The organism is Bradyrhizobium sp. SRS-191 (genome assembly GCF_024586915.1).
Taxonomy (GTDB): domain Bacteria; phylum Pseudomonadota; class Alphaproteobacteria; order Rhizobiales; family Xanthobacteraceae; genus Bradyrhizobium.
On record NZ_JANBVS010000007.1, the window covers coordinates 112,089 to 168,430 of the forward strand.

Here is a 56,342-nt window from a genome sequence, read left to right on the forward strand (position 1 = left end):
CGGGCTCACCACAACAAGTCGAACAGCTACTCCGCTGCCAGCGGCTTCTTGTGCAGCGCCAATCCCAGGCGCTCCCAGACCTGCAGCAGGGCTTCGGCCAGGCGGTCGATCAGGCCGTCGTCGTGGTAGGGCGAGGGCGTGATGCGCAGGCGCTCGGTGCCCTTGGCCACCGTGGGATAGTTGATCGGCTGGATGTAGATGCCGTGCTCTTCGAGCAGCAGGTCGGAGGCCTGCTTGCACTTCTCGGGATCGCCGACGAACAGCGGCACGATGTGGGTGTCGTTGTCCATGACCGGCAGGCCGGCGGCGTTGAGGATCGCCTTGACGCGCGCGGCGCGGTCCTGATGCCGCTCGCGCTCCCAGCTCGACGACTTCAGGTGCTTGATCGCAGCCGTCGCGGCCGAGCAGATCGGCGGCGGCAGCGCGGTCGTGAAGATGAAGCCCGGCGCGTAGGAGCGCACGGCATCGATGATCTCACCCTTGGCGGCGATGTAGCCGCCGAGGCAGCCGAACGCTTTCGCAAGCGTGCCTTCGAGAATGTCGATGCGGTGCATGACGCCGTCGCGCTCGGCGATGCCGCCGCCGCGCGGGCCGTACATGCCGACCGCGTGGACCTCGTCGACATAGGTCATCGCATTGTAGCGCTCGGCGAGATCGCAGATCGCCGATAGCGGCGCGACGTCGCCGTCCATCGAATACAGGCTCTCGCAGGCGATCAGCTTCGGCCGGGACGGGCCCGCGGCAATCAGCAGCTGTTCGAGATGGGCGAGGTCGTTGTGGCGCCAGATCTGGCGCTCGCAGCCGGACTGGCGCACGCCCTCGATCATCGAGTTGTGATTGAGCGCATCCGACAGGATCAGGCAGTCCGGGATCAGCTTGGCGAGCGTGGCGATGCCGGTCTGGTTCGAGACGTAGCCGGAGGTGAACAGCAGCGCCGCTTCCTTGCCGTGGAGATCGGCGAGCTCGGCTTCCAGCTGCACCAGGGGATGATGCGTGCCGGCGATGTTGCGGGTGCCGCCGGCGCCGGTGCCGACGCGGGTCGCGGTCTCGACCATGGCGCCGACCACCTTGGGGTGTTGGCCCATGCCGAGATAGTCGTTCGAGCACCAGATCACGACGTTGCGCGGACCGCTCGGGGAGTGCCAGGTCGCGTGCGGGAACCGGCCGGCGATACGTTCGAGATCGGCGAAGACCCGGTAGCGGCGCTCATCATGCAGACGACCGAGGGCGGCACTGAAGTACTGGTTGTAGTCCATCACGAAACCTGACGTGCTGCGCTGCAGCGCAGCGCCTGGAACGGACCCTCTAAGCGACGGGGGCTTAAGGCCTTCTTAGAGCTTTTCCAGAGCGGCTGTCGAGCCGGAATCCCACGGCGGGACTTGGGCGATTTGTCCAAGGCTGCGCCGATGACGGCCGAACGACGGTGGTCTTGCGGCAGACCTGCGGCCACCTCAGGTGGTGCGATAATGCAGCACGCCGTCGACCTCCTGCGCGGTCAGGCGGCCCTCGACGAGCATGTAGTTGACGTGCGCGATCAGCTCGCCGGCGGCGAAGCCCATCTGGTGCGGATCGAGCACGTGCTTGTGGAACACCACGGGCACGAGCTGCGCCGAGGTCTTGGTCTCGTCACGGCAGGCATCCGCGATCATGCGGCAGCGCTCCTCGTGATGGTCGGCGAGCTGCTTGATCCTGGTCTTCAGGCCGTAGAACGGCACGCCGTGGCCGGGCAGCACCAGGAGATCATAGGGCAGGGTGGTGGTGAGGCTCGCCAGCGACGCCAGATATTCGCCGAGCGAGTTCTGGTCCGGTTCGACCGCCCAGACGCTGACATTGGGCGAGATCTTGCTCAGCACCTGGTCGGCGGACAGGAACAGCTTGTCGGCGGCGCAATACAGCATCACCTGGTCGAGCGCGTGGCCGCCGCCGGTGATCACCTTGAAGCGGCGGCTGCCGATCTGGATCTCGTCGCCATGGGCGATGCGGCGATAGGAGGCCGGCAGCACCGAGACGCGCTGCAGATATTCCTGGCCGCGGCCGAGCAGCTTGTCGGTCAGCGTTTCGTCCATGCCGTGGCGGCGAAAGAACAGCCGCTGCGCGTTGCGCCGCTCCTCGGTGCCGCGGTTCTGGTGATAGACCGATTGCAGATATTCGACCTGCGACATCACCAGCGGACAGTTGAAGCGCTCGACGATCCAGCCGGCGAGGCCGACGTGGTCGGGATGCGAATGGGTGACGATCAGCCGGCTGATCTTTACATGCTTCAACGGCCCTTCGAGCAGCCGCGTCCAGGCGGCGATCGATTCCTCGTTGCCGAAGCCGGAGTCCACCGCGACCCAGCCGTCGCCGTCGGCGAGCAGGTAGATGTTCACATGGTTCAGCCGGAACGGCAGCTTCAGCCGCAGCCACAATACGCCGGGCGCGACCTCGACGACCTGGTCCTCACCGGGATGCTGCTCCCAGGGGTAGCGCAGGGCTTCGGCGGAGGAGGTGGCGGTGTCGGTCTTGGTCATGCCTCATCGATTAACGGCCACAGCGGGCGAGCGCCAGCCGAAAAACGCGGCGGATTCACATGGCTGCCGGGCATTCCGGGACGCGGCAGGCGGGGGCCTCATGGTTCGAGACGGCGCTGGGCGCCTCCTCACCATGAGGGTTGAGGATCTGCGCTTCGATCGCTCGGTCGGCCGGCCCCTAGCGACCTGACCTCCTCACCCTGAGGAGCCCGCCAGAGGCGGGCGTCTCGAAGGGCGAGGCCCGGATGGCGACTACGCCGCCCTGATGTTGGTCAGGAACGCGTCGACCTCCTCGCGCAGCGTCTCGGCCTCGCGGCGCAGTGTCTCCGAGGCGCTCAGCACCTCGTTGGCGGAGGTGCCGGCCTGGGCCGAGGCGCTGGAGACGCCGGTGATGTTGTTGGAGACCTCGGTGGTGCCCGACGCCGCCTGCTGGATGTTGCGGGCGATCTCGTGCGTCGCGGTGCCCTGCTGCTCGACGGCGGCGGCGATCGCTGTCGTGACGTTGTCGATCTCGGCGATGGTCTCGCCGATGTTGCGGATCGCCGACACGGCCGACGAGGCGACCTGCTGCATGCCGGCGATCTGGGTGCGGATCTCGTCGGTGGCCTTCGCCGTCTGGCTGGCGAGGCTCTTCACCTCCTGGGCGACGACCGCGAAGCCGCGGCCGGCCTCGCCGGCGCGCGCCGCCTCGATGGTGGCGTTGAGCGCCAGCAGGTTGGTCTGCGAGGCGATCGCCTGGATCAGGTCCACGACGACGCTGACGCGGCTGGCATTGTCGGCGAGGCCCTGCATCGTGGAGTCGGTGGCGCCGGCCTCCTCGACCGCCTTCTTGGCGATCTGCGCCGAGGTCACGACCTGGCGGCCGATCTCCGCGATCGACGACGACAGCTGCTCGGTACCGGCCGACACCGTCTGTACGTTGACCGAGGTCTCCTCGGCCGCGGCAGCGACGGCGCTGACCAGCGAGTTGGACTGATCGGCCGTCTGCGACATGCTCTGCGCGGTCGTCTGCATCGCGCTGGCGGAGCTCTGCAGATTGGCGAGCGCGCTGCGCACCGTGGCCTCAAACTCGGCGATCCGCGCCTCCATGCGCGTCGCGCGCTCGGCCTTGGCCACGTTCTCGCGATCCTGCTCGGCGGCGAGCGTGCGCGCCTGAATCATGTTGTCGCGGAACACCTGCAATGTGTCGACCATCGCGCCGATCTCGTCGTGCTGCTTGGACGCCGCGATCTCGGTCTCGAGGTCGCCGCTCGACAGGTTCTGCATCGCCTGCTGCAGCCGCTTGATGCGGCGCAGGATGTTGCCGCCGACATAGAGCCAGACGAACAGCACCGAGCCGAGCAGGGTGGCCGCGCCGGCGCCGATCATGCCGAGCGTCCCCAACTCGATCTCGCGGCCGGCCGTGCCGGTGGCCCCTTCGGTCGATTTGCGCACGCCCTCGACCAGCTGCTGGACGCTGATGTCGAGGCCGACATTGAGCTTGCGCGTCTCCTCCAGCACGGTCTGGCCGTAATCGTTGGCGTCGAGCTCCTTCTCGCGGGTCTTGAACACGCGGGTCTTGCCTTCGCCGAGCGCGGCGAGCTTCATCGCGGCATCGTTGATCGCCTTGGTGCCGCGGCCGCTCGGCAGCAGCTCCAGGTTCGATTTGAGCTGCGCCAGCGAGTCCTTGAACTGCCGCTCGACGGCCTCCAGCGTGTCGCTGTCATTGGCCGAGAGCGCGGCGGCCATCTGCGCCACGATCAGATTGCCGGATGCGATGACGTTGCCGAGCTGCTCGACGAAGCGCGCCGCCGCCGTTGCGTCGTCAGCCGACACTTCCGCCGCGCCGAGCACGGCATTGAGCTGCGTCTGCGCGTCGAGCATCGGCTCGTTCGCCGCCTTGGTGAACTCCTCCTGCGCCTTGCGCAGGGCGTCGTATTGCTGATTGTGCGTGGCCGCGACTGCGAGCCGCTCGCGCGCCGCCGAGACCAGGCTCTGATTGGCCTCGTTGATGTTCTTGATGGTCTCAGCGAGCGGCGCCACGACGCTCTTGGCGGCGCCGAGTGCTGCGATCTCGGCAAGCCGCTGCTCGGTGCCCTTCTGGATCTCCTGCATCTTCTTCAGCCGCTCGTTGAGCGCATCCTCGCTTTGCGAACCCAACAGCGCGGGGCCGAGGCTGGCGAGGCTCGAGCTCTGCGCCAGCAGCTGCAGGCTGGAGGTGAGGCGGGGAATGTCGCGGCTGGAGAGGTCGACCATGGTGCTGCCGATGTGGCGCAGCATCAGTCCGGCGCCGATGCTGATGGCGATCGCCATGCCCGCGATCACGGCGAAGGCGGCGAACAGGCTGCCACGGACGCCCCATCTGGGACGCAGGACTCCGAGCATTCTGCTGAAGCTGAATCGACCCGCCATGTCTCGTTTCCCTCAATAGCCGCTACTTTGAGCTGATGTTTGCGGGGCACTATCGCGGCGGCGAGTTAACAATCCGGGAAATTACGCAGTTCGTGCTGATTTTTTGCGCATTTCCGCATTTCATGTCGCGGCATTCTACAGCGCAGAAAGGGTTGTTAGTCCGCGGAACCGATAACCCATGATAACAAAAGGCCGGCATCGCTGCCGGCCGCTCGCTGCTTGTTTTTATTTGACGCCTGTGTAGCTCAGTAGCGGGCCGCGACAGGAGCGCCCCAGTTGAAGCGGTAGTTCACGCCGGCCTTGAAGGTGTGATCGTCTGTGCTGAAGCTGCCGGTCGGAACCAGCGCGGCGGGCGTCGTGAACGTGGCGTTGCCGAAATTGTAGTACTGATACTCGGCCTTAGCCGACCAGCTCGGCGCGAACATGTATTCGAGGCCGCCGCCGATGGTCCAGCCGTTGCGGTGATCGCCATTCGTGGCGAAGGGCACCGGGGTGCCGGCCAGCGTCACCTTCTCATTGTTGTCCGAATAGGCGTAGCCGCCCTTCACATAGAGCAGGCCCGGACCCCAGGTGTAGCCGAAGCGGCCGGTGATCGAGCCGAGGCCGCGCTGGCTGTTGGTATAGGTATAGCCGAGCGGGAACGCCGCGCCGACATTACCGCTCAGCCAGCTGTACTGGCCTTCCGCGCCGATCACCCAGGTGGGCGCGAACTGCCAGTCGGCGCCGACCTGCACGCCGCCGAGGAAGCGGCCATTGGAATTGTTGCCGGTGCCGAGGCCGGAATAGTTGTTGTTGCTGGAGAACGCGCCGCCGAGATGGGCGCCGATGTAGAAGCCGGTCCAGTTGTAGATCGGCGAGACGTAGGCCGGCGGCGCCTTGGTCGCGTAGGGATAGGTGCGGGCGCCGAGGTCGGCGGCGAAGGCGGACGGAGCCGAGGCGAGCACGGCGAGCGCAACGGTGGCGAACAGGATCTTCTTCATGGCGGGTCTCCAACTCAGACTAACAAGGCTCGCGCAGTGCGCGCCGTCGATGGGTTGGAGATAGATCGAATTTGAATCAAATGCTGTCACTCGCGCAGCACACCGCCCTCGAACCCAACCGGTTCGCCGGCAAACGTCGCGTCGTAGTTAGCAGAGTCCTAACGAAGCCTGTCGTGCGGATCGTTCGTGCACGCCGCTGTGCCGTTGCGGCACAAGCGGTTAACGCGCCTTAAGGGCTTCGTGCAGCGCCGCCGCGGCGTCGCGCAGCTGAGACCGGTGAAAGTCGTCGTCCGCGGGAATCGCGCCGACGCTTGCGGCGAGCTCGGTGAGGATCGCGGCGAGCAGCCCATAGTTCAGGTGCATGTGGATCGACTTGCGGACGTCCTCTGCTCCCGGCCGCTCCAGGGTCAGCGCCAGCCCTGAGGGTTCGAGATGCACCTCGAAGCGCGAGGATCGTTCGAACGTGCCGACGTAGAACTTGTCGGGATATTCCAGCGCGATCTCGGCCTTGTCGGGAATGGGTTTCGACATCGGAAGGCTCCTGAGGGGGATACGCCGCAGCCTCGCAAATCCGACGCGGCCCGCCTTGCGCCAGGTCAGACGATTGCCATCGCCGCCGAGCCCACCGCAGGCCGCATCGGCCGCCGCCACCGGCTGCGTCGCTCCGTCCAGGGGGCGCCGGCTCATGCGGCAAGGGCATGGCCGCAGTTCTACGGATACGGAAATTTACGTTCGTTGAAAAAGGGTTGTGCATGCTGATCGCATTAACCGCTCAGGCCGGAGCAGCTAAGCCGGCGCCCATCGATCCTCAGCGTGGATGTGGCGCACCCCGGCCCCCAGCCGTCTCGGTCCTCACGAGGAATGTCGTCCGACATGAAGATGCGTCTTTCCATTTCCGCGCTCATTGCAGTCTTCGGCCTCGTGCTCGCGCTCGGCTTCGGCGCCGTCGTCCTGACCAGCGCCTATGCGCTTCGTGAGCTCAAGGTCGGCGGACCGCTCTACAGCAAGATCAAGCTCGGCAACGACCTCGTGGCCGACATCCTGCCGCCGCCGGAATATGTGCTCGAGGCCTATCTCGAGGCGACGCTGGCGTTGCGTGAGCCCAAGAATCTGGACACGCATGCCAAGAAGCTCACGCAGCTCAGGAAGGACTACGAAGACCGCAAGGCGTTCTGGACCACTTCGCCACTCGAGCCTGAGCTGAAGTCGCTGCTGGTCGAACGGTCCGATGCCGAGGTCGGCAAGTTCTGGCGGGCAGCCGAAGGCGAGCTGATCCCAGCGCTCAGCGCCGGCGACATGACCAAGGCCGGCGCCGCCTATGCCCGGCTCAGCGACGCCTATGCTGCGCACCGCGCTCTCATCGATACGCTGGTCGAGAAGGCGAACAAGTTGAACTCGGACATGGAGGGTACGGCCGCGGATCAGGACAGCCGCATCTCGGTCGTGGTCTGGACCGTGGCTTGTATCGTGCTGGCGCTGGTCGTTGCGGGAATGACGGGCCTCGTCATCGGCGTCGTGCGGCCGCTGTCGCGCATGACCGGTCTGATGCGGCGGATTGCCGAGGGCCAGCTCGCCACGGAGATTCCCTATGCCGATCGCGGCGACGAGATCGGCGCGATGGCGCGCGCGCTCGACGTCTTCAAGACCAATGCGATCGAGAACAACAGCCTGCGGGACAAGCAGGACCGCGACCGCACCGCGGCCGAGCAGGCGAAGAAGCGGGCCATGCTGAACATGGCCGACGTCATCGAGCGCGAGACCGGCACGTCGGTCGAGGCCGCGGCCAGCGCCTCGCGCCAGGTCGAAGCGGTGGCCAGCGGTCTGTCCAACCTCGCGCACGAGCTCTCTGCCGATGCCCAGTCCGTCGCGGCGGCTTCGGAGCAGTCGCTCGCAAATGCCCAGACCGTCTCGTCGGCGGCCGAGCAGTTGAGCTCGGCGATCCGCGAGATCTCCAGCCAGGTCGCCCGGGCGAGCACCCTGACCAAATCGGCCGTCGGAGGGCGCGAAAAAGCCAAGACCACGATGCTGTCGCTGACCCAGGCGGTCGACAAGATCGCCGAGGTGTCGAACCTGATCGGCGGCATCGCCGGGCAGACCAACCTGCTCGCGCTCAACGCCACGATCGAAGCGGCGCGCGCCGGCGAGGCCGGTCGCGGCTTCGCCGTGGTCGCCGCCGAGGTCAAGTCGCTGTCGGATCAGACCGCCAAGTCGACGGAGGAGATCTCGCGCCTGATCGGCGAGGTGCAGGCCACCACGCAGGCGACCATCGACGTCGTCGAAGGCATCGGCAGCCAGATTTCCGAGATCGACGAGGTGGCGGCCTCGATTGCCGCGGCGATGGAGGAGCAGCACGCGGCGACGCAGGAGATCAGCCGTTCGGTCCACTCCTCCGCGAGCGCCGCGCGCGATGTCTCGTCCAAGATCGGCAATGTCGGCAAGGATGCCGGGATGGTCAATGATCGCGCCGCGGAGGTTCGCAGCGCGATCGGCGACGTCGCCTCCAGCCTGACGTCGCTGCGCACGACCCTGGTGAAGGTGGTCAGGACGACGACGGCCGAGGCCGACCGCCGGCACGCGCCGCGATTCAAATCCAGCTTGCCGATCAAGGTCATCGACAACACCAAGGGGATGGTGAAGGCCGATCTGGTGGACATCTCCGAGGGTGGCGCCTGGTTCCGCTTCGAGCCCGAGCCGGGGATCGGCGATCGCGGCGTTCTGCAGTTCGCAGGCTTCGACCACGATGTGCCCTATCTGGTTCGCGGCCGTGACCGCGACGCGTTGCGGGTCGAGTTCGATCTGGGCGCCGCGCGCGAGTCCTTCGTCACCTGGTTCAGGTCGGCCTTCACGCGCGAGGCGGCCTGAGCCGTTTGCGGCGCTGATCAAAAGAAAAAGCCTCCGCCTGAGCAGGCGGAGGCTTGTCTCTTTGGCGGGCTCGTGTCCGTCACGCCCGGCGAACGAGGTCGCTGATCCGCACCGGGAAGCGCCTGATGCGGACACCCGTCGCGTGCGCCACGGCGTTGGCCACCGCGCCGGCCGAGCCGGTGATGCCGATCTCGCCGACGCCCTTGATCCCCAGCGGATTGACGAACGGATCGTGCTCCGCGACCGTGAACGCCTCGATCGCGGGGACATCGGCATTCACCGGCACATGATACTCGCCGAGATTGGCGTTCATGATCCGCCCGCTGCGGCGGTCGGTGACAGCCTCCTCGTGCAGTGCCAGCGAGATGCCCCAGATCATGCCGCCGACGAGCTGGCTCTTCACCAGCTTCGGATTGATGATCCGGCCCGCCGCGAAGGCGCCGACCATGCGGGTCACGCGGACCTGGCCGAGATCGGGATCGACCTTCACCTCGGCGAAGACGGCGCCATGCGAATGCATCGCGTACTGCTCGTTGGCGGCCGGATCAGGCACGCCTGAACCGGAGCCGTCGACCTCGTCGAGGCCGGCGCGCGCGAGAATGTCCGCATAGCTCTCGCCGCGGCCCTCGTCGTCGCGCCGGATGAGGCGGCCGTTGCGGGCGATCACCCCGGCATTGCCGGCGCCGAACAGCGGCGAGCGCTGGTCTGATGTCGCGAGCTCGGCGAGCCTGGCGATGACGGCTGCACCGGCGTTGTGGATCGCGGTGCCGACGGTCGCGGTGTGCGCCGAGCCGCCGGCGATGCCGGCGTCGGGCAGGTCCGAGGTGCCGGCCTTGAACGTCACCTGATCAAGCTCCAGCGCAAGCGAATCCGCCGCGACCTGCGCCAATGCGGTCCACGCGCCCTGGCCCATGTCATGCGCACCGCTCTCGACCACGCCGCTGCCGTCGCGCCGGATCACGGCCCGCGCCTGGCCTGCGAACATCAGCGCGTGGAACGTCGCGGTGCCCATGCCCCAGCCGACCAGGAAGCCGTCCTTGTCGCGCATCGTGCGGGCCTTCAGCGGCCGCTCCCACCAGCCGAAGCGCTCCGCGCCCTGCGTGTAGCACTCGCGCAGCGCCTTGGAGGAGAACGGCTTGCCGGTGGAAGGCTCGACCTCAGCGTAGTTCTTGACGCGGAAGGCGAGGGGATCGAGGCCGCAGGCCTCCGCCATCTCGTCGACGGCGCTCTCCAGCGCAATCGATCCCGGCGCGAGGCCGGGGGCGCGCACGAACAGCGGCGTGCCGGTGTCCATGCGGACGGCGTCATAGGTCGTCGCGATCGCGGGGGCGGCGTAGAGCGTGTGCGTCACATGGGCTGCCGCTTCGTAGAAATCCTCGAAGCTCGAGGTCGCGATCCGCGCATGGTGATGGATCCCCGCGAGCTGCCCCGCGGCGCTGGCGCCGAGGCGCAAGGTCTGTTTAGTCGGCGAGCGATGGCCGAACGGACCGTAGAGCTGCTCGCGGCGGGCCACGAGCTTCACCGGACGGCCGACCATCTTGGCGGCGAGAATGCCGAGCACCTGCGGTCCCGCCATGAGGCCCTTGCCGCCGAAGCCGCCGCCAAGAAAGGGGCTGCGGATCAGGATGTTGTCCGGCGCGATCCCGAACAATTCGGCGAGGCGCGCGCGCATCATCACGAGCCCCTGCGTCGGGGTGTCGATGACGAGCCTGTCGCCCTGCCATTCCGCGACGATCGCATGCGGCTCCATCGCATTGTGGTAGTGCGGCGGGGTCTCGTAGATCGCCGTGATCTGCTTCTCGCTGGCGGCGAACGCCGCCTCGACATCGCCATGGCGCTGTTCGGCCGGCATACCCATGCCAACGACCGGCGGCACATAGGCAGCGTCAGCATCCAGACCGATGCGCGCCGGCTCAGCCTCGTAGCGCGGCGCCAGCAGGGCGGCGCCTTCGGTCGCGGCTTCCAGCGACTCGGCGATGACGACGGCGATCGGCTGGTTGGCGTAGCGCACGCGATCGTTCTGCAGCGCCTCGAAGCGGAACGAGAACGGATTGGGCTTGCCGTCGGGATCGGAATGCAGCGGCGGCCGGTTGGCCTGCGTCATGACCTCGACCACGCCGGGATGCGCCTTGGCCGCCGCAACGTCGAGCGCGGCGACGCGGCCACGTGCGACGCTGGAGACAGCCAGCACCGCATAAAGCAGGCCGGGCGGATTGTTGTCGGCCGCGTAGGTCGCGCGGCCCGTGACCTTGGCGAGACCATCGACGCGCGACAACGGCTGACCGATGTTCGAGCCATGGCGGAGATGGGCGGGATCGCGGGAGAGATTGAGCTCAGGCGTCATGAAGCGCTCCTGGAACGGCGGAGAAGGGAGAGGCCGGCAGCGCCGGCATGCGCGACGGCGTGCCTTGCGCTGCGGCGGCAAGCGCGCGCACGATCAGCTGCCGTGCGAGCGGGATCTTGTAGGCGTTGTCGCCGGACGGCTTTGCCTCGCGCAGCGCCGCGTCGGCCGCGTGTTCGAACACCTCCGGCTCGGCGGACTGTCCGGCGAGGAGCGCTTCGGCGTCATGCGCACGCCACGGCTTGGCGGCGACGCCGCCGAGCGCGAGACGCGCCTGCTTGATGCTGCCGTTCTCGATCACGAGGCCGGCCGCAGCGGAGACCACGGCAAAGGCGTAGGAGTTGCGCTCGCGGACTTTGAGATAGCGCGCGTGCCTGGCGAAACCTCGTGCGGCCGCGGGCAGCCGGACCGCAACGATCAACTCGCCGGGATTGAGCACGCCCTCACGCTCGGGCGTGCTGCCGGGCAACAGATGCAACGCCTCCAGCGCGACCTCGCGGCGGCTCGAGCTGCCTTCGATCTCGACGACCGCATCAAACGCCGCCAACGGAACGCAGAAGTCGGACGGGTTGGTGGCGATGCAGGCGTCGCTCCAGCCGAGCACGGCGTGCTGGCTGTTCTCGCCGTCGCGGGCATCGCAACCCGACCCGGGCGCGCGCTTGTTGCACGCGGAGGCGGTGTCGTAGAAATAGGCGCAGCGCGTCCGCTGCAGCAGATTGCCGCCGACGGTCGCCGCATTGCGCAGCTGGGCCGAGGCTCCTGACAGCAGCGCTTCCGCCACCGCAGGGAAGTCGCGGGCGAAAGATGCGTCGTAAGCCAGGTCCGCATTGCGTACCAGCGCGCCGATCCTGACATCGCCATTGTCCAGCGTCTCGATCCGCGTGAGCTCCTTGATCTGCGTGATGTCGACCAGCCGCTCCGGTCTCACAACATTGCCCTTCATCAGGTCGAGCAGGTTGGTGCCCGAAGCGAGATACGCCGCGCCGGGTGCGCCGGCCGCCGCGATCGCTTCGGCAACCGTCGCGGGCTTCACATAATCGAACCGGTTCATGCCGCGCGCTCCTTCTCGCCGGCGAGCGTCGCCTGCGCGTCCAGCACGGCCTCGACGATGCCGACATAGGCGCTGCAGCGGCACAGGTTGCCGCTCATGCCCTCGCGCACACGCTCGGGATCATCGCCGGCCTGGCCCTCGTTGAGGAGACCGACCGCGCTCATGATCTGGCCCGGCGTGCAGAAACCGCATTGCAGGGCGTCGTGGGCGATGAACGCCTCCTGCACGGGATGCAGCTGATCACCCTGGGCGAGGCCTTCGATGGTGGTGATGGCGGCGCCGTCGAGGCTGAGCGCGAGCGTCAGGCAGGAGTTGATGCGGCGCCCGTCGACAAGGACGGTGCAGGCGCCGCACTGGCCGCGGTCGCAGCCCTTCTTGGTGCCGGAGAGGTGAAGGCGCTCGCGCAGGAGGTCGAGCAGGGTGACCCGGGGGTCGTCGAGCGCAAGCGTGTGCGGCTCACCGTTGACGGTGAGTCTGACAGTCCAATTCATGCGTTGTTCCGATCGAAGCGATGGCCTAATCGGATCGCAGCGGGCATCGCCTTACGGGCAATGATCCGTCCAGATCCAGCGACCGCGGGACGACAGCATGGGAAGGTTGGCTGTCCCGGGTGGCAGGTCTATTTATACGGAGGGATCCTCCGTTTAGCAAGTGGACATGAACGGTCCGTCATCAAGAGCTGGTGAGATGGAGACGAAACCACAAGAGCACCACCGCAAGCCGCGCGCCGACGCGCAACGCAACCGGGAGCGCGTGCTCGAGGCGGCCAAAGCCGTGTTCAGCGTCGGCGGCGCCGAGGCGAGCCTGGAGGCGGTGGCGCGTCAGGCCGGCGTCGGCATCGGCACGCTGTATCGTCATTTCCCCACCCGCGAGGACCTGTTCGAGGCGGTGTATCGGAGAGAGGTCGAGCAGCTCGCCGAGCTGGCCGAAGAGCTGAAGAGCGAGCCCTCGCCGGTCGAGGCGCTCCGGCGCTGGCTGCGTTCGACGGTGCAGTTCGTCGCCACCAAGAAGGGCATGATGGCCGCGCTCGCGATCGTCATGACGGCCAACTCCGAGCTCGCCGCCTTCTCGCACGCCCATCTCACCCGCTCGATCGGCGCGCTGCTCACCCGCGCCGTCGACGCCGGCGAGATCCGCGGCGACATCAGCGCCGACGACGTCCTGCGCGCGCTGATCGGCATGTGCTACATGCACGACCAGGCCGGTTGGCAGCAGAGCGTGCTGCGGCTGCTGGATGTGTTCGTGGATGGGTTGCGGGTGGGGAAGGGGCGGGAGTGAACTTGCTACGTGCGGCGCGTGGGCTGAGTGGCTTGTCGGGAGCACTGTTTCACAGCTCTCTCGTCCCGGCGATGCTCTGTCGATCCGGTTGCTCTCTCCCTCGTCATTCCGGGGCGCGCGAAGCGCTAGCCCGGAATCCATAACCACGACATCCGCTTCGGTTCGGGCTGCCCGCACACGGCGTTCTCGCTTCTCAACGGTCGCCCGTGAGTATGGATTCCGGGCTCATTCGCGTGCCGCGAATGCCCCGGAATGACGGCGTCAGTGATGCTAAACGACCGGTGTCCCGCAGGCTGCGCAGAATTTCGCGCGCGGTGTTCTCAGCGGCTTTCCACACGACGTGCATGGCGGACCGAAATCGCTTCGTCGATGGTGCCAGATCGCAAGGGCGTTCGTCTCATCGAAGCCGGTCAGTTCGCGATAGCGCTGCAGTGCCCCGCCTTTGCTGTCGACCGCGGCAGCGGCTGGCTCGAGATTGCATTCATTCGCCCGCCGATACTCTTTTATGTCGTCTAACCGTTTCCGAAGGAGAGGCTCGATCTCGGCCCATTCCTCTTCGTCGAGCATGGGCACTTCGATGCCGCAACGCCAGCAATAGGCTGTGATCGCCATCTCACCCCCTCAGCCACTCCATCAGCGCCTGCGTCGTCTCCTCCGGCTGCTCGGGCTGGGGCAGGTGGCCGCAATTCTCCAGCACCACCAGCCAGCTGCCGTCGATGCCGTCGGCCATCTCCTTCGACAGGCTGTTGGGAATGGTGTTGTCGGTGTCGCCGGTCAGCACCAGCGTCGGGCAGCGGATCGCGGTCAGTGTCGGGCGTGAGTCCGGGCGGGCCATGATGGCGGTGAGCTGACGGATGAAGCCGATGACGCCGACTTCCTCGGCCATGTCGTGCACGAGCTGGCGCAGCCGCGGATCGGCTTGACGCGACGGGTGGACGAAACCCGCGAACAGCTCGTCGACCACGGTGTGATAGTCGCCGTCCTTCGCGCGCGTGATCATGGTGCGGCGGCGCGCGCTCGCCTCCGGCGTGTCCGGCCGCGCCTGGGTGTTGATCAGCGCCAGCCGTCCCACGCGCTCCGGCGCTTGGCGCATGATCTCGAAGGCGATGTAGCCGCCCATCGAGTGGCCCGCGAGCGCGAAGCGCGGCGGCGCCTCGGCCAGGATGCGGCGCGCGATCGCGGCCATGCTGTCATCGCGGATGTGGTTCGCCACTATGATGGGCGCGAGCCGCCACAGCGCCGGGATGACCGGCGCATAGATGCGGGGCGACGAGATCAGGCCGGGCACCAGCACGAGCGGCAGCGCATCAGTCATGGCTTATCCCCCTGGAACGGCGTTACGCTCGTTGAAATCGGGTGTCGCTCGCCCGACATGCCATTTACGCGCGAGATGCCGCTGATGTCCAACGAAGTCCTTCGCTTCGAGTTGCGCCGCCAGAGCGACGATCTCGTCTACAGCTTTGCCCGGATGGTCCGCCCGGACGGCAGCATCGGCTTCAAGCGGGCCGATGGGGATTATTGGGTCACTTGGAAGCCGGAGTGGGGCTGGGTCGCCTGGGACGAGCCGTCGCAATCCTGCATGGGCCGGCCCTGGAACGTGCTGCCGCAGGATCAGGGCGCAGTGCCGCCGGAGGGTGATTGGGTGAGCCGCAGGGGTGCGAAGTCATACGTCTATACCCTCGTCCATCTCGACCCCTGACCTCGACGCGATGACGCTGGCGGACCGATCAAACGAAGACGCATGAATCGGGAGTGCGAGGTCGCGACATCGTCTCGGCCGTCGGCGCGAAAGCGGTCGCGCGATCATTCGCGGCAAACCAGTGGCAGCGTCCGCAATACGCCTTCTTGTGCCCGATCTAACTACTTCCGATCCGGACCCCGTCACCGCCGTCAGGAGCGTGATGATACCAGGAGGCATTTTCAATCGTGGCAAGCGCGCCCGAGGTCACGATAAAATCACGTAATTGGCGGGCGATACGCCGCCAGGCACGGCTGCGACTATAACGATTAGTTCGAACGCAACGTAACTTCACGTCGATGCACGAGCGCCTGCAATCGGCGCGCCAAGCACTGGCGCTCGTCGCGCTCCAGCGGTTGCTGAAGGTTCGTTGCAACCGTTGGAGCATGGATGCATCGGCTGCAGCCGTGCACGCTGCTGCGAGATGGTGTGATGGTCTGGCGCGCGAGCGGCGGCCGTGGCGGCACGCGGCTCTCTGGGCGCCGCGGCAAAGCCGCCGGTCGTGAGCCGACCCTGACGCAGCATCGGGGGCGCTGCCGGTGCAGGCAGCGCCCCCGATGCTCGCGGATGTTCGAAAGGTCAGACCAGCAGCGGCTGAGCCGTGGCAGCGAGCTGCTTCAGCAGCGGCAGAAAGCGCTCTTTCATCTCGTCGACCGTGATCCGGTCGACGTGCCCGCCGATGTTGGCTGCGGCGATGATGCCGCCGTCGTAGCGGCGGATCGGCACCGAGATCGAGCGGAAGCCCTGCTCGGCTTCGCCGTCGACCAGCGAATAGCCGTCGCCGCGGACGGTTGAAATCGCTTCGATCAGCGCCTCCTTGTCGGTGATCGTCTGCGGCGTCATCGGTGCGAGCGTCATCCGCTCGATGGCCTGGCGCAGCTGATCGTCGGGCATCCGGCTGAGCAGCACGCGCCCGACCGAGGTGCAGAAGGCCGGCAGCCGATAGCCGATTTCGAGCCCGGCGGAGAACATCCGCGTCGGCGTCGCCCGCGCGATGAACACGACCTGCTCGCCGTCGAGAACGGCGAGCGAGCAGACCTCGTGCGCCTCGGTGGCCGCGATGTCCAGCAACGGCTGTATCACGGTGTTGATCTGGTTCGATGCGAGATAGCTGGATGCCAGCAGCAGCACGCGCGGCGTCAGCGAGAACAGCCGATCGTCGCCATGGACCAAGCCTGACGCCTTGAGGGTCAGCAGGATGCGTCGCACCGTTGCACGAGCGAGACCTGTGAGTTCGGCGGCCTTGCTCAATGTCATCGGCCGGCCCTCGCGGCTGAAGGCTTGTATCACCCGCAGTCCACGATCGAGCGCTTCGACGAACTCAGGCCCGTCGCCACGCGCCTGCTTCTTCTCCTCATCAGTCCGCTTTAGTTTTGGCATCGGCCTGACACGATCCGCTGTTGTTGTTTTCGGCCGCAGTGAAGCTGCCTTCCGCGCGCCCTTCGGCTTCGGTTGTAGCTTTTTCACTTGCGCTTCTCCCCACTTAAAGCGAATCTAATCTTGGCGAACATGTGTTCGGCTAGCGAACATTGTTAGATGATCGCGTGACGTCAACGCCCGATCTGCGACGGAACAGGAGAAACGGCCATCATGATGAGCAAGGAGCAGAACGACCTGATCACGCGCATCGGACCTGACGCCCCTGCCGGTAAACTGATGAGGATGTATTGGCAGCCGGCTGCCCTCGTGGACGAACTCGCGGGCGAGCGGCCGGTGCGCGCGGTGAAATTGCTGGGCCAGCAATTTGTTCTCTTCAAGGATGCACAGGGCCGCTATGGTCTACTAGACCGCGATTGTCCGCACCGCGGTGCGGACCTCGCCTTCGGGCGTCTGGAACACGGCGGCCTGCGCTGCTCGTTCCATGGCTGGCTGTTCGACGTCGACGGGCAGTGCCTGGAAACCCCGGCCGAGCCGGCCGGCTCGCCGCTGTGCAAGAACGTCAAGCAGCGGTCCTACCCGGTGGTCGAGAAGGGCGGCATCCTCTGGGCGTGGCTCGGCGACGGCGCGCCGCCGGCATTTCCGGATCTCGACTGCTTCACCGCGCCCGACACCTACACGTTCGCCTTCAAGGGACTGATCGAATGCAACTGGCTTCAGGCGCTGGAGGTCGGCATCGATCCGGCGCACGCCTCGTTCCTGCACCGCTTCTTCGAGGACGAGGACACCTCGACCGCCTATGGCAAGCAGTTCCGCGGCGCCTCCGCCGACAGCGAACTGCCGATGACCAAGGTGCTGCGCGAATATGATCGCCCGATCATCAATGTCGAGCGCACCGAATACGGCCTGCGCATCATCGCGCTGCGCGAGATCGATGGCGAGCGCACCCATGTGCGCGTCACCAATCAGCTGTTCCCGCACGCCTTCGTCATCCCGATGAGCACGGAAATGACGATCACGCAGTGGCACGTGCCGGTCGATGACGAGACCTGCTACTGGTACGCGATCTTCACCAGCTACGGCGCGCCGGTCGACCGTGCCAAGATGCGCGCGCAGCGGCTCGAACTCTATGAGCTGCCGGACTACCGCTCGCGCAAGAACAAGAGCAACGACTACGGCTTCGATCCGCGGGAGCAGGCGACCGAGACCTACACGGGCATGGGCAACGACATCAACGTCCACGACCAGTGGGCGGTGGAGTCGATGGGCCGCATCCAGGATCGCACCCGCGAGCATCTCGGCCAGTCCGACAAGGCCATCATCCAGTATCGCCGTCTGCTGCGCGAGCAGATCGAGACCGTCGCGCGCGGCGAGCCGCCGATGCTGCATCTCGACGCGGCCGCCGCACGCAGCGTGCAGGGCCCGGCGACGATGGACGGCATCGGCCCGACACGCGGCTGGGAAACCTATTGGATGGAAGTCGACGTCCGCCGCCGCCGCAACGCCCCCTGGGCGGCGCCGGTGCCCGCGGATATCGTGCGGCTGGCGCCGCATCTGAGCGCCGCGGAGTAAGGGTGGCGTGATTGGGATGTCGATCGGCGATCGTGAGAGAAGAGCGCACGACAAACGCGGTGCGCTCCCTCTCCCCGTTCTTCACGGGGAGAGGGCTAGGGTAAGGGGCAGCCACGCGCACCGACCGTGCGGAGAGCCCCCCTCACCCGGATTGCATCTGACGATGCAATCCGACCTCTCAGTGCGAACGAAGCTCGTCACGCCCCCGCATGCGGGGAGAGGCGGGGACCGAGCCCGCCGCACCGCTGCGGACTCGATCGCGCAATCAGCCATCCTCATCAGGAGCTATCGTTGAGTTTCGTCGCCAGGCATCAGCTGTGGACCTCTGAACAAGCCGAAGCCGCGGTGCGCATGCGCCGTCTCGCCGAGGAGCACGGCCTCAATACCATCCGCTTCTCATTCCCCGACCAGCACGGCATCCTGCGCGGCAAGGCGCTGACCGTCGATGCGGCGCTGGCCTCGCTCGAGGACGGCTGCTCGATCACAACGACGCTGCTCGCCAAGGACACCTCGCATCGCACCGTGTTTCCGGTGTTCACCACCGGCGGCGGCTTCGGCATGGCCGAGATGCAGGGCGGCAGCGATGCGCTGATGGTCGCCGATCCCACGACGTTCCGCGTGCTGCCCTGGGCGCCCGGCACCGGATGGGTGCTGTGTGATCTGTATTTCGCGAATGGCGCGCAGGTTCCGTTCGCCACGCGCAATCTCCTGCGGTCCGCGCTCGCGACGCTCGATCAGCGCGGCTATCAGTTCAAGGCCGGCCTCGAGGTCGAGTGCCATATCTTCAAGGTCGAGGACCCGCGTCTCGCGCCGGCCGATGCCGGCTCCCCCGGCCAGCCCGGCGTGCCGCCGGCGGTCAGCCTGCTCACCCAGGGCTATCAATATCTCACCGAGCAGCGCTTCGATCAGATGGAGCCGGCGCTCGAGATCATCAGGGCCAATCTCACCGCGCTCGGACTCCCATTGCGCTCGATCGAGCTGGAATACGGCCCGAGCCAATGCGAGTTCGTGCTGCAGCCCGGCATCGGGATGGAGCCCGCCGACACCATGGTGCTGTTCCGCAGCGCCGTGAAGCAGATCGCGCAGCGCCACGGCTATCACGCCACCTTCATGTGCCGGCCGCGGATTCCCAACGTGATGTCGTCAGGCTGGCATCTGCATCAGTCGCTGGTCGCGCGCGACGGCAGCAACGCCTTCATGACCTCGGAGGCCGACGGTTTGTCGGCGCTCGGCCGCGCCTACATGGCCGGCCTGCTCGCGCATGCCCGCGAAGCCGCGGTGTTCTCCACGCCGACCATCAACGGCTACCGGCGCTACCGCGCCTACTCGCTGGCGCCGGATCGTGCGATCTGGGGCCGCGACAACCGCGGCGTCATGATCCGCGTGCTCGGCGGCCCCGGCGATCGCGCCACGCGGCTGGAGAACCGCATCGGCGAGCCCGCCGCCAATCCCTATCTCTACATGGCCTCGCAGATCGCAGCCGGTCTCGACGGCATCGACCGCAAGCTCGATCCAGGTCCCTCGGCCGACGTGCCCTACGAGACCCAGGCGAGCCTGCTGCCGAAATCGCTGCGCGAGGCCGTCGATGCGCTGAAGGACGACGCGTTCTTCCGCAACGCGTTCGGCGCGACCTTCATCGACTACTACACCTTCATCAAGAACGCCGAGATCGAGCGCTTCCAGCAGGAGGTCTCCGATTGGGAGCAGCGCGAATATTTCGAGATGTTCTGACGGCGGCGCTGTTGCCGAAAGCAACACACCCGCTTTCGCGGGGCTAGGTGAAAGCTCGCCTCGATCTCATTCTCTCGCCCTCATTCTCTCGTCCGTCTTGCAAAACCTTGACCCCTCACCCTGAGGAGCCGGCCGCAGGCCGGCGTCTCGAAGGGCGAGGCCCGTGCTGTGGCCTCATGGTTCGAGACGGCGCTGCGCGCCTCCTCACCATGAGGAGTGAGTTCCGAAGCCGGAGCTCACATTGGACATGAGCAGCATGTTCACGGAGAGGGGGCAGCGCTGAAACGAGAGCGGCGGTCGTTAGGACATGACGGTGCCCTCACACGCTCCGCGTCAGGCCGCCGTCGACGCGGATGTTCTGGCCGGTGATGTAGGCCGCGCCGTCGGAAGCGAGGAACGCGATGGTGGCGGCGATCTCCTCGGCCTTGCCGTAGCGGCCCATCGGCACGGTGCTGCGGCGCTCCTCGGTCGCCGGCAGGCTGTCGATCCAGCCCGGCAGCACGTTGTTCATTCTGACGTTATCGGCCGCATAGGTGTCGGTGAAGATCTTGGTGAACGACGCCAGCCCGGCGCGGAACACGGCCGAGGTCGGAAACATCGCCGACGGCTCGAACGTCCAGGCGGTCGAGATGTTGATGATCGCGCCACCCTTCTGCGCCTGCATGATCGGCGTGGCCAGGCGCGCCGGGCGAATTACGTTCAGCAGATAGGTGTCCAGTCCCGTGTGCCACTGCTCGTCGGTCAGCTCCAGGATCGGCGCGCGCGGGCCGTGGCCGGCGCTGTTGACCAGCACGTCGATGCGACCCCACCGGCTCATCGCGCCATCGACGAGGCGCCTGAGATCGTCGTTCGACTTGTTCGAGCCGGTGACGCCGAGGCCGCCGAGTTCGGCTGCCAGCGCTTCGCCCTTGCCTGAGGACGACAGGATCGCAATTTGGAAACCATCCGCGGCGAGACGGCGCGCGGCTGCCGCGCCCATGCCGCTGCCGCCCGCGGTGACCAATGCGACCTTTTGCGTTGCCATAGTGATGATCCTGCCCTGATGACCGACGCGAGGATGTAGCGCGGTTGCTCCTGTGGCGTCGAGGGCGTGATGCAGCCGTGGACCGCGCGGCGCGGGGGATCTCGCTGCTCGCCCCGATAGTTCCCGCGGCGGCTCGTCGCATTTTCGTGAGCGAGCCGCCGGCCGGTTTCACACAACCCCGCCTGCGGGAACCCGAGCCGGTCGAGCGGCATATCGATGTGCGCTGCATCGGAACACGTGGCGCCCGCGCAATCCTGCGCGTCACTGGACCGAAGGCGGAGCACGGAAAGATGTCAGAGCACAAGCCGCAGCGCGATCGGGCGGTCGTCGACAGCGGCGACGCGTCCGACCTGTCGTCGGACCGGCACGACATCTTCTTCGCCGCGGTCGAGACCACGCGGATGCCGATGATCGTCACCGATCCGCGCCGGAACGACAATCCGATCCTGTTCGCCAATCGCGCCTTCCTGGAGATGACCGGCTACACGCTGCCCGAGATCGTCGGCTCCAATTGCCGCTTCCTGCAGGGCCCGGACACCGACCGCGACACCATCGACGCGGTGCGCACCGCGATCGCCAGCCGCCAGGACATCGCGGTCGAGATCCTGAACTACCGCAAGAACGGCGCGGCGTTCTGGAATGCGCTGTTCATCAGCCCCGTCTACAACCGCGACGGCGAGCTCGTCTATTTCTTCGGCTCGCAGCTCGACGTCTCGCGCCGGCGCGACGCCGAAAGTGCGCTGGTGCAGTCGCAGAAGATGGAGGCGATCGGCCAGCTCACCGGCGGCATCGCGCACGACTTCAACAACATCCTGCAGGTGATCATCGGCTACACCGAGACCTTGCAGGGCGCCGTCAGCGAGCTCGCCCCCCGGCATCGCCGCGCCGTCGACAACATCCGCTCCGCAGCCAACCGCGCCGCGACCCTGACGCAGCAATTGCTGTCGTTCGCGCGCAAGCAGCGGCTCGACAGCCGGCCGATCAACCTCAACAACATGATCGAGACCATGGTGCAGATGGCGCGGCATACGCTCGGCGAGAGCGTGCGCATCGTTGTCAAGCCGCAGCCGGGGCTTTGGAACAGCCGCGTCGACCAGACCCAGGCGGAGGTCGCGCTGCTCAATCTGTTCGTCAACGCGCGCGATGCCATGCCGCATGGCGGCACGCTGACCATCCGCACCGAGAACAAGGAGATCGCGGACGAGGACATCGTGCAGTTCGGCGTGCCCAAGGGCGGGCGTTACGTGGCGCTGAAAGTCTCGGACGACGGCGTCGGCATCCCGCACCACATCCTCGCCCGCGTCGCCGAGCCGTTCTTCACCACCAAGGAGGAGGGCAAGGGCACCGGCCTGGGGCTCGCGATGGTCTATGGCTTCACGCGGCAGTCCGGCGGCAGCACCTACATCTACAGCGAGCTCGGGCTCGGCACGACCGTGCAACTGCTGTTTCCGGCCACCGAGCAGGAGATCGCCACGCCGTCGGTGCGGCCGCAGATGGTGATGGACCGCACCGGCAGCGAGCGCATCCTCATCGTCGAGGACCGCGCCGAGGTCGCCGAGCTCGCGCGCTCGATCCTGGAGGATTTCGGCTATCGTACCGAAGTGGCCGCCAACGCGAACGCCGCGCTGGAATTGCTGGACTCCGAGATCCGCTTCGATCTCATGTTCACCGATCTGGTCATGCCCGGCGGCATGAACGGCACGGTGCTGGCGCGCGAGGCGCGCAAGCGGCAGCCGAAGCTGAAGGTGCTGCTGACGACAGGCTATTCCGATGCCGCGGTCGAGCGCGCCGACGCCAATATCGGCGAGTTCGAGATCATCAATAAGCCCTACCGCCGCACCGATCTGGTCCGCCGCGTCCGGCAACTGCTCGATGGCCCGACGGGCGTGACCTGATGCGCCGCTTGACCCAGCGAGTCCTCGCGTCGAAAGTCGGTCTTGCGAGCGGAGAACCAGGCATGCGCCACGTCACGATTCAGCCGGCAGCCAATGTGCCTCGCGAGGCAGGCGTGGTCGCGGCCGGCGTCTACGCCAATGGCCATCGCGTCGCCGACATCGCCATCGAGGACGCCGGCGAGTGGAGCCGGCGGCCGGGCCATGTCGTGTGGATCGGGCTGCATGAGCCGGATGCGGCGCTGCTGCAGCGGATCGCCGATCAGTTCAACCTGCATGAGCTCGCGATCGAGGACGCCTCCAAGGCGCATCAGCAGCCGAAGGTGGAGCGCTATGGCGACGCGCTGTTCGTCGTCGCGCGGACCGCGCAGCTGGTCAAGGAGCACATCGTCTTCGGCGAGACCCACATCTTCGTCGGCCCGGGCTTCGTCGTCTCGGTGCGTCACGGCGCCTCGACCTCCTATGGCGCGGTGCGCGAGCGCTGCGAGAGCTGTCCGGGCTCGCTGGCCAAGGGCGAGGACTACATCCTCTATGCGATCCTCGATTTCATCGTCGACAACTACCGCCCGGTGACCGAGAGCATCATGGCGGAGGTCGAGACCCTGGAGGAGGTCGTGCTGCAGCGTCCGCTGGCGCGGCACGAGGTCGACCGGCTCTATCGTCTCAGGCGGGATCTCTTGCGGTTGCGCCGCGCCGTCGGCCCCGTGGTCGACGTCTGCAAGCGGCTGGAGCATGTCGACAATGTCGCGATCGACGCCGAGATGGCGCCGCTATTCCGCGACGTGCTCGATCACGCCAAGCGCGCCGAGGAGGATGCAGATTCCTTGCGCGAGATTCTCGCCTTTGTGTTCGAGGCCAGCATGATGGCCGGCCAGGCGCAGCAGACCGACATCGCCCGCCGGCTGGCGGCGTGGGCGGCCATCCTTGCGGTGCCCACGGCGGTGGCGGGAATCTACGGCATGAACTTCGAGCACATGCCGGAGCTGAAATGGCAATACGGCTACTACGCGGTGCTCGGCTTCATAGCAGTGGTGTGCAGCGTGCTGTACTGGCAGTTCCGGCGGCGCGGGTGGCTGTGAGGTCAGTCAGCGATGCGCGATGAGTAAGTTCGCCTGTGGCGACAAAGCCGGTGCACCCTCTCCCCTTGTGGGAGAGGGGGGCTTCGATGCGAAGCATCGAAGGCGGGTGAGGGGTCTCCATCGGTACGGGCATTCGCGGAGAGAGACCCCTCACCCGGCATGCCCGAGCTTCGCTCGATCATGCCACCCTCTCCCACAAGGGGAGAGGGTACACCGCCGCCGTGGCAAGAGATGCGATCGTTATCGGAAGCTGCAGATCAGCAAGAAACTACCCCTTCGCGAACTGTCGGTAGTCCGGCTCCCGATGAAACCAGAACTCGTAGCCGCTCACCACCTTCTGCATCGCCACGTCGTGGATCGGCTGGTTCAGCGGCACCACCGGTACCTCGCGCATGCACAGCGCAATGAAATCCTTCACCGTGGCCTCGTACTCTGCCGCATCGGTCGTGAACCGTGCCTTCTCGATCAGGCCATCCATCTCCTTGCTCTGATAGGACGAGATGTTGAAGATCGAATTGCGGCCGTGGAAATTCCAATAGAAGTAGTATTCGGGATAATCGAGCCAGCCGGAGAACCGGTTCAGCGCCATCGGCAGCTCCTTCTTGTTCAAGGTCGTCCGCCAATTGGCGCCCGGAATCTTCTCGATCGCCGCCTTGATCCCGATCTTGGCGAGGTTCTCCTGGATCAGGATCGCGGTGGGCTCGCCGACGGTCGCCGTGCCCGCGTCGAGCGACAACGTCGTCTCGAGTCCCTCCAATCCGGCCTCCTTCATCAGCGCCTTCGCCTTGTCGAGATCGGTGACATAGGGGAACGGCTGCGGCCACACCGGCTTGCTCACCTCAGGCCCGCCGCCATACATCGGCACGGCGCGGCCGAAGAATGCGCTCGACTGGATCTGCTCATAGGGCATCGCCCAGGCGATCGCCTGGCGCAGCTTCACATTGTCGAACGGCGGCTTCGCCGTATTCAGCGCGACATACCACAGCGCGTTCGGGATCGGCACGCCCGTGACCTTGACCTTGCCCTCCTTGATCAACTGATCGAAGTCGCGCGGCGCGAAGCCGCTGGAGAGATCGGCATCGCCGCGCTCGAGCATCGCGCGCCGCGTGCCGGCCGAGGGGATGTCGCGCGCGATCACGCGCTTGATCCTGGGCAGCGGCCCGCACTTCCAATTGTCGAATCGGCTCAGGATCGTCTCGGTCCCGGGCTTCCAGCTCTCCACCTTGTAGGCGCCGCTGCCGGCCTCGTTGGCCTTCAGCCAGGTCAGCGCCCACGGATCCTCGGCGGTCGCGTTCTTCCTGGCGAGCTCCGAATTGATGACGAAGGGCACCACGACCGCGACGTTGAACAGCAGCATCTTGTCCTTGCGGAGGTAGTCGATGCGGAAGGTGTGGTCGTCGACCACGACGAACTGCTCCGGCTTCTCCAGCGAGCCCGCCGACATCTGGAAGGTCGGGAAGCCGCCGACCGAGACCGCGCGATCGAACGACCACTTCACGTCCTTCGCGGTCACCGGCGTGCCGTCGTGGAAGGTCGCATCCTTGCGCAGCTTGAAGGTGCAGGACATCCCGTCGGCGGCGACCTCCCAGCTTTCCGCGAGCTCCGGCGCCAAGGTCGCGCGATCGTAGGATGCGGTGCCATCCGGCAGCGTCTTCGCCGCATAGCTGAGCAGCCGGTCGTAGCAGTTCCAGGCGAGCCCGTTCACGGTCTGGTTCGAGCCGACCCCCTGCATGTCGAGCGAGTTCGGCCCGAGCTCCTGCACCACCAGCAGCGTCTCGGCCCGGCCTTGCGCCAGCGCGACGCGCGGGCCGAGCGCATGGAGGCCGGCGGCGCCAAGGCCACCGAGCACGACGTGGCGGCGTGTCAAATCGAAATGCGAGCTGCTCATCGGGCCCCCCTGCGGTGCGATACGGTTGCAGTCGAGGAGGCAAGGCGCGTGCCATGGCATAACGGTCACGCCGCGGCGGATCGTCCCTGATGTGCGCACCACCAGCCGGCGATCGCGTCGGCCAGCTCATCCCACATCGCGGTGGGCAGATCGGGCACCGCCACGCGGACGCTGTAGCGGTCGGTGGTGGCGTCGTGAAACCATTCGGTCGCGGCGAAGTCGAAGCCGAAGCTGCCGGCGTGACGGATCGGCAGTCCGGCGCGCCTGAGGTCGTCGCTCATCGCGGCCGCGGCCTGCCGCGCCGTCGCTTCATCGAGCGGCGTGCGGCTCGCCAGCGTGACATAGAGACCATGCGCGAAGTCCAGTTCGGCGGTGAGGCCGCGCAGCGTCGTGGCAAACCGCCGCCGCGCGCGACGGCTGTTGCGCAGGATCGCAGCGATGCGCCGCGCCGTGAGTTCGCGATAGCCCGGCGCGCCCACGTAAGGCGGGAAATGCGCCGGCAGTGCCGCGCCGCCGAGCAGCCTGACCGCGTTGCGCGTCTCCTCCGGCAAGGCGGCAAGCGCAACGCGGCGGGCCGTGCGCGTGGCCGTCCAATCCATGAAGGCGACCGAGCCGAGCCGGCCATATTCCGCCCCGAGCGAATCGAGTTTGGTGTGGCTGCGCAGCATCACGACCGGCACGCCGGAGCGACGCGCCCAGGCGAGCACGCGGCGGATGCGGCCCGAGCCGCTCGCAAAGCAGGTCGTGTCGAAGATCACGAGATCGATGGCTGGACGCGCACAGCGCAGGACGGCTTCGAAGCGCGCCGCCGTCGCGCTGGAATCGAGCAGCAGCAGCCGCGGCTGGGATGAGCGCCGTGCGAGCGCGTCGGCGAGATCGCGCGACGGCGTCACCGGGTGCAGATGCCGCGCATGCGCCGCGATCAGCTCCTGGGTTTCGCCATAGGAGCCCGGCAGCATCGTGAGCTCGGCCTCGCCGAGCACCGGCCGTACGGCGAGCAGCAGCGCGGCGATCGCCGCCATGCCGGAGATCGTATAGAGGGTGTCGCTGATCTCCTCGCCGACCGCATAGAACGAGGGCCCGCGGACGTCGAGATCGGCGCGCTGATAGTCGTAGGCGAACGCGAACGGACCGGCGCGGTGATTGTCTGCGTCGGCCCAGGCCGTCTCGGTCGCGGTCCAGTCGTTCAGCGCGTGCTCGGCCTTCAACGCGGCGGTGAGCTGAAACTTCTGCCTGACGACCTCTCCGACCGTGCGGGGCACCGGCAGCGCGTGCGGCCGCCGCAGGCAGCCGTTCAGGAGCTTGAGCTCCTGTTGCTTGCGGGCGAAATAGGCGTCGATCGTCTCCATCACCGGGCTCGTCATCGATGCGGGTCGTAGGCAAACGCGCCGATGGCATGTTGGGTCCAAATCTGAGGAGCGGTACGCGCCTGCGAAGTGCGCTAGGGTAGGGAGACCAAGGAGGATGCGATGACCAGCGAACTCGAAGGCAAGGTGGCGGCCGTCACCGGCGCGGCGTCCGGCATCGGGCTCGCCAGCAGCGAGGCGATGCTGGCGGCCGGCGCGCGCGTCGTGATGATCGATCGCGACGCGGTGGCCCTGGGACGCCTGCGCGAGCGTCACGGCGAGGTGGTGATCCCCGTGGTCATCGACCTGCTCGATGCGACGGACTGCGCCACCCTGCTGCCGCGCGTCCTCGACGCGGCCGGCCGGCTCGACATTTTCCACGCCAACGCCGGCAGCTATCTCGGCGGCGACCTCGTCGACGCCAGGACAGACGCGATCGACCGCATGCTGAACCTCAACATCAACGTCGTCATGAAGAACGTCCGCGACGTGCTTCCCCACATGATCGAGCGCGGCTCCGGCGACATCATCGTCACCAGCTCGCTGGCCGCGCATTACCCGACGCCCTGGGAGCCGGTCTACGCCTCCTCGAAATGGGCGATCGACTGCTTCGTCCAGACCACGCGCCGCCAGGTCTTCAAGCACGGCATCCGCATCGGCGCGATCTCGCCGGGCCCGGTGGTGACTGCGCTGATCGCCGACTGGCCGGCCGAGAAGCTGAAGGAAGCGCGCGAGGCCGGCAGCCTGCTGGAGCCGTCGGAGGTCGCCAATGTGATCCTGTTCATACTGACGCGCCCGCGCGGCATGACCATCCGCGACGTCGTGATGCTGCCGACGAATTTTGATTTGTAGGCCGCCGAGTCCGTCGCCGACATGAGCCGTCCCGACATGCGCAGCGGCGGACAACCGTGCGAGCCGCCGGCGCCATCAGGCGGTGTCTCAGGGGCATTCATCCGCAAAATATGACGGTCGCTGGAGGGCAGGCTTGGACGCTGATCAAGTCTTCGCAGCTATTCCCACCGTGAACAATCTCTCGGTCGCCATTGTGATCGGCTGCGTCGTTCCCACGTACTTTCTCCGCCTCGATCAAGGACCATCCAGATGGATCCTGGCGCTCGCCATCGTGAGCGGATTGTCGACCTTGGTGCTTACGCTTGCGGGGGCATCGATCAGCGTTGCCCGCTATCCGTTCTTGCCGCTCTACTTCGTTCTCGTGTTTTCACCGCTCAATCTCGTGCTCATCGCGATGTTGGCCTGTATTCGGCGGCTGAATCGCGTCGTCGTCTGGAGCACGGTGGTCTTGGCTTGCGCCGTCATCGACTGGGCAGGGATATCTCTACTCGTTCTGGCTCTCACGTGAGGCACCTGCCTCGTCGGCGTCGAACGCCTTGTCCTGATCCGCGTCGGCCTTCTCCGGACCTGGCGCGGTACGGAACGCCTCACGCGGCGCCACTACCCGATTGTTCAGGCCCATGACCTCCGCCGCGCGCTCCAGGTCCCGCCAGAAGCCGCCGCCGGGCGAGGTGAGATGGCCGAGCTCCATCAGCGTGTCGAGCGCCAGCTCGAGCTCGTTATGCTCGAGATACTCCGCAAAGTCCTCGTACAGCTTGGCGCAGGCCTGCACATGCCGGAGCGGAGGCGACGGGAGCGTCGCCTGAGCTCGGCCGAGCAGGGCCCTCACCATCGTCCATCGCGCTGCCAGCTCCGGGCTCACCATCTCATCGCTCCCGATGCCGGTACGGTCCACGATCGAAACATCGGAGTCAACAATCCCCACGCAGATCACGTTTTCCGGCCGCGCCTGGACCCACGTTGCTCCGCAATCTGCCTGATGGCGCCGAGCATGCGCCGCCGGATGAGACCGCTCACCGGCCGGATCACGAGCCAATAGGGCAGAAACATCAGGTACGACGCCCGGTCGGGACAATGCACGCGCGTCTCGGTGACGAGCCGCGTGATCTCGCCCTCGGGCTCGGCCATGAAGCCGAGCACGAGCTTCGGGGTGCGCGGCGCGCTGAAGGTGATGAACGCGTCCGGCCCGGCGATCCTCACGAGCCCGAAATCGTTGCGCCAGAACTGCCCGATCAGCCCGCCCGCGATCGCCCGGTCGCCGTCGCGGCCGAGCGGCGCAAAACTCTTCAGGCTGAACGGCCGTGGCGACGCATGCCGCGACGGCGCCAGCGCATGCATCAGCCGCGCCGGCATCTGCCGCAGAGCCATCGCGGTCTCGGAGAAGCGGTCACGTGGCGGCTCCCACGCCTGAATGAGGTCGAGCAATTCGCCAGGCGGACAGCGCACGCGCGTCTCGTGCCGCTCGGAGAACTGATAGCTCGGCAGGAGGCGGTCGAGCAGGGGCATCGGAGTATTCCAAGATGCTGCGGTTGAACCTATCTTGGCATGGTTTCTCGTTCGCGACGATGACCAAGAGCGTCTCCGTTCGAACAGGCCATGCGCAGCGTGTGGGGTCTTCGATGGTGCTTGCCATCTTCTTCGTCGTCTTCTGTGCCATTTTCGGCACGCGCATCTATCGCGAATGGCATGCTGCATCGAATAGCGCTCCCAAGAGAATTGCGATCTGCATCGGCGCTATCTGCATGTTCGCCTTCGCCGAGCCGATGTGGATCGGCTTGGTCCCCCCGGCCATGCTCGAACATGTCGAGCTGCCCAATGCACCCGGAGGAGACCGGGTCACCGCGCCTGACGGCCGCGTCTTCGTCGTGAGCTACCCGATCGCCCGCGTGCAACGCTATGGGCCCGGCGGCTTCGAAATGGGCTTCATGTACGGTGCGAAGGCATCGAGTGCCGGGATGTCGTCCTCGGGCGCGATCCTGATCTGCACGGTGAGCCATGCCTTGCTGAGCTACAGCGCCGACGGCATCGAGTTGCCGCCGCGCGGATCATGCCCGGACAGAGCAAAGACCTGGTCGTTCTATCTCGGTCATGCCCAAGTCCCGAGCATTGCGTTCAGTTGGATCGCGCTGCTCGCCGTTCCGTTCTGGCATCCCTTGGCGGCATGGTCGATCGCGGTTCTGACAGGCCTCCTGGCGTGGAGCATCGAACGGGAGGCGGTGCGCTAGGATGCTGGTGTTACACTAAACGTATGCGGTGACGAGCCGCCGTTAAGTGCTCTGTCATCGTAATCGCCTTTAACAGCTGTGCATCGTCAGAACGTAGCTTGCGGAGTAACGAAACGGCAGCTGGCGAGAGCGACACGGTCCAGCAATAAGGCCCTTCGCTCCCCGCAGCCCAGCTCTGCTGAAATTGCCCGTCGTGCCAGTTTGCCGCAACATTTTGGCTTGCACCGTCGGGCAAATCACCTGCACATTTTCGGCCGTCCCGTGCTCATCAACGAGGGGCGCTTCGCGAGTCGTCACGAGCGTTGGGCGCGGGATGCGGTGGCCGGATTGGAGTTGCAGCTACGCATTCGCGAGCGGACGAACAACTTCGATGCGGACGGTGAAGTCGCGTGGTCCTGGCCTCCCGATGCTGAGGTCAAGCCTGCTGGTGTGCTCGCGCGCATCGCGGGTGATGGGGGCAAACAAGCCCGGTCCCCAGGGAGAGCGCGTATAAATCGTAAGCCCATCGCGCAGGGAGGGCCGGGATGTCCCAGCCGAACCTGTGGTGACTGCCGCCTGCATTCTTTTTCTGCAGGCGGGCCATGGGGGCGGCAGGCTCCCGGCCTTCCCTGCGCCTTCGATGTCGAAGAGGGCGGTCTTGCAGCAGAGCTCGGACGCAAATTGCGCCGCGAGGATGCGTTGTCACGGGACGTGCTGTTGTGCGCCGTCAGTCCCCCGTCATTGTGACGCGTGTCGCTATCCGGAACTCTGGTCGCCGCGCGCGCTTTTGATTGGGCTGGCCCGGCCCGTGAAGGTAACGAGACCGCAAGCCTCGGCCGCTACGTTCGGCGCACATCTCATGACCAGAGGATTCATCAGATCATGGCCACCCTGGCAGACCAGATCGTCGAGACGCTCGAGATCGCCGGCGTCAAGCGCATCTATGGCGTCGTCGGCGACAGCCTCAACGGCCTCACGGAGTCGCTGCGCGTCCGCAAGACGATCGACTGGGTGCATGTCCGCCATGAGGAGGCCGCGGCGTTCGCAGCGTCAGGGGAATCGCAGATCACGGGCGAGCTCGCCGTGTGCGCCGGCTCCTGCGGGCCCGGCAACCTGCATCTCATCAATGGTCTCTATGACGCGCAGCGCAGCCGCACGCCGGTGCTGGCGATCGCCGCGCACATCCCGTCGAGCGAGATCGGCGGCGGCTACTTCCAGGAGACCCATCCGCAGAATCTGTTCCGCGAATGCAGCGTGTATTGCGAGCTGATCTCCGATCCCACGCAGATGCCGTTCGTGCTCGACAACGCGATCCGCGCCGCGGTCGGCGAACACGGCGTCGCCGTCATCGTCATCCCCGGCGACATCGCGCTGAAGGCGGCGCCGAAGCGCGTGCTGCCGCCGTCGATCGGTCTGTTGCCGCCGAAGCCGGTGGTGCGCCCGGCCGAGCCGGAGCTCGATGCGCTCGCGGCGCTGCTCAATGGCGCGGAGCGCGTGACGCTGTTCTGCGGCCGCGGCTGCGCCGGCGCCCAGGCGGAGCTGATGCAGCTCGCGGCGGCCTTGCAGAGCCCGATCGTGCATGCGCTCGGCGGCAAGGAGCACGTCGAATACGACAACCCGTTCGATGTCGGCTTGACCGGCTTCATCGGCTTCTCCTCCGGCTATCACGCGATGCACAGCTGCGACACGCTGGTGATGTTGGGGACGGATTTCCCGTACAAGCAGTTCATTCCCGATGGCATCAAAATCGCGCAGGTCGACATCCGGCCGAGCCAGCTCGGCCGCCGCGCGCGGCTGGATGTCGGCGTGGTCGGTGATATCGGCGAGACTCTCCGCGCGCTGCTGCCGAAGCTCGATGCGAAGTCCGATCGCAGCCATCTCGACGACAATCTGAAGCGCTACGCCGCCGCTCGCAAAGGCCTCGACGATCTCGCCGTCGGCACGCCGGGCCGTCTTCCGATCCATCCGCAATATCTGACGCGGCTGATCAGCGAGCAGGCCGCGGGCGATGCGGTCTTCACCTTCGACGTCGGCACGCCGACGATCTGGGCCGCGCGCTACATTGCCATGAACGGCCGCCGGCGCCTGGTCGGCTCGCTGGTGCACGGCTCGATGGCGAATGCCATGTCGCAGGCGATCGGCATCCAGGCGGCGCAGGCCGGACGGCAGGTGATCTCTTTGTCGGGCGACGGCGGCTTCGCCATGCTGATGGGCGACCTCATCACCTTGAAGCAGATGAAGCTGCCGGTGAAGGTCGTGATCTACAACAACGGCACGCTCGGCTTCGTCGCGCTGGAGATGAAGGCCTCGGGCTTCGTCGAGCATGGCACCGATCTGGAGAATCCGGACTTCGCCGCGATGGCGCAGGCGATGGGCATCCATGGCCGCCGCGTCGAGGACCCCGGCGAGCTGCCCGGCGCCGTCAGCGACTGGCTCGCGCATGATGGCCCCGCGGTGCTCGACGTCGTGACCGCCAAGCAGGAGCTGTCGATGCCGCCGACCATCGGCCTCGAACAGGTCAAGGGCTTCAGCGTCTGGCTGATCCGCGCCGTGATGAGCGGCCGCGGCGACGAGGTGATCGACCTGGCGAAGGAGAATCTGTTGCCGCGGTGAGATCGCGGTGTGGCGAGCATCGTCCTCGCGGCACATCCTTCGAGACGACTGCCTCCGGCGGTCTCCTCAGGATGAGGGGGAGTTCGCGGTGACGCTGCAATCTCACGCCTCTCCCTCATGGTAAGGAGCGCCGCGCCTGAACCAAGCGGTCACGACGATCGCCAATCACGGCGCGGCTCGAACCATGAGGCCGAGATGGTGCGGAGCTGTACTGTGAGGAGAACGAGATGGTGCTGCCGGACAGGATTGAACTGTCGACCTCTCCCTTACCAAGGGAGTGCTCTACCACTGAGCTACGGCAGCAAAAACGGCGGGGGACCGGCCCCGAAGGCCGCGCCCGAACGCGGGCGGTTCTTGCCACAAGGTCCTGGCCTGCGCAAGCGCGGCTCGTTCGGTTTTCGGGGAAAGACGCAGGTGCTCCGGCCGAATCGGCGCAAAACTGCTCCGAATCGGATCGAAATCATCGATTCGGCTGCGAATTTCGCCTCGAGGGCCGAAATGACCTGCGTGTGCGTCGGCAACTCCCCATGCGGGCGGGCGACGTGGCCTGGAGCGGGACCTATCGTCTGCGTCGGATCGCCTCTTGGCTTTCGCGCCCGCAGCATCAATTGTGCTCCTGGTAAGGGGGGACCGCGTGACAATGGCAGACCAGACCGGCAAGGATTCGTCGAGGAAGGGCGCGCGCGAGGAGCGGCTGAAGCAGGCGCTGCGCGAGAATCTGAAGCGGCGCAAGGCCCAGAGCCGGGAACGCAGTCAGACGGCGTCCGCCGACGAGGGCAGCGTTGAGGCGGCCGGTGATCGCGGTCCGGATGAACAACGGTAAGAAGAGTTCAATGTGGGGAGCGTGCGGATGACGGATGAGGGAACGGCGACTGATTCGGCGGGACAAGGCGTGGAGCTGGCGAAGACCTTTGCCCGGTTCGACCAGACCTTCCCGGAGCTGACCCCGGCCGAGATCGCGCGCCTGCGCGGCTTCGGCGAGATCCGGACCTATCGCGACGGTGAGCTGCTGTTCGAGACCGGCAAACCGGGTCCGGGCATGTTTGTGATCCTCAAGGGTCATGTCGCCATTACCCAACGCGACGGCCTCGGTCACGTCACCCCGGTCATCGATCAGGGGCCGGGACAGTTTCTCGCCGAGATCGCCCAGCTCTCCGGCCGCGTCGCGCTGGTCGACGGCCACGCCGAAGGCGAGGTCGAGGTCATCCTGATTCGCCCCGAGAAGCTGCGCGCTTTGCTGATCGCCGAGGCCGAGCTCGGCGAGCGCATCATGCGGGCGCTGATCCTGCGCAGGGTCAATCTCATTCAGGGCGGCGCCGGCGGCCCGGTCATGATCGGCCCGCCGCAATCGGCCGCGATCGCGCGGCTGCAGAGCTTTCTCACCCGCAACGGCTTTCCGCACCATCTGCTCGATCCCGCTGTCGATCACGACGCCGCCGATCTGATCGCGCGCTATTCGCCGACGCCGGCAGAGCTGCCGCTGGTCGTGGTCTCCGACGGCAGCGTGCTGCGCAACCCGAGCGAGACCGAGCTCGCCCGCGCCATCGGAATGATCGGCGGCCCGCGCGGCGAGAAGATCTACGACGTCGCGGTGGTCGGCTGCGGACCGGCCGGACTTGCCACCGCGGTGTATGGCGCCTCCGAAGGTCTGTCCGTCGCGGTGCTGGATTCGCGGGCCTTCGGCGGCCAGGCCGGCGCCAGCGCCCGCATCGAGAACTATTTCGGCTTTCCGACCGGAATCACCGGCCTCGCGCTGACCGCGCGCGCCTTCAACCAGGCGCAGAAATTCGGCGCCGAGATCATGATCCCGGTATCGGTGACGGCGCTCGATTGCGAGCGCAGGAACGGCGCCTTCGTGCTGGCGCTGGAGGGCGGCGACGAGGTCCGGGCGCGTTCGATCGTGGTTGCCAGCGGCGCGCGCTATCGGCGGCCGGGCCTCGACCGGCTCAAGGAGTTCGAGGGCCGTGGCGTCTGGTACTGGGCTTCGCCGATCGAGGCGCGGCTGTGCGCGGGGCAGGAGGTCGCCCTCGTCGGCGGCGGCAATTCCGCCGGGCAGGCTGCGGTGTTTTTGTCGGGGCACGTGAAGAAGGTGCGGATGATCATCCGCGGCGGCGGGCTGGCGGCATCGATGTCGCGCTATCTGATCGAGCGCATCGAGGCGACGCCCAACATCGAGCTGTTGTTCAACACCGAGGTGGTCGCGCTCGACGGCGGCGCCGACACCGGGCTGGAGCGTATCACCTTGAGAAGCCGGTTGTCGGGCGAGGACACGCCCGCCGACATCAGCAACCTGTTTCTGTTCGTCGGCGCCGATCCGGCGACCGGCTGGCTCGGCGATTGCGGCGTGACGCTCGACCGCGCCGGCTTCGTCGTCACCGGCGCGCAGTCGGAGCAGAATGCCGGGCGGATGGTGTCGCCGCTGGAGACGTCGGTGCCCGGGGTCTTTGCGGTCGGTGACGTCCGCTCCGGCTCGGTCAAGCGGGTCGGCGGCGCCATCGGAGAGGGCGCCCAGGTGGTGGCCGCGCTGCACGGGTTTTTGGCCGATGCGCTGGTGCCTCCGGTCTGATTCGTTCGGCGCGTTGCACCGTCAGGGGATGAAGGCCCTGAGGATGCGACCTGCCGTTGCGAACTCATCAAATCGCCGTAATGTCGGTCCTGTTGCGCCCATCTCAGCCCGATTTACCGGCCAGCTCCCATAGGACCAGCATGGATCGCATTCGCATCGTCGGCGGCAAACCGCTTCACGGCATCATCCCGATTTCGGGCGCGAAGAACGCCGCGCTGCCGCTGATGATCGCAGGCCTGCTGACGCCGGAGACGCTGATCCTGGACAACGTCCCGCGCCTGGCCGACGTCGCGCAGCTGCAGCGCATTCTCGGCAATCACGGCGTGGACATCATGTCGGTCGGCAAGCGCCCCGGCGACGGCCAGTATCAAGGCCAGACGCTGCAGATCTCGGCGGCCAACATCATCGACACGACCGCGCCTTACGAGCTGGTGTCGCGGATGCGCGCCAGCTTCTGGGTGATCGCGCCGCTGCTCGCGCGCATGCACGAGGCGCGGGTGTCCTTGCCCGGCGGCTGCGCCATCGGCACGCGGCCGGTCGATCTTTTGATCATGGCGCTGACGAGGCTCGGCGCCAGCATCGAGATCGACGCCGGCTATGTCGTCGCCAAGGCGCCGGGCGGCTTGCGCGGCGGCACGATCGATTTCCCGAAGGTGACTGTCGGCGGCACCCATGTCGCGGTCATGGCGGCGGCGCTCGCCAAGGGCACGACGGTCATCACCAATGCTGCGTGCGAGCCGGAGATCACCGATCTCGCCGATTGCCTCAACAAGATGGGCGCGCGCATCTCCGGCGCCGGCACGCCTGTTATAGAGATCGAGGGCGTCGCCGCTCTGCACGGCGCGCGGCATACCGTGCTGCCGGACCGCATCGAGGCCGGCACCTATGCGATCGCCGCCGCGATGACCGGCGGCGATGTCCAACTCGCCGGTGCCCGGCCGGAGCTCTTGCAGTCCGCACTCGACGTGCTGTCTGAGGCCGGCGCCGAGATATCGAGCGATGCCGAGGGGATTCGCGTCGTCCGCAACGGCCACGGCATCCGCCCGGTGCAGGTCACGACCGCGCCGTTCCCCGGTTTTCCGACCGACCTGCAGGCCCAACTGATGGCGCTGATGGTGCGGGCGCAGGGAGCTTCGGCGATCACCGAGACCATCTTCGAGAACCGCTTCATGCACGTCCAGGAACTGGCCCGCTTCGGCGCGCGTATCAGTCTGGACGGCGAGACCGCGCGGATCGAGGGCATCTCGACCTTGCGCGGCGCGCCCGTGATGGCGACCGATCTGCGCGCCTCGGTGTCGCTGGTGATTGCCGGGCTGGCCGCGGAAGGTGAGACCATGATCAACCGCGTCTATCATCTCGATCGCGGTTTCGAGCGTTTGGAAGACAAGCTGAAGGCCTGCGGCGCGACCATCGAGCGCATCCGCGAGTGAGGTGACGAAGCGAATGAGGATGATGTCGTGACCGACCGGCTCAAACTGATCGCGCTCGACGCCGACGATCTCGCCGTGATCTCCGCCCATGTGCAGGACGCGCGGGTGGCGCCGGCCGACATCATCTGGCGGCAGGCCGAGAAGCGGCTGGTCATCGGCATGAACCGGCTCGACTGGGACCAGGCTCTTCACGGCGAGAGCGAGCCGCGCCGGCTGCTGGCGGCGTTGCGCTTCGATCGCGTGCTGGCGTGCAAGTCGCGCGGCATCGATCTCAGCGCACCCCCGTCGGGGCTGGAGCTGATCGGCATCGAATTCCACGCTGGGACCGAGCCGCCCGCGGGAAGTGCGCTGCTGCTGTTCTCCCACGGCGGCGCGCTGCGACTCGATGTCGAATGCCTGGAATGCGAGCTGACCGATCTCGGAGCTGACGATCTCGGCGTCGGCGAGGTCGACGACGTGCCGCCGCTGACCGGGTAGGGGCCGGTTCAAAGGGTTGACGGCCCCGCGCTGCCGCGCCATTGAGCAGGGGGTCTGGGGCAGCCACCCCTTCGGAAAGTGCCAGAGATGCCCATTCGCCTGTCCCGCGCCAGCGCCGATTTCGACACCCAGTTTCGGCAGTTTCTCGCCGCCAAGCGCGAGACCTCCGCCGACGTCGAAGCCGCCGCCCGCGCCATCGTCGACGACGTCGCCAGGCGCGGCGATGCGGCGCTGCTCGAGGCGACGGCCAAGTTCGACCGGCTGGAGCTGACTGCCGCCACGCTGCGCGTCACGGCGGGCGAGATCGAAGCCGCGGTGAAGGCCTGCGACGCCACCACGGTCGATGCGCTGAAATTCGCCCGCGACCGCATCGAGGCCTTTCACCTGAAGCAGCTGCCCCAGGACCAGCGCTTCACCGACGCCGCCGGCGTCGAGCTTGGCTGGCGCTGGAGCGCGATCGAATCTGCCGGTCTCTATGTGCCCGGCGGCACCGCGGCCTATCCCTCCTCGGTGCTGATGAACGCCATTCCTGCCAAGGTCGCCGGCGTCGGCCGTCTCGTGATGGTGGTGCCGGCGCCCGACGGCAAGCTCAATCCGCTGGTGCTGGCGGCCGCGCATCTCGGCGGCGTCTCCGAGATCTACCGCGTCGGCGGCGCGCAGGCCGTGGCGGCGCTGGCGCATGGCACCGCGACGATCGCCCCCGTCGCCAAGATCGTCGGCCCCGGCAATGCCTATGTCGCGGCCGCCAAGCGGCTGGTGTTCGGCAAGGTCGGCATCGACATGATCGCCGGCCCGTCCGAGGTGCTGGTCATCGCCGACGACAGCGGCAATGCCGACTGGATCGCCGCCGACCTGCTGGCCCAGGCCGAGCACGACGCCAGCGCGCAATCGATCCTGATCACCGACAGCCGCCGCCTCGCGGACGACGTCGCCCGCGCCGTCGAGGGCCAGCTCAAGACCCTGCCGCGCGCCGCGATCGCCGGCGCGTCGTGGGCCGATTTCGGCGCCATCATCGAGGTCGACAACCTCGACCAGGCCGTGCCGCTGGCGGACGCCATCGCCGCCGAGCATCTGGAGATCATGACCGCCGACCCCGACGCGTTCGCGGCCAAGGTCCGCAACGCCGGTGCCATCTTCCTCGGCGCGCACACGCCGGAGGCGATCGGCGACTATGTCGGCGGCTCCAATCATGTGCTGCCCACCGCGCGCTCGGCGCGGTTCTCCTCCGGTCTCGGCGTGCTCGACTTCATGAAGCGCACGTCGCTGTTGAAATGCGGTCCGGACCAGTTGCGCGCGCTGGGGCCAGCGGCGATGACTCTGGGTAAGGCCGAGGGTCTCGACGCCCATTCACGCTCCGTGGGAATACGCCTCAATCTGCCATGACCCAGAACCCGCCAGGCGACGACCGGACCAATCGCATCGTGGCGGTGACGCTCGACGAGGAGTCGATCGGCCGCTCCGGTCCTGACATCGAGCATGAGCGGGCGATCGCGATCTACGACCTCGTCGAGGAGAACCTGTTCGCGCCCGAGGGCGCCGACGGGGCCGGTCCCTTCACCCTGCATCTCGGCATCACCGCCAACCGGCTGATGTTCGACATCCGCCGCGAGGACGGTACGCCGGTCGTCACGCACCTGCTGTCGCTGTCGCCGTTCAGGCGGATCGTGAAGGACTATTTCATGATCTGCGACAGCTACTACCAGGCGATCCGCACCGCCACGCCCGACAAGATCGAGGCGATCGACATGGGCCGCCGCGGCATCCATGACGAGGGCTCGCGCACTTTGCAGGAGCGGCTCAAGGGCAAGGTGCGGGTCGACTTCGAGACCTCGCGCCGGCTGTTCACCTTGATCACGGTGCTGCACTGGAAGGGCGAGGGCCAGTGACGCCGCGCGCCGCCCGCCGCGCGTCCCAGCTTTCGGCCAAGGGCGCCTAGCCGCATGGCCGAGGGGCCGCCGCGCGCGCGCCAGCCGCAGGCGGTGCTGTTCGCCTGCGGGCAGAACAGCGTGCGCTCGCCGATGGCCGAAAGCCTGCTGCGGCAGATGTTTCCGCACGCGCTCTACGTCCGCTCCGCCGGCGTCAAGAAGGGCGAGCTCGACCCGTTCGCCGTCTCCGTGATGGCCGAGCTCGGCCAGGACATCTCGCAGCACAAGCCCACCACCTTCGAGGAGCTCGAGGACTGGGAGGGCCTGAACTTCGACCTCATCATCACCCTCTCTCCGGAAGCGCATCACAAGGCGCTCGAGCTGACCCGCACCATCGCCGCCGACGTCGAATATTGGCCGACGCCGGACCCCACAAATGCCGACGGCAACCGCGAGCAGAAGCTGTCGGCCTATCGCGAGGTCTGCGACGGCCTGTTCACCCGCATCCGCAAGCGCTTCGCCAAGCCGGGACCGGCAGGCTTGTGAGTTCCGGTTCCCCCACAGCTGTCATCGAACCGAAATACCAGCGTTGTCATCAGCTCAAACTGAGCGCTTAGAGCAGGCCCGTCGCAGCTTGTCGCACCCTTCGGGTTGTGGAATGACAGCCCTTCCGATAGGTTCCGCGCGCCCGCCCCCGCCATTTCCGAATCCCTCAGCGAAATCAGCATGCTCGGCCGTCCCAAAATCGTTCTTGCATCCGGCTCGCCGAGGCGTCTGGCGCTGCTCAACCAGGCTGGCATCGAGCCCGACGCGCTGCGCCCCGCGGACGTCGACGAGACGCCGAAGCGCGGCGAGCTGCCGCGCGCCTGCGCCAACCGCCTTGCGCGGGCCAAGGCCGATGCGGCGCTGAAATCCGTCCAGCTCGACGACGAGCTGCGCGGCGCCTTCATCATCTCGGCCGACACGGTGGTCGCGGTCGGTCGCCGCATCCTGCCCAAGGCCAACCTGGTCGACGAGGCCTCGCAGTGCCTGCGCCTGTTGTCGGGCCGCAACCACCGCGTCTACACCGCGATCACCCTGGTGACGCCGAAGGAGGCGTTCCGCCAGCGCCTGGTCGAGACCCGCGTCCGCTTCAAGCGGCTCAGCGAGGACGACATCCAGGCCTATATCGGTTCCGGCGAATGGCGCGGGAAGGCCGGCGGCTACGCCGTCCAGGGCATCGCCGGCTCGTTCGTGGTGAAGATGGTCGGCTCCTACACCAACGTCGTCGGCCTGCCGTTGTACGAGACCACGACCCTGCTCGCCGGCGAGGGCTTTCCGATCCGCTTCGGGTGGCTGAACACCGTCGGCGTGTGATGCCCCGGTGGTTCGAGCATTCTCCCGGACAACCGGGGCCACTTTTCCCGATCACGCTCCGGGGATGCATCCGGCGCCGCGGGCGCCTAAATAGCGGCCATGCCCGACGATTCGACCCGCTCCAAGACTAACGCCAAGACTAGCGCCAAAACCGCCGCTCCCGCGAAGCCCCTCCGCCGCTGCCCGATCTGCAACCGGCCGGCCGCCGAAGCGTCGCGCCCGTTCTGCTCGCCGCGCTGCCGCGACGTCGACCTCAACCGCTGGCTCAGCGGCTCCTATGTCATCCCGGCCACCGAAGGCGACGAGGACGACGTCGAATAATCCAGTATTTTCATCGCCTTGGTCCGGCGATGCCGGCGACCGCAGGCGCGGCTGCGCAACTGCAAAAGGAATGTGAAAACTTACGCGAAGGGCGGTAGACAGCACCGTCCGCGCCCACTATAAACCGCCGGCTCGCAGGGCTTTTATGCCCCTCACGAGACTTGCCCAGGTAGCTCAGTTGGTAGAGCATGCGACTGAAAATCGCAGTGTCGGTGGTTCGATCCCGCCCCTGGGCACCACGCTTCGCCCTTCGGGCTACGCGTGGCGCAGCCTCGAAGTAGCCCGAAGGGCGAAGCGTGCCCGGCGTAGCCCTTGGCGAAGCCGGGCGTTTGAGCCCCCCAAGTGTCAACTTGAGTCGCGCTCCCTGATCTCCGATCAACCCTGTCAAACAGCCCGCCGCGATAAGCAGCCGTCACCCGCGCCCATGCCGCCGCGATCTCGCGAGCTGATCGCCCCGAGCTCTGCTGCAGTCGGCCTCCTCATTAAGTGAGAGGGCGCAGGGAAGGCCGAGTGCCGACTGGCACCCGCGGCCCCCGTGCGAAACAGAGTGCACGGGGAAGGAACCACAGGCTCAGCCGGAAACAACCCGGCCTTCCCTGCGCGATGGTTTGAACGGCTGCTCCGTGCTCTCCCAGGGGACCGGGCTTGCTTGCCCCCGTCATCGACATCGTCGCCGACCAAGACACCAGCGTCGGGGTGTCGGGACCACACGGCTTGACCGTCCGCGCAACGACGTTCGTCCGCACCCATCAAGGATGCTGCGTCGCCCCGCGGCCACCACTCCCCGCCGCAACGTCCCGTGACGATCGCGATACGCCCCTCTCAGTGCGGGCGGGATGGCGGGATCAAACCACTGATTTGGGGATCGTGTCAACAAACTTTCTGGTATTCAGAATAAATGGCCACGCCGATTGATGTCAGCCTCCTCCCCGAGCACGACGAACAAACGCTTGGCGTTGCCCCGAAACGAGCAAGGAGAAAAGTGCAGCGTCAACGTAATTCTCAGTCGTGCAGGATCTTATGCGATTCTCAAGCTCGCCCGCGACGGGCAGAACGCTGTCGCCTCGCTCGACGCGCTTGATCGCCTTCAGTTTGTATGCCGTCGGAAACTGACGGTTCTTCCCTCTCGCTGCCACAGGTCATCCTCGGAATGCCTGTCACTGAAATTAGCGTGTCTCACTTGAGGGGTACAGTCCAGCACTGTCACGTATTCTAATCCGCAGTTCCGGGTATCTGTTCCTCTAAGAACGAGGTCGTTTGCTTGATCATAGACCGCGACCAGAAACAGAGCTTTTTCACCAGACTGCTAGCGCCCGCTCTCCTTGAGAGTCACAGCGGATAATTCCTGCAATTGCTCTTGATGAACCCTTTCAGTACTCTTGCAAGAAGCCTAAAGGCTTGGGCGATCGATCATCGAAAATTGCGGCAGTGAGAGGACCGCCCAAGTACGCGCCCGTGTCGACGTTTAATCTATTGGTACGCTGTTCGGGCATTTGGTTCAAAGTTGGCGTGTGGCCATGTACCACGAGCCTCGAATAATTTTGTCGGTCAGACAAGAAGGGCTCCCTCATCCACAGACAATCATTTTCGGCTTGTTGATTAAGTGGTTTGTTCGGGTCAATGCCGGCATGCACGAAGAAGCGTAACCCGTCATCATAGTGAATAGGTAGCGATTGAAACCAGCAGATATGATCGTGGGGCATCTCGGCGGGGGTGCCTACCCTATAGCTGAGAAGCGTAGCCTCGCCCCCGTTATGGAGCCAGACCGGAACATTGGCAGTATCGTACGTACTCAATAATGCTAACGCTTCATGATTGCCTCGCAGACATATAACGGTCTCAGAGTCACTCTTTTGTGCACCCATTAGAAATTCAACGACTCCATGGCTGTCGGGCCCGCGGTCGATATAGTCGCCGATGAAAATGAACTTGGGTCTATCTTCTCCGCAATCCAGCCTGCATCGATCGACCAGTCCACGTAGTTGTCTTAAGCAGCCGTGTATGTCACCTATTACATAGGTTTTTCTCATCGATGTTTCCAACTTGCAAAATCGATGGCGCTTGTCTGAACAGCAGGCGCCAAGTCTGATCAGTCAAAGCTAAAAAGGTCGCCGAGTTCTTTGAGCATCTTGGGCCACTGCTTCAAGAAGCGAGTTGCCTCACGTATGTCCGTGCCGCATGTCACGCGGGCCGTGCCATGATCGACTTGATCGACAAGAATTTTCCAACCGTTATCTCGAAGCAATCTTTTTGCTTGATCGAATGACTTGGAGAGGTATTTTGCGATGTGCTTGCGATTCTCGTGACCTTGAGCCGTAAAAGTAATGACAAGTTCAAGACCTGAATCATCTTCAACGCATCTCATTACGAACTCTATGCCACTGGCGAGTCGACGCGTCGCGTTCGATTGATCATCATTCCACTCATAATCTCCTGCAAATGCATCAAAGAACAGTCTTTCGGCGATCAACTCCGCAGACTTAACCAGATCGGGCATTGTCAAGCATTGGTGAATTCTCGAAAGCTCAAACTCCATCTCGCCCATATCTGGACGTCGAACTTGCTCGCTATCTGTCCCTGTTGCAATTAGTCGCGCAACGCGTCGCCTTAGGGATGTCCAATCTCCCAAGCCGGCTGACGGTAGCCTCGAATAGATGATTTTCATCCACTCTGGCTCGCGATGTTCGCCCAATCCCGGGTGCAAGCCTGTCAACAGATGATAGAGTGTCATTGACAAGCCGAAAGTATCTACGGTTGCGCTACGCGAGGTCGACCCCCGATTGGCGCCTCTTTGCTCGGGCGATAGATATCCCATCGCTTGCATAACGTGAGGTGCGATAGTGTTTCCGATTGCGCCGACGTGCCAGGAGAGATCAAAATCTAATACGGTGACCTCTCTAGGGTTAGGCGTATAGAGCCCTCGCAACATAATATTTGCGGGCCGGATGTCTCGATGAAGAACCCGCTCGGGCAGCAGGTGCCCACTTTTTACAATTCTCGCAACATCTCGGCAGATGCCGATTATTTCAATCCAGCCGTCAAGAAGGGAAGCTGCCTTAGCCTCCTCCAAATTTCCTCCTTCGACAAACTCCATGATTATGGACGGCGGAATTTCGAGCGCTTGATCAAGCTTCACGACTCCAGCTACTCTAGCTTTGTCCATGATCTTCATGGATGAAGCTCCGCGGCGGAAGCACTGAAGCATGGTTTCATTGGACATAACTTCGTTGCGCAGAATTTTAATGGCGCGAAAGGATCCGTCTTTTGCTACAGCTTTGAACACCGTTCCAAAAAGGCCGCTGCCAATTCTGTCAATGATTTTGAAGTCAAAGAAATTGTTGAACGGCTCGGCTACGTCGACATACCTTGCCTTGTGCATGGCGAATTTGTACTTACTCAAGAACGCATTGTATTCCTTCAGCTCAATCTCTCCAGCGCCGGCAAAGCGCGCAGCGTACGTATTAAGCTTTAGGCGTATTTCATTCGGCGCAAGTTTCTCCAGATCGTCTGGCGATTCAATGCTATGAGAGATGCCATACGAAGATGTAGTAATTGGCGGAAGCGGTTCATCTACAGATTTAAAGTCACGAAGGAATTTGATTGCAGAATCTATTGGTGCTTGGTGTCCGTGACCCGATTCATAGCGAATAACGAGCAGGTTGTTGTTTTCGGCCCAAGAGTCAGTCGTGGTGTCCGAGCGAGAGGTCATCCAGAAGTGGTTTCCCGGGTCAATTCCTTTAGAAATTAGTCGATGCAGTATTCCCCCGGCCGCAATGTCGTCGGCGCTGATTCCAAGGAAAATGATTACGTGAGTGGTGAAAACGGTGTTTACGAAATTCAGGTATGCCGTGTCATCGAGTAGCCTGTTTAGATGTCGTTCCGTCAGAACCCATGTAGAAACATCGTCATAAGAGCCGTGCAGCGCTGCAAGAAAGTGCTGTTTCGGGTTCTTGAGGATGTGAGCTTTCTGTCCGACGTCTCGTGATGTAATCGAGGTCAACGACCGTTCGCTCGCGAATGCGCGCCGCGCGAAGATGTCTAAGTTGAGACTTATTACTCCCCGAACGTTCAGCTCCCATATCCCTTCATATAACTTTGGAATAGGAAGAGTTGCGCTTGGAGCAAATTTCTCGAGGATTGCCTCTCTGAAGGTCGCAAAGCCTATCAAGTCTTCTAGGCGAGAGAATTGGGCCCACAGGGTTGGTATTTGTTTGACTGAACGAAGGTCTGCAAGCTTCTTTGCGCGCTGATCAAGGTCGAAGGTTGCGAATTTGGACTCGCCGACTCGTGTAAGGTGGTCTCGCAACTGCAGCCAGTTTGGCATTCCTGCAGGAGCGCTTAGCCCCGCTCCGACGAAGAATACAATTGGCTGCGTTCTTTCTGCGTAAACAGCGGCAAGTCGACGAAACGCAAATTGCTTATCATCGAAATCCATTTTGCGTCCTGAAATTGGTTTGATTTACAACTGTAACGCTTTGTTTAATGTTGTTTCAACCGTGTCATTCCACCGTTTCCGAGCAAGTTGCTCGCAACGAGGGATTGGTGCGGCGCAAAATATCGAGAGCCTCCTGGAAAGCAGGAGGCAGCCAACGAAGCTAAGAACGCTGCAGTCCGGATTTCCGTGACAGCGCGTAGGGCGGATTAGCGGAGCGTAATCCGCCCTTCTTCCCAGGCGCAATGATTGCTCTCAGCTTTTGCGCCGCGCTGGGCGGTCATTTGAAATGTATGTCCAATGAGGGTGACAGTGTTGGGAACGCTGCCGAGCACGGTCCGCGCAACCTTCGTAAGCTTGATCTTCGCCGATTGAGATCCTTGTTCGCGGCGAGGGGCAGTCGGCCTTCAATACGCCAGCCGACCATAAAGCTCCGCGAACGGCAGCATGACGTGACGGCGATAGCCTGGCCGTTCCTGGAGGCGGTGGTGCCAGTCCTCGACGCGCGGCACGTCGGGACGTGGAATCTCCATGTTGAAGTAGCGATGAAACGCTGTGCCGATCGCGATATCGGCGAGCGTCAGCTCAGCGCCTAGAAGAAATGGCTTATCCCCGATGACGCGGTCGAGCAGCATCATGTGCCGGCTGCAGGCGGTGAACTTGGCCTTGACGGCGCTCATGTTCCGCTTCTCGGCGGGCGTTCGGTACCAGCCCCAGAAAATACCGTTGAGAAAGTCCGGTTGCAGCGAGGTCGCATTCCAGTCGAGCCAGCGGTCCGGATGCGAACGCGTCGCCGCATCCTCCGCCCAGAACTGCGGTCGCCCATACATCGCCCCAAGATAGCGGAGAATGGCCTGCGATTCCCACACCACGGTGTCGCCGTCCTTGATGACTGGCACGCGACCATGGGGATTCATCGCCAGGAAGGTCGGCGCATCGAGGCCGCCGAAATCACCGCCGCGCTCGATATGCTCGTGCGGCAAACCAAGCTCTGCCACGAGCCACATCACCTTCTGTAGATTGTAGGAGCTCTTACGCCCGTAGACGGTCAACATGGGCAGGTCCATCCGTTGTCGCGATGAGGAGCGGAGCTGCTGCCCGAGCATCGCGCGCGATGAAGGCACTTCGTAGCGGGTCCGAGGCTCGGCCGCAAATATCTACCCGCGCGGAGTTGCCGTGACGGGTTGAGAATCCCTGTGGTGAGGCGGGGATTACGCTGCGCTCATCCGCCCAACGAGCTCTTTCCGAATCGGCAGGCGCGGTGCAGAACAAGCGTGTTGTCGGCCGGCGAGCGGACGCCGTCGTGAATGCCGAATGGTGGTGCCGCTGTGTTGGCCATGTCTTCCCTCGGCCATGTCCTCCGTCGGCCGTCTTCCTTCGTCTTTTCCGAGCCTGCGCGGCGTATCCGGTGGCGTGAGAGTCTCAACCGAGTGGCGCGCGCCACAGCCAAGGGCATCCGCGCGCAAGACAGGGGAAATCGGGTGACCGTCGTTTCCGCCTCACAACGCAACCGCCGCCATCCGCGTCCCGCCCGAGTGCTGTGCGGACTCGCCCTCGCTCAGCTGTTATCGACCGCCGCGGCGGCCGATGATCGCGGCCCTGCGGCTGCGCGCGCTTCCACGCACGACGAACGCCCGCTCTCCGGCCCGTCGCCACCGTCAGAGCCGCAGTCCCGCTGGACCCTGTCCGCGGAGACGATCCTGCTGGGCCGCTCGGGCACATCGCATCAGCCGCTGGTGTCGCTGGTGCCCGGCAACGTGCCGTGGCTGACACTGACCGGCGCCAACACGAGCAACACCCCCGGCGTCGAAGTCCTGAACAGCAGCCAGCTCGGCCAGCGGCTGGCTGCGGGGGCGCGGCTGAGCCTCGCTTATCGCGATCCGGCGGGTTACGGGCTCGCGCTGTCCTATGTCGGCGTGCCCGGCTTGAAGGCGGTCAGGTCGACCGGGCCGGAGATTCCGGCGCAGTGGCTGGTCATGAAGGCGCCCGGAAGTTTTTGGCAGACGCAGGACTATTCCTATCAGTCGATGGTGTGGCGGGATGATACTAGGCTGCACAGCCTCGAGGCCGAGGCGCGAGTGGAGCTGTCGCCGCGTACGACGCTCTCGCTCGGCGTCCGCTGGCTGCAGCTGCGCGATCAGCTGCAGGGGACGCTGACCCCGGATGATCTCGGCGAGCCCGCCTGGAAGCTGCTCGGCGCGGTCACGTTGCCCAACGCGGTGCCGCTCGCGAACAGCGCGGTCGTCGTCAATCCGCCGTTCTGGACCACCACGACGGTGAACAATCTCTATGGCCTCCAGGTCGGTGCGAGATCCGAGCTCTGGCAGATCGGACGCTTGTCCGTGGAGGGCCTCGTCAAGGCTGGCCTCTACGACAACCGGTCGCGGCAGACCACTGTGGTCAGCATGGCGAAGCAGCTCTACCCGGCCTCCGCCGCCACCAGCGCCGCCGCCTTCGTCGCGGAGGGCCGCCTGGTCGCAAAATATCGGCTGACCGGCAGCGTCACGCTCAAGCTCGGATTCGACGCGCTGTGGTTCGATGGCGTTGCGCTGGCGCCGGCGCAGATTCAGAAGGTCTCGACCACGCAGACCAGCGTCAGCGCGTCCGGTGTCGACCACCGCGGGACGACGCTGTTGCGGGGCATGAGTTTTGGTTTGGACTATGCATTCTAGGCGCGTGAGGCGATGCCGCGGACAGGTTGCCGACGTTCCGACGACCACCGCAGGCGCCGCGATCCCGGTCTCACTCTCCCCTGGAGGGCAGGGCGATTGGCTATGGCTCGGTACTCCTCAGGGGCCTCATGGTTCGAGACGCGCCGAAGCCGGCGCTCCTCACCATGAGGGTCAAAAGCCAAGGCGGCACTGCACACCGGACCATGACCACGCCGAGAGGCGTGTTCATGGAGAGGGTTGAGTACCCCCGCCGCGAAACAGGCCTCATCCTGGGGAGCCCGCCGCAGGCGGGCGTCTCGAAGGACGGTGTCAGGCGTGCTGCCGGCTGCGAGCTTTGCTCATATCCCAGAGCCCTGCCTCCAGGGAAGGGAGGCAGCGGGGCTGTCGCGACGAGCGATCCAGCGAGTTGTTATTCCGTCATGCCCGGGGCGATGTCGATGTGACCTCTCTCACAGCCCGCCACGCAGATGCGCGGCAATGTCGTCCCATGTGGTCCTGGCACGCCGAACAAGGGAGCTGATGACATGCGCTGGAGTGACTCAGTCAAGGGATGTGCGGTCGTCCTGGTAGTGTCCGTTGCCGGGTATTTGTCCACGACCTATGTCGACCACCGATTTGCCGCGCTTGAAGCATCTGCGGACGCGACGACGAACCCACTGCCGGCGGGTTCCGCTTGCGTCGACGACGATGGGCGCTGGCACAATTGGCCATGGTCGAACGTGCCGATGCTCTCGCCGAAGTGTCGGGCAAAACAATAGAGGGCGCACGACATTTGCGGCGGACCCCGCGCGGAGCCGCGGGTGCCGGCCGCGCGGCAGGAGGCCGGTCGCGGACAGGATCGGCTCGCGATCAGCGCGTGAGCGTGCTAGGCTTGTGACGGCGTTGCATCGCGGCTGGTCATCCATCCCTGGCGCTCTCGCGTTGGGAGATGATGTGGAGGTGCCATGTTCGTCGACCTGCCGGGATACTGGCCGCACGAGCCGAAGCCGGAGCGGCCGAAGCGGCTGATGTCGCCGCGCCGCGAGCGGCTGTTGCTGGCGCTGCTCGGCTTCAACATGGTGATGCTGGTGGTCGCGCCGGTCGGCGGGGCGACCTTCATTCATTGGCTGATCGCGGTGCTCTCGCACTAGGGCTCGGTGAGGAGGGCCTGTGCGACGGCTGTGTCCCGTTCAGCTCACGGCATCCGGCGATAGATCTGCAGATAGTTGGTCGAGGGCCGGCCGCCGATGCGCCAGCGCATCGTCAGTGGGTTGAGCTCGACGGCGACCGTCTCCACAGGCATGAAGCGATGCGGCGCGAGCAGGGTTTGGAGCTCCGCGGGCTTGACGAAGCGGCGCCAGTCATGGGTGCCGCGCGGCAGCCAGCCGAGGATGTATTCGGCGCCGATGATCGCCTTCACGAACGAAATCGGCGTGCGGTTCAGGGTGCCGATCACGAGGATGCCGCCGGGGCGCACGAGAGCGGCGACATGGCCGATGAAGCGGGTGAGATCGGCGACGTGCTCGACCACCTCGAGCGTCAGCACGATGTCGGCCTGCTCGTTTTCAGCGGCGATGTCCTCCGGCAGCGCGTGGCGGTAGGAGACATCGGCGCCCTGCTTGCGCGCGTGGTCGGCGGCGACCAGCACGTTGCGCTCGGCGGCGTCGATGCCGAGCGTCTTGGCGCCGAGCCGCGACAACGGCTCGGTGACGATGCCGGCGCCGCAGCCGACGTCGATGATCTCCAGGCCGGCCAGCGGCAGGTTCGCAAGGGGATCGCGGCCGACCAGCGCGGGCAGGCGGTCGCAGAGATAGCGCACGCGCGCGGCGTTGAAGGCGTGCACCAGCTTGAACGCGCCGTCCGGCTTCCACCATTCCTCGGCGAGCCGCGAGAACCGCGCGATCTCGTCAGGGTCGACGGTCGAGGATCCCTCGGCGGTCGCGGCGAAGGCGGGCTTCACGGCATCCTTGTAGAGCATGGCTGTCCTTTCTCCGCCGGCATCCTCACTGCGCGAGGCGCAGCAGCACGCCGCCGCTCAGCACGATATGGATCAAGGTGAGCACGACCGAGGCGCCATGAAGGCGGGCGAAGCGGCGCTTCTCGCCCGCGTCGGTGGCGCGGTTGATCGCGGGCATCAGCACCTGCCGCGCCAGCACAGCGGTCAGCGCGATCGCGACCAGCGTGCCGCCGGCGAGCACGTCGCCGGTCAGCGCCAGCAGGCCGGCGGCGGCCGCGGTGGCGATGACGAACAGATAGAAATGCGGGAAGGCGCGGCGGATCAGCGTGCGCGTGGTCTCGAGGGGCAGGGCGCTGAACAGGAACGGCGCGAAGCCGAACGAGAACAGCGTCATGCCGCCGAACAGCAGCGAGGTGATGAGCAGGGCTGCGGCGTTGATCATGGGCTCCGCCTCAGCCGACGCGTGACCCGCGAACCGGCCGCACAGCGTGGCTGCGCCGGTGATCGCATCGCGGCTGATGATGAAGAACAGGGGCTCACCCTGCTGCTACGCCGGCGGTCAGCCGGCGGATCTCGGTCCGGCATCACGGCTGCGTGAAAGCGGGCCCCTCAGGCTGCGGGACGCGCGGTCGGTGCGAGGGGCGGACGCTTGCAGCGGCAACAGGACGAGGCGCTCTTGATCACCGAAAACGTCTCGGGACGGAGCAGCTACGCTCTACACCTTCATGTCGATGACGATGCGGCTCATCTCGTCGCTCGCCTTGAGGATGCGCGCATTGGCGGCGAAGCTGTATTTGGCGACGAGCTGGCTGATCATCTCCTGGGCGAGGTCGACATTGGGGGCGGCGACGAGGCCGTCCTTGTTGGCGAACGGCGCCGTGGGCTGGTAGCTCGCCGAGGTGCCGTTGCCGGCCTTGGTGATGGTGGTCTGCGTGCCGCCGCCGGCGACGTCGCTCTGCACCAGCGCGAGCGGATCATAGGCCTTTGGCGCCCCCGCCGGCAGCGTGCCGTCGGCATTCGGCAGCGCGCCGGTGCTCATCGCATTGGCGACGTTCGAAGCGGACACCTCGATCCGCCGCGAGGCCGCGTTCATGCCGGAGACTGCGTTGGAGGCGATGGGGCTCATGGCTGCTTGCTGACGCGTGGGACATGGCAGATAACCCCAGCGCCTGCGAAGCAAGCGTCAAGGCCGGTGACGGCATTTGAACGACGCAAGCAAGGTTTCATTCACCACTCGGCCGGCCCCGGCGCGCACCGGAGCCGCCCGCGCAGGCGATCGGCTGCGGCCTCTTCACGGTGGATTGCGCGGGGCCGCGCTTACGATGGGCCGCCTTTCGCGGTAAATCCGCCGGCAAGGGAGATCTCTCATGGCCAAGACGAGTGCAAAAGCCGGTCTCGATGACCATGCCAAGAAGCTCGCGGCCGGGTTCGCCAAGGGGCGGCTGCCGCAGCCGACGCCGGAGCTCGAGCGCTTTCTGCTGACCCACTCCACGGAGATCTTCGCCGCCGCCGAGGGCGTGTGCCGCCACATGCCGCCGGCCGGCGAGGATGAGGCGCTCGGCATCGGCTATCTGTTCCTGCTGCAGATGCTGCTCGCCGGGCTGAACGAAAGGGCCAAGCGCGGCGCCAAGGATGCTTCCGAGCTGATCGCGCGCTTCCAGTCGGATCTGGCGGCGCGGGCCAAGGGCGGGGAGATCGAGGGCACGCTGCTCGCCTATCTCGGCGGCGCCTTGCAGCAGGCCGGGATCGCGGCCTCTCCCGAGCTCACCGCCGCCTCGGCCGAGCTCGGCGACGAGGATGATGAGGATGGGCTACCGGAGGACATCGTCTCGGTGCTCGACGACATCCTCGAGGCCTGTGGCGGCGATCCGTTCCAGGTGGTGACCGCCTTCGCCGAGGGCGCGCATCTGATGCCGGACGATGCCAAGATCGCGCTGGCCATCCATCTGGCAGAGAACGAGCAGCCGGAGGCCCGTGCGGCCGCGGTGCTGTTCCTGCAGAACGGCAGCGCGGCGGTCCGCAAGGCCGCGGCGGCGGCGCTGGTCGAGCAGGCTTCGACCTTGTCGCCCGTCGATCTCCGCCGTGTCATCGCGATGCGCAACTGGCGGCCGGAGCGCGAGCGCACCGAGATCGACGCGATCATCCAGAAGGTGCGCGCCGCCGGCGTGGCCTGCGCGCCCTGGGCGAAGGGGGCGGTCGACAAGCTCAAATCCAGCGCCACCGACGGCGCCGGCACGCAGCTGCTGCTGGCGCTGTCGCCCGCCGACCGCAAGTCCCAGCGGATCGCGACGATCTTCACCCGCGACGGGCTCTCCGAGGCGATGGTCAGCGATCCGCAGCCGCTCCAGGACGTCAAGGAGATCATGGCCGGTCTGGCGGCGCACGGGCCGCTGCTCGATGTCAGCCGCAGCTTTGTCGACCGCATGATCGGTCATCATCTGGGGCTCACCGTCAGGCGTGGCGAGGTGCCGCCGGCGGGGCTGTTGCAGGTCGCCGAGACGATCGGCGGCGCCGAATGGCAACCGGCCGCGATTGATGTCCGCGAACTCCTGAACGAGCTCATCGCCGACCTGCCGGACGATTTGCGCGCGCCCGAGGAGATCGCGATGGCCCTGGCGGACAGCGGCGACCTCGCCGAGCTCGACGGCATCGAGGATTCCTGGTTCGAGGACGATGCCGAGCTGGAGCAGAAGGTGAAGAGCGCCAGCCACCGCGCGCGCGAGAAGCTTCCCGCCAAGCTGCTGCAGGACGACGGTGCGATCGGCGCGCAGCGGGCGCGCTGGGCCGAGCTGTTCGCGATGACGGCGCTGTGGATGCGCGAGGGACCGCGCGACGACTGGGCTGCCTGGGCCGAACTTACCGTGATCGCCCGCGCGGTGCTCGACGGGCATGATCTCGCGGAGATCGGGCTGATGCGCAACATCGCCGAGCGGACGGTCGCGTGCCTGGCCCGCGACGACGAAGACGACGAGCTTCAGGACGATCCGTTCTGATCCTCGCGCAGCAGCGCCAAGGCGTCCGCGACGTCATCGGCCTGTGAGACCAGCACATATTCGCCATGTGCCGCACGGACGCCGGCTGTGATCACCACCGCTCGCTTGGGGCAGAGGCCGAAGCAGCTCGTCATGATGGTGCGCGCAGGCTTGCCGCCGGACGGGCCCGCGCGCTTTGCGGCGCGCTTGATTTCCGTCTTGATGTCCTTCGCGTCGTCGCTGCGCTTCAGGCATTTGCGGCAGACGAAGATGGGAGCAGGGCGAGGCGGCCGGATGATGCGGGGGAAAGCCATGCCTTGCAGCTAAGCGGCCACGTCGTGCCCGACATCCTCCGATGACGCGCAGCCGCCGTGCGGCCGGCGAGGTTCCGCGCGGTGAGAGGGCCTTCGGTGCACACCGGGCTATTGCTCATGATCAGAGCATATGATCTGGTCGAGCCAGGCGTCAGGAGCTGGCCTGGGGACGGCCGCGGGGCGTGGTTCCCGAGCCCCTGACGGCCATGCCATAGTGTTGGCCACGCTCGCGCGCGGCGCGTGACGGGAGATCGGAAAGGAGACCGCGCGGCGTCATGGCCAGCGACAGTGACAAATCACGGCTCGACGACGCCGCCCGCGCCGGCTGGCTGTATTTCATCGCCGGCCATACCCAGGACGAGATCGCCCGGATGCTGCAGGTGTCGCGCGCCTCGGCGCAGCGGCTGGTGTCGCTGTGCCTTGCCGAGCGGCTGATCACCTTCCGGCTCGAACATCCGATCGCCTCCTGCATGGCGCTGGCCGCGCAGCTCAAGGAGCGGTTCGTGCTGGTGCATTGCGAGGTGGTGCCGACCGATCCGGCCGCGCCGACGGGAGCGGCGGGGATCGCCGAGCGCTGTGCCAATCTGCTCGAGACGACCCTGCGCGCTGAGACGCCGGTCATCATAGCCCTCGGAACGGGGCGCGCGGTGCGCGCTGCCGTCGAGCGGGTGACGCCGATCGATCGGCCCGAGCACCAGATCGTCTCGCTGGTCGGCAACATCTTGGCCGACGGCTCCGCCAGCTTCTTCGACACCGTCGGCCGGCTCGCCGACCGCACCGGCGCGCGGCATTATCCGATGCCGCTGCCGTTCCTGATGGGCAGCGAGGACGAGCGCGACCGCATGGTCCGGCTCGACGCCATCACCAAGGTGAAGGCGGTCGCCGACAAGGCCGATCTCAAGCTGGTCGGCCTCGGCCAGATGGATCAGAAGGCGCAGATGCATGTCGACGGCTTCGTCACACGCGACGAACTCACCGAGATGATGCGGCTGGGTGCCATCGGCGAGATTACCGGCTGGGCCTTCGACGCCAGGGGGCGCGTGATCGATGCCGGCATCAACCGCCGCCTGACCAGCATTCCGCCCGACGTGCCGGCGCGCGCGATGACCATCGCGGCGGCGCTCGGCCCGGCGAAGATCCCTGCCATCCGCGCCGCGCTGAGCGGGCGGCTGATCAACGGCCTGATCACCGACGAGGCCACCGCGCGCGCCGTGCTGGCGTAGGCCCGATCGCCGCTTTTCAATCTCAGGACCTCCATCTCTCGCATCGCACAACCTGTGCGCGACAACGCATGCTTGACAAAGTCTGACCGTTGTTGTGAACATCAGCTCAGCCCGTGAGCATATGTTCAAAAGACACGGGAAGGGAGGAGACCGTGAAGACCATCTTCACTCGCACGCGTACGCTTGCCGCCCTGATGGGCGCCGCCACGCTGCTTACTGCTTTGCCTGCATCGGCCGAGACGACCCTGACCATCGCCACCGTCAACAATGGCGACATGATCCGGATGCAGGGGCTGACCGGCGAATTCACCAAGGCCAATCCCGACATCCAGGTGAAGTGGGTCACCCTGGAAGAGAACGTGCTGCGCCAGCGCGTCACCACCGACATCGCCACCAAGGGCGGCCAGTTCGACATCCTCACCATCGGCACCTACGAAGTGCCGATCTGGGCCAAGAAGAACTGGCTGGTGCCGCTCGACAAGCTCGGCGCGGACTATGACGCTGGTGACATCCTGCCGAAGATCAAGGACGCCGTGTCGGTCGATGGCAAGCTCTACGCCGCGCCGTTCTACGGCGAGAGCTCGATGGTGATGTATCGCACCGATCTGTTCGACAAGGCCGGGCTGAAGATGCCGGAGAGCCCGACCTGGGACTTCGTGATCGACGCCGCCAAGAAGCTCACCGACAAGCAGGCCGGCACGTTCGGCATCTGCCTGCGCGGCAAGGCCGGCTGGGGCGAGAACATGGCTTTCCTGACCGCGATGTCGAACTCGTTCGGCGCGCGCTGGTTCGACGAGAAATGGCAGCCGCAGTTCAACACGCCGGAATGGAAGAAGACGCTGTCGACCTATGTCGACCTGATGAAGGAAGCCGGTCCTCCCGGCGCCAGCTCGAACGGCTTCAACGAGAACCTCGCGCTGTTCAACTCCGGCAAATGCGCGATGTGGATCGACGCCACGGTCGCGGCCTCGTTCGTGACCAACCCGAAGGAGTCGAAAGTCGCCGACAAGGTCGGCTTCGCGCTGGCGCCGAACACCGGCCTCGGCAAGAACGCCAACTGGCTGTGGGCCTGGAATCTCGCGATTCCCGCCGGCTCGAAGAAGGTCGATGCGGCCGAGAAGTTCATCGCCTGGGCAACGAGCAAGGACTACACCAAGCTCGTCGCCTCGAAGGAAGGCTGGGCCAACGTGCCGCCGGGCACGCGCACCTCGCTGTACAAGAACGAGGACTATCTGAAGGTCGCGCCGTTCGCCAAGATCACGCTGGCCTCGATCGATGCGGCGGATCCCAGCCATCCGACCGTGAAGCCGGTGCCCTATGTCGGCGTGCAATACGCCGCCATTCCGGAATTCCAGGGCATCGGTACCGCTGTCGGTCAGCAGTTCTCCGCGGCGCTGGCCGGCTCGATGACGGTCGATGCGGCCTTGGCCGCGGCGCAATCCGCCACCGAACGCGAGATGAAGCGCGCCGGCTACATCAAGTAGGCGCGCAGGGTCATCAGCTCGACACCAAACTCCTCCCGAGCTGATCACTGGCGGCCATCCCTCCCCACAAGGGATGGCCGCATTTTCTCTCTCGCGTAGACGCGACCCGTAGGGTGGGCAAAGCGCAGCGTGCCCACCGCGCCACGGCAAGATCGAAGATGGAGGGCACGGCGCTTCGCGCCTTTGCCCACCCTACGGATTTGATGAGCCGGGCACGGGCTCGGTGTGCATGACTGCGCTCTCTCCCCCAAAGCGAAGCGTAGCTTCGCCAGGGCGGGAGAGGGCATGTATGACAGCGCAACAAGCTCGGTTGGGTGAGGGGTATCTCCCCACAAATGGAGCTCGCGGAGAGATACCCCTCACCCGACTGCGTACGCGGAAGGGCTGGCGATGCCCTCTCCCGCAAGGGGAGAGGGCGCATTCACCGGCACCACGCCCGTCTCTTGAGCTTCAAGTGGTAAGGTTTGGACTCCGTGATGCACTCGCAAAACCATCCGTCGTCATTGCGAGGAGCGAAGCGACGAAGCAATCCAGAGTACAGCGCACGCTCCTGGATTGCCTTCTC

The 56,342-nt window shown here is 65.7% G+C and carries 48 protein-coding genes and 2 tRNA genes; 26 read left to right on the top strand and 24 right to left on the bottom strand.

Annotation, left to right across the window (positions count from 1 at the left end; genetic code table 11):
- Positions 1-26 precede the first annotated feature (26 nt).
- From hemA to NLR35_RS14840, 5 genes are all read right to left on the bottom strand, one after another.
- The gene (gene hemA / locus NLR35_RS14820) at positions 27-1,256 is read right to left on the bottom strand and encodes a 5-aminolevulinate synthase (protein WP_257167267.1); all 1,230 of its coding nucleotides are present in this window, start codon (positions 1,254-1,256) and stop codon (positions 27-29) included.
- Between the two features lie 195 nt (positions 1,257-1,451).
- A complete protein-coding gene (locus NLR35_RS14825; RefSeq protein ID WP_257167268.1) occupies positions 1,452-2,510 on the bottom strand; it encodes an MBL fold metallo-hydrolase in 1,059 nt (352 codons plus the stop codon).
- 252 nt (positions 2,511-2,762) lie between these two features.
- The gene (locus tag NLR35_RS14830; RefSeq protein WP_257167269.1) at positions 2,763-4,901 is read right to left on the bottom strand and encodes a methyl-accepting chemotaxis protein; all 2,139 of its coding nucleotides are present in this window, start codon (positions 4,899-4,901) and stop codon (positions 2,763-2,765) included.
- A gap of 245 nt (positions 4,902-5,146) precedes the next feature.
- Positions 5,147-5,881, bottom strand: a complete 735-nt coding sequence (locus NLR35_RS14835; protein WP_257167270.1) for an outer membrane beta-barrel protein — start codon at positions 5,879-5,881, stop codon at positions 5,147-5,149.
- A gap of 219 nt (positions 5,882-6,100) precedes the next feature.
- Positions 6,101-6,412 carry a hypothetical protein gene (locus NLR35_RS14840; RefSeq protein ID WP_257167271.1) on the bottom strand — a complete coding sequence of 104 codons (312 nt, stop codon included), beginning with the start codon at positions 6,410-6,412 and terminating at the stop codon, positions 6,101-6,103.
- A gap of 342 nt (positions 6,413-6,754) precedes the next feature.
- Between NLR35_RS14840 and NLR35_RS14845 the strand changes: the two genes are divergently transcribed.
- Complete coding sequence (locus NLR35_RS14845; RefSeq protein ID WP_257167272.1) at positions 6,755-8,743, top strand: methyl-accepting chemotaxis protein; 1,989 nt, start codon at positions 6,755-6,757, stop codon at positions 8,741-8,743.
- Positions 8,744-8,822: 79 nt separating this feature from the next.
- Here the strand turns inward: NLR35_RS14845 and NLR35_RS14850 are convergent, their stop codons facing one another.
- The 3 genes from NLR35_RS14850 to NLR35_RS14860 are packed head-to-tail and all read right to left on the bottom strand — an operon-like array spanning position 8,823 to position 12,626.
- A complete protein-coding gene (locus tag NLR35_RS14850) occupies positions 8,823-11,087 on the bottom strand; it encodes a xanthine dehydrogenase family protein molybdopterin-binding subunit (protein ID WP_257167273.1) in 2,265 nt (754 codons plus the stop codon).
- Positions 11,077-12,135, bottom strand: coding sequence for a xanthine dehydrogenase family protein subunit M (locus NLR35_RS14855; protein WP_257167274.1), 1,059 nt, complete (start codon positions 12,133-12,135; stop codon positions 11,077-11,079). Before NLR35_RS14855 ends, NLR35_RS14850 begins: the two co-directional genes overlap by 11 nt.
- Positions 12,132-12,626: a (2Fe-2S)-binding protein gene (locus NLR35_RS14860; RefSeq protein ID WP_257167275.1), complete on the bottom strand. Its 495-nt coding sequence runs from the start codon at positions 12,624-12,626 to the stop codon at positions 12,132-12,134. Before NLR35_RS14860 ends, NLR35_RS14855 begins: the two co-directional genes overlap by 4 nt.
- Positions 12,627-12,822: 196 nt before the next feature.
- Here NLR35_RS14860 and NLR35_RS14865 point away from each other — a divergent pair, with 196 nt between their 5' ends.
- Positions 12,823-13,413, top strand: coding sequence for a TetR/AcrR family transcriptional regulator (locus tag NLR35_RS14865; protein ID WP_257167277.1), 591 nt, complete (start codon positions 12,823-12,825; stop codon positions 13,411-13,413).
- A 270-nt stretch (positions 13,414-13,683) separates the two neighbouring features.
- Here the strand turns inward: NLR35_RS14865 and NLR35_RS14870 are convergent, their stop codons facing one another.
- Both NLR35_RS14870 and NLR35_RS14875 read right to left on the bottom strand, forming a co-directional pair.
- Entirely contained in the window at positions 13,684-14,025 is a 342-nt protein-coding gene (locus tag NLR35_RS14870) for a zinc-ribbon domain-containing protein (RefSeq protein ID WP_257167278.1), read from the bottom strand.
- A gap of 1 nt (position 14,026) precedes the next feature.
- Positions 14,027-14,728 (bottom strand): alpha/beta fold hydrolase, encoded by a 702-nt coding sequence (locus NLR35_RS14875; RefSeq protein ID WP_257167279.1) that lies wholly within the window; start codon positions 14,726-14,728, stop codon positions 14,027-14,029.
- A gap of 84 nt (positions 14,729-14,812) precedes the next feature.
- On the opposite strand from NLR35_RS14875, the gene NLR35_RS14880 reads away from it, so the two are divergent.
- A complete protein-coding gene (locus tag NLR35_RS14880; RefSeq protein WP_257167280.1) occupies positions 14,813-15,112 on the top strand; it encodes a hypothetical protein in 300 nt (99 codons plus the stop codon).
- A gap of 618 nt (positions 15,113-15,730) precedes the next feature.
- Here the strand turns inward: NLR35_RS14880 and NLR35_RS14885 are convergent.
- Positions 15,731-16,531: an IclR family transcriptional regulator C-terminal domain-containing protein gene (locus NLR35_RS14885; protein WP_257167281.1), complete on the bottom strand. Its 801-nt coding sequence runs from the start codon at positions 16,529-16,531 to the stop codon at positions 15,731-15,733.
- Positions 16,532-16,741: 210 nt separating this feature from the next.
- On the opposite strand from NLR35_RS14885, the gene NLR35_RS14890 reads away from it, so the two are divergent.
- Complete coding sequence (locus tag NLR35_RS14890; protein WP_257167282.1) at positions 16,742-18,100, top strand: aromatic ring-hydroxylating dioxygenase subunit alpha; 1,359 nt, start codon at positions 16,742-16,744, stop codon at positions 18,098-18,100.
- Positions 18,101-18,391: 291 nt separating this feature from the next.
- A complete protein-coding gene (locus NLR35_RS14895) occupies positions 18,392-19,831 on the top strand; it encodes a glutamine synthetase family protein (RefSeq protein ID WP_257167283.1) in 1,440 nt (479 codons plus the stop codon).
- Between the two features lie 319 nt (positions 19,832-20,150).
- Here the strand turns inward: NLR35_RS14895 and NLR35_RS14900 are convergent, their stop codons facing one another.
- Positions 20,151-20,855: an SDR family oxidoreductase gene (locus NLR35_RS14900; protein ID WP_257167284.1), complete on the bottom strand. Its 705-nt coding sequence runs from the start codon at positions 20,853-20,855 to the stop codon at positions 20,151-20,153.
- 290 nt (positions 20,856-21,145) lie between these two features.
- Between NLR35_RS14900 and NLR35_RS14905 the strand changes: the two genes are divergently transcribed.
- Positions 21,146-22,750 carry a hybrid sensor histidine kinase/response regulator gene (locus NLR35_RS14905; protein ID WP_257167285.1) on the top strand — a complete coding sequence of 535 codons (1,605 nt, stop codon included), beginning with the start codon at positions 21,146-21,148 and terminating at the stop codon, positions 22,748-22,750.
- Between the two features lie 62 nt (positions 22,751-22,812).
- Positions 22,813-23,826: a magnesium and cobalt transport protein CorA gene (locus NLR35_RS14910; RefSeq protein WP_257167286.1), complete on the top strand. Its 1,014-nt coding sequence runs from the start codon at positions 22,813-22,815 to the stop codon at positions 23,824-23,826.
- A gap of 268 nt (positions 23,827-24,094) precedes the next feature.
- Here NLR35_RS14910 and NLR35_RS14915 read toward each other — a convergent pair whose 3' ends face one another.
- Positions 24,095-25,714, bottom strand: coding sequence for an ABC transporter substrate-binding protein (locus NLR35_RS14915; RefSeq protein WP_257167287.1), 1,620 nt, complete (start codon positions 25,712-25,714; stop codon positions 24,095-24,097).
- Positions 25,715-25,779: 65 nt separating this feature from the next.
- On the bottom strand, positions 25,780-27,063 hold the full coding sequence (locus NLR35_RS14920) for a hypothetical protein (protein WP_257167467.1): 1,284 nt from the start codon (positions 27,061-27,063) through the stop codon (positions 25,780-25,782).
- Positions 27,064-27,183: 120 nt separating this feature from the next.
- Here NLR35_RS14920 and NLR35_RS14925 point away from each other — a divergent pair, with 120 nt between their 5' ends.
- Positions 27,184-27,912, top strand: coding sequence for an SDR family oxidoreductase (locus tag NLR35_RS14925; protein ID WP_257167288.1), 729 nt, complete (start codon positions 27,184-27,186; stop codon positions 27,910-27,912).
- Between the two features lie 133 nt (positions 27,913-28,045).
- Positions 28,046-28,420 carry a hypothetical protein gene (locus NLR35_RS14930; protein ID WP_257167289.1) on the top strand — a complete coding sequence of 125 codons (375 nt, stop codon included), beginning with the start codon at positions 28,046-28,048 and terminating at the stop codon, positions 28,418-28,420.
- Here NLR35_RS14930 and NLR35_RS14935 read toward each other — a convergent pair.
- Together NLR35_RS14935 and NLR35_RS14940 are read right to left on the bottom strand one after the other, a co-directional pair.
- Positions 28,397-28,777, bottom strand: coding sequence for a hypothetical protein (locus NLR35_RS14935; RefSeq protein ID WP_257167290.1), 381 nt, complete (start codon positions 28,775-28,777; stop codon positions 28,397-28,399). The genes NLR35_RS14930 and NLR35_RS14935 overlap by 24 nt on opposite strands.
- 65 nt (positions 28,778-28,842) lie before the next feature.
- Positions 28,843-29,418 carry a hypothetical protein gene (locus tag NLR35_RS14940; RefSeq protein ID WP_257167291.1) on the bottom strand — a complete coding sequence of 192 codons (576 nt, stop codon included), beginning with the start codon at positions 29,416-29,418 and terminating at the stop codon, positions 28,843-28,845.
- A gap of 59 nt (positions 29,419-29,477) precedes the next feature.
- Here NLR35_RS14940 and NLR35_RS14945 point away from each other — a divergent pair, with 59 nt between their 5' ends.
- Both NLR35_RS14945 and poxB read left to right on the top strand, forming a co-directional pair.
- Positions 29,478-30,137 (top strand): hypothetical protein, encoded by a 660-nt coding sequence (locus tag NLR35_RS14945; protein ID WP_257167292.1) that lies wholly within the window; start codon positions 29,478-29,480, stop codon positions 30,135-30,137.
- A gap of 861 nt (positions 30,138-30,998) precedes the next feature.
- Positions 30,999-32,729, top strand: coding sequence for a ubiquinone-dependent pyruvate dehydrogenase (gene poxB / locus NLR35_RS14950; protein WP_257167293.1), 1,731 nt, complete (start codon positions 30,999-31,001; stop codon positions 32,727-32,729).
- A gap of 228 nt (positions 32,730-32,957) precedes the next feature.
- Here the strand turns inward: poxB and NLR35_RS14955 are convergent.
- Positions 32,958-33,032: transfer RNA gene (locus tag NLR35_RS14955), tRNA-Thr, on the bottom strand.
- A gap of 337 nt (positions 33,033-33,369) precedes the next feature.
- On the opposite strand from NLR35_RS14955, the gene NLR35_RS14960 reads away from it, so the two are divergent.
- The 10 genes from NLR35_RS14960 to NLR35_RS15005 all read left to right on the top strand — a co-directional run bounded on the left by NLR35_RS14960 (position 33,370) and on the right by NLR35_RS15005 (position 40,983).
- Positions 33,370-33,552 (top strand): hypothetical protein, encoded by a 183-nt coding sequence (locus tag NLR35_RS14960; RefSeq protein WP_257167294.1) that lies wholly within the window; start codon positions 33,370-33,372, stop codon positions 33,550-33,552.
- Positions 33,553-33,579: 27 nt separating this feature from the next.
- A complete protein-coding gene (locus NLR35_RS14965; RefSeq protein WP_257167295.1) occupies positions 33,580-35,295 on the top strand; it encodes a cyclic nucleotide-binding domain-containing thioredoxin-disulfide reductase in 1,716 nt (571 codons plus the stop codon).
- A gap of 140 nt (positions 35,296-35,435) precedes the next feature.
- A complete protein-coding gene (murA, locus tag NLR35_RS14970) occupies positions 35,436-36,725 on the top strand; it encodes a UDP-N-acetylglucosamine 1-carboxyvinyltransferase (protein ID WP_257167296.1) in 1,290 nt (429 codons plus the stop codon).
- 27 nt (positions 36,726-36,752) lie between these two features.
- Complete coding sequence (locus NLR35_RS14975) at positions 36,753-37,202, top strand: DUF2948 family protein (protein ID WP_257167297.1); 450 nt, start codon at positions 36,753-36,755, stop codon at positions 37,200-37,202.
- An 87-nt stretch (positions 37,203-37,289) separates the two neighbouring features.
- Positions 37,290-38,585: a histidinol dehydrogenase gene (gene hisD, locus NLR35_RS14980; RefSeq protein WP_257167298.1), complete on the top strand. Its 1,296-nt coding sequence runs from the start codon at positions 37,290-37,292 to the stop codon at positions 38,583-38,585.
- Positions 38,582-39,088 (top strand): UPF0262 family protein, encoded by a 507-nt coding sequence (locus tag NLR35_RS14985; RefSeq protein ID WP_257167299.1) that lies wholly within the window; start codon positions 38,582-38,584, stop codon positions 39,086-39,088. Before hisD ends, NLR35_RS14985 begins: the two co-directional genes overlap by 4 nt.
- 54 nt (positions 39,089-39,142) lie before the next feature.
- The gene (locus NLR35_RS14990; RefSeq protein ID WP_257167300.1) at positions 39,143-39,613 is read left to right on the top strand and encodes a low molecular weight phosphatase family protein; all 471 of its coding nucleotides are present in this window, start codon (positions 39,143-39,145) and stop codon (positions 39,611-39,613) included.
- A gap of 180 nt (positions 39,614-39,793) precedes the next feature.
- Positions 39,794-40,423, top strand: coding sequence for a Maf-like protein (locus tag NLR35_RS14995; RefSeq protein ID WP_006613056.1), 630 nt, complete (start codon positions 39,794-39,796; stop codon positions 40,421-40,423).
- Positions 40,424-40,522: 99 nt separating this feature from the next.
- Entirely contained in the window at positions 40,523-40,744 is a 222-nt protein-coding gene (yacG, locus tag NLR35_RS15000) for a DNA gyrase inhibitor YacG (protein ID WP_257167302.1), read from the top strand.
- A 163-nt stretch (positions 40,745-40,907) separates the two neighbouring features.
- Positions 40,908-40,983, top strand: a tRNA-Phe gene (locus NLR35_RS15005).
- A gap of 1,131 nt (positions 40,984-42,114) precedes the next feature.
- Here the strand turns inward: NLR35_RS15005 and NLR35_RS34315 are convergent.
- The 3 genes from NLR35_RS34315 to NLR35_RS15015 form a co-directional block, all read right to left on the bottom strand.
- Positions 42,115-42,774 carry a metallophosphoesterase family protein gene (locus tag NLR35_RS34315; RefSeq protein ID WP_374940816.1) on the bottom strand — a complete coding sequence of 220 codons (660 nt, stop codon included), beginning with the start codon at positions 42,772-42,774 and terminating at the stop codon, positions 42,115-42,117.
- A gap of 59 nt (positions 42,775-42,833) precedes the next feature.
- A complete protein-coding gene (locus NLR35_RS15010) occupies positions 42,834-45,179 on the bottom strand; it encodes an SIR2 family protein (RefSeq protein ID WP_257167303.1) in 2,346 nt (781 codons plus the stop codon).
- A 404-nt stretch (positions 45,180-45,583) separates the two neighbouring features.
- Positions 45,584-46,231, bottom strand: a complete 648-nt coding sequence (locus tag NLR35_RS15015) for a glutathione S-transferase family protein (RefSeq protein WP_257167304.1) — start codon at positions 46,229-46,231, stop codon at positions 45,584-45,586.
- 426 nt (positions 46,232-46,657) lie between these two features.
- On the opposite strand from NLR35_RS15015, the gene NLR35_RS15020 reads away from it, so the two are divergent.
- Together NLR35_RS15020 and NLR35_RS15030 are read left to right on the top strand one after the other, a co-directional pair.
- Positions 46,658-47,848, top strand: a complete 1,191-nt coding sequence (locus NLR35_RS15020; protein ID WP_257167305.1) for a hypothetical protein — start codon at positions 46,658-46,660, stop codon at positions 47,846-47,848.
- A gap of 944 nt (positions 47,849-48,792) precedes the next feature.
- On the top strand, positions 48,793-48,978 hold the full coding sequence (locus NLR35_RS15030) for a hypothetical protein (RefSeq protein WP_257167308.1): 186 nt from the start codon (positions 48,793-48,795) through the stop codon (positions 48,976-48,978).
- A 44-nt stretch (positions 48,979-49,022) separates the two neighbouring features.
- Here NLR35_RS15030 and ubiG read toward each other — a convergent pair whose 3' ends face one another.
- From ubiG to NLR35_RS15045, 3 genes are all read right to left on the bottom strand, one after another.
- Complete coding sequence (ubiG, locus tag NLR35_RS15035; protein WP_257167309.1) at positions 49,023-49,805, bottom strand: bifunctional 2-polyprenyl-6-hydroxyphenol methylase/3-demethylubiquinol 3-O-methyltransferase UbiG; 783 nt, start codon at positions 49,803-49,805, stop codon at positions 49,023-49,025.
- 25 nt (positions 49,806-49,830) lie between these two features.
- Positions 49,831-50,226 carry a DUF4149 domain-containing protein gene (locus tag NLR35_RS15040; protein ID WP_257167310.1) on the bottom strand — a complete coding sequence of 132 codons (396 nt, stop codon included), beginning with the start codon at positions 50,224-50,226 and terminating at the stop codon, positions 49,831-49,833.
- Positions 50,227-50,499: 273 nt separating this feature from the next.
- Positions 50,500-50,910, bottom strand: coding sequence for a flagellar basal body rod protein FlgC (locus NLR35_RS15045; RefSeq protein WP_257167311.1), 411 nt, complete (start codon positions 50,908-50,910; stop codon positions 50,500-50,502).
- A 241-nt stretch (positions 50,911-51,151) separates the two neighbouring features.
- On the opposite strand from NLR35_RS15045, the gene NLR35_RS15050 reads away from it, so the two are divergent.
- Positions 51,152-52,777 carry a hypothetical protein gene (locus NLR35_RS15050; RefSeq protein WP_257167312.1) on the top strand — a complete coding sequence of 542 codons (1,626 nt, stop codon included), beginning with the start codon at positions 51,152-51,154 and terminating at the stop codon, positions 52,775-52,777.
- On the opposite strand, the gene NLR35_RS15055 is transcribed toward NLR35_RS15050, so the two are convergent.
- On the bottom strand, positions 52,759-53,070 hold the full coding sequence (locus NLR35_RS15055) for a hypothetical protein (RefSeq protein WP_257167313.1): 312 nt from the start codon (positions 53,068-53,070) through the stop codon (positions 52,759-52,761). The genes NLR35_RS15050 and NLR35_RS15055 overlap by 19 nt on opposite strands.
- Before the next feature lie 275 nt (positions 53,071-53,345).
- Between NLR35_RS15055 and NLR35_RS15060 the strand changes: the two genes are divergently transcribed.
- Together NLR35_RS15060 and NLR35_RS15065 are read left to right on the top strand one after the other, a co-directional pair.
- Positions 53,346-54,293 carry a sugar-binding transcriptional regulator gene (locus NLR35_RS15060; protein ID WP_257167314.1) on the top strand — a complete coding sequence of 316 codons (948 nt, stop codon included), beginning with the start codon at positions 53,346-53,348 and terminating at the stop codon, positions 54,291-54,293.
- A gap of 194 nt (positions 54,294-54,487) precedes the next feature.
- Positions 54,488-55,777 (top strand): sugar ABC transporter substrate-binding protein, encoded by a 1,290-nt coding sequence (locus NLR35_RS15065; RefSeq protein ID WP_257167468.1) that lies wholly within the window; start codon positions 54,488-54,490, stop codon positions 55,775-55,777.
- Positions 55,778-56,342: the final 565 nt, after the last annotated feature.

What these genes read in the sequence shown, in the direction of transcription:
- NLR35_RS14940 (WP_257167291.1), bottom strand. Translation starts at nt 29,418, where the DNA reads ATGCCCCTGCTCGACCGCCTCCTGCCGAGCTATCAGTTCTCCGAGCGG.
- NLR35_RS15015 (WP_257167304.1), bottom strand. Translation starts at nt 46,231, where the DNA reads ATGTTGACCGTCTACGGGCGTAAGAGCTCCTACAATCTACAGAAGGTG.
- NLR35_RS14910 (WP_257167286.1), top strand. Translation starts at nt 22,813, where the DNA reads ATGCGCCACGTCACGATTCAGCCGGCAGCCAATGTGCCTCGCGAGGCA.
- ubiG (WP_257167309.1), bottom strand. Translation starts at nt 49,805, where the DNA reads ATGCTCTACAAGGATGCCGTGAAGCCCGCCTTCGCCGCGACCGCCGAG.
- NLR35_RS14830 (WP_257167269.1), bottom strand. Translation starts at nt 4,901, where the DNA reads ATGGCGGGTCGATTCAGCTTCAGCAGAATGCTCGGAGTCCTGCGTCCC.
- NLR35_RS15045 (WP_257167311.1), bottom strand. Translation starts at nt 50,910, where the DNA reads ATGAGCCCCATCGCCTCCAACGCAGTCTCCGGCATGAACGCGGCCTCG.
- NLR35_RS14905 (WP_257167285.1), top strand. Translation starts at nt 21,146, where the DNA reads ATGTCAGAGCACAAGCCGCAGCGCGATCGGGCGGTCGTCGACAGCGGC.
- NLR35_RS14850 (WP_257167273.1), bottom strand. Translation starts at nt 11,087, where the DNA reads ATGACGCCTGAGCTCAATCTCTCCCGCGATCCCGCCCATCTCCGCCAT.
- hemA (WP_257167267.1), bottom strand. Translation starts at nt 1,256, where the DNA reads ATGGACTACAACCAGTACTTCAGTGCCGCCCTCGGTCGTCTGCATGAT.
- murA (WP_257167296.1), top strand. Translation starts at nt 35,436, where the DNA reads ATGGATCGCATTCGCATCGTCGGCGGCAAACCGCTTCACGGCATCATC.
- NLR35_RS14870 (WP_257167278.1), bottom strand. Translation starts at nt 14,025, where the DNA reads ATGGCGATCACAGCCTATTGCTGGCGTTGCGGCATCGAAGTGCCCATG.
- NLR35_RS14960 (WP_257167294.1), top strand. Translation starts at nt 33,370, where the DNA reads ATGGCAGACCAGACCGGCAAGGATTCGTCGAGGAAGGGCGCGCGCGAG.
- NLR35_RS14915 (WP_257167287.1), bottom strand. Translation starts at nt 25,714, where the DNA reads ATGAGCAGCTCGCATTTCGATTTGACACGCCGCCACGTCGTGCTCGGT.
- NLR35_RS15030 (WP_257167308.1), top strand. Translation starts at nt 48,793, where the DNA reads ATGTTCGTCGACCTGCCGGGATACTGGCCGCACGAGCCGAAGCCGGAG.
- NLR35_RS14920 (WP_257167467.1), bottom strand. Translation starts at nt 27,063, where the DNA reads ATGGAGACGATCGACGCCTATTTCGCCCGCAAGCAACAGGAGCTCAAG.
- NLR35_RS14825 (WP_257167268.1), bottom strand. Translation starts at nt 2,510, where the DNA reads ATGACCAAGACCGACACCGCCACCTCCTCCGCCGAAGCCCTGCGCTAC.
- NLR35_RS14985 (WP_257167299.1), top strand. Translation starts at nt 38,582, where the DNA reads ATGACCCAGAACCCGCCAGGCGACGACCGGACCAATCGCATCGTGGCG.
- NLR35_RS14885 (WP_257167281.1), bottom strand. Translation starts at nt 16,531, where the DNA reads ATGCCAAAACTAAAGCGGACTGATGAGGAGAAGAAGCAGGCGCGTGGC.
- NLR35_RS15040 (WP_257167310.1), bottom strand. Translation starts at nt 50,226, where the DNA reads ATGATCAACGCCGCAGCCCTGCTCATCACCTCGCTGCTGTTCGGCGGC.
- NLR35_RS34315 (WP_374940816.1), bottom strand. Translation starts at nt 42,774, where the DNA reads ATGAGAAAAACCTATGTAATAGGTGACATACACGGCTGCTTAAGACAA.
- NLR35_RS14865 (WP_257167277.1), top strand. Translation starts at nt 12,823, where the DNA reads ATGGAGACGAAACCACAAGAGCACCACCGCAAGCCGCGCGCCGACGCG.
- NLR35_RS14855 (WP_257167274.1), bottom strand. Translation starts at nt 12,135, where the DNA reads ATGAACCGGTTCGATTATGTGAAGCCCGCGACGGTTGCCGAAGCGATC.
- NLR35_RS14890 (WP_257167282.1), top strand. Translation starts at nt 16,742, where the DNA reads ATGATGAGCAAGGAGCAGAACGACCTGATCACGCGCATCGGACCTGAC.
- NLR35_RS15065 (WP_257167468.1), top strand. Translation starts at nt 54,488, where the DNA reads ATGGGCGCCGCCACGCTGCTTACTGCTTTGCCTGCATCGGCCGAGACG.
- hisD (WP_257167298.1), top strand. Translation starts at nt 37,290, where the DNA reads ATGCCCATTCGCCTGTCCCGCGCCAGCGCCGATTTCGACACCCAGTTT.
- NLR35_RS14845 (WP_257167272.1), top strand. Translation starts at nt 6,755, where the DNA reads ATGAAGATGCGTCTTTCCATTTCCGCGCTCATTGCAGTCTTCGGCCTC.
- NLR35_RS15010 (WP_257167303.1), bottom strand. Translation starts at nt 45,179, where the DNA reads ATGGATTTCGATGATAAGCAATTTGCGTTTCGTCGACTTGCCGCTGTT.
- NLR35_RS14945 (WP_257167292.1), top strand. Translation starts at nt 29,478, where the DNA reads ATGACCAAGAGCGTCTCCGTTCGAACAGGCCATGCGCAGCGTGTGGGG.
- NLR35_RS14900 (WP_257167284.1), bottom strand. Translation starts at nt 20,855, where the DNA reads ATGGCAACGCAAAAGGTCGCATTGGTCACCGCGGGCGGCAGCGGCATG.
- NLR35_RS14965 (WP_257167295.1), top strand. Translation starts at nt 33,580, where the DNA reads ATGACGGATGAGGGAACGGCGACTGATTCGGCGGGACAAGGCGTGGAG.
- NLR35_RS14840 (WP_257167271.1), bottom strand. Translation starts at nt 6,412, where the DNA reads ATGTCGAAACCCATTCCCGACAAGGCCGAGATCGCGCTGGAATATCCC.
- NLR35_RS14925 (WP_257167288.1), top strand. Translation starts at nt 27,184, where the DNA reads ATGACCAGCGAACTCGAAGGCAAGGTGGCGGCCGTCACCGGCGCGGCG.
- NLR35_RS15055 (WP_257167313.1), bottom strand. Translation starts at nt 53,070, where the DNA reads ATGGCTTTCCCCCGCATCATCCGGCCGCCTCGCCCTGCTCCCATCTTC.
- NLR35_RS15050 (WP_257167312.1), top strand. Translation starts at nt 51,152, where the DNA reads ATGGCCAAGACGAGTGCAAAAGCCGGTCTCGATGACCATGCCAAGAAG.
- yacG (WP_257167302.1), top strand. Translation starts at nt 40,523, where the DNA reads ATGCCCGACGATTCGACCCGCTCCAAGACTAACGCCAAGACTAGCGCC.
- NLR35_RS14880 (WP_257167280.1), top strand. Translation starts at nt 14,813, where the DNA reads ATGTCCAACGAAGTCCTTCGCTTCGAGTTGCGCCGCCAGAGCGACGAT.
- NLR35_RS14990 (WP_257167300.1), top strand. Translation starts at nt 39,143, where the DNA reads ATGGCCGAGGGGCCGCCGCGCGCGCGCCAGCCGCAGGCGGTGCTGTTC.
- NLR35_RS15060 (WP_257167314.1), top strand. Translation starts at nt 53,346, where the DNA reads ATGGCCAGCGACAGTGACAAATCACGGCTCGACGACGCCGCCCGCGCC.
- NLR35_RS14995 (WP_006613056.1), top strand. Translation starts at nt 39,794, where the DNA reads ATGCTCGGCCGTCCCAAAATCGTTCTTGCATCCGGCTCGCCGAGGCGT.
- NLR35_RS14935 (WP_257167290.1), bottom strand. Translation starts at nt 28,777, where the DNA reads ATGGTGAGCCCGGAGCTGGCAGCGCGATGGACGATGGTGAGGGCCCTG.
- NLR35_RS14835 (WP_257167270.1), bottom strand. Translation starts at nt 5,881, where the DNA reads ATGAAGAAGATCCTGTTCGCCACCGTTGCGCTCGCCGTGCTCGCCTCG.
- NLR35_RS14860 (WP_257167275.1), bottom strand. Translation starts at nt 12,626, where the DNA reads ATGAATTGGACTGTCAGACTCACCGTCAACGGTGAGCCGCACACGCTT.
- poxB (WP_257167293.1), top strand. Translation starts at nt 30,999, where the DNA reads ATGGCCACCCTGGCAGACCAGATCGTCGAGACGCTCGAGATCGCCGGC.
- NLR35_RS14875 (WP_257167279.1), bottom strand. Translation starts at nt 14,728, where the DNA reads ATGACTGATGCGCTGCCGCTCGTGCTGGTGCCCGGCCTGATCTCGTCG.